This is a genomic window from Burkholderia sp. AcTa6-5 (assembly GCF_017815075.1).
GTDB classification, from domain to species: domain Bacteria; phylum Pseudomonadota; class Gammaproteobacteria; order Burkholderiales; family Burkholderiaceae; genus Burkholderia; species Burkholderia sola.
Window position 1 is genome coordinate 1 of sequence record NZ_JAGIQE010000001.1, and the last position, 57,671, is coordinate 57,671.

Sequence of the window (57,671 nt, forward strand, 5' to 3'; positions counted from 1 at the left end):
CTACTGCTGGCAGAACAGCAGGTCTTGTCCGGTTGCTATTGGCAAGACAGTTGTGATAGCGACTTTCAGGTCGCACCTGTATGGATATACAGTTTATCTCGCGGCGGTCCGGGGTCGTCAAGCCGAAAAAACAGGGCCGGTCGATCGCGCCGGATCGGCCGCCGCTCGGGTAGCCGGAAGCGATTGCCGCAATTGCTTGTTGACCGGCGCCGGCCGCGCATGACATGGCTAGATGCCCGACATGGAGCGGGCATGGTTTGCCGTTGCATTGGCAGTCCTGATTGAATAAAAAACGCCGAATGTTTGAGAGGACGATTGCATCGAGCGTCGAGCCCATTCGAAGCAGCCGTTCGCGTTGCGCTCCGCGGCTTCGCATCGTCGAATGGAATTTCCGCAACGGCGTTGGGTGGGCGCGCGCCGGTGTCGGTCGACGTTTTCATCGCTACCGGTATCGATGCGCAAGCGACGGCAACCGTCAATGCAATGCGCGGCTCCGGCGCCGTGGCTTCGGCAGACCCGCGCGACCGCCGTCGGCGTCAATGCGATGGTGGGCCTCGACGGGATGGCCGAATGACGGTTTCCCGCCATTTATCGCTTCATGCGACGACGTTGCCGCGATAAGCTTTGCCGGCCATGCATTGACACTCGACAGAAAACAATGACCACCACCTATCCGCTGCACGACGCATTGAGCCACGCCGATACGGCGTTTCCGCCCGAAGCCGACGTCGTGATCGCCGGCGCCGGCATCATGGGTTGCGCTGCTGCTTACTACCTCGGCCTGCGCGGCCTGAAAGCCGTCGTGCTCGACAAGTCGCGCATCGCCGGCCAGCAATCGACGCGCGCGTGGGGCTTCGTGCGACAGCAGGGACGCGAATCCGCCGAAGTGCCGCTGATGATGGCCGGCATGCGGATCTGGGAACGCCTGGAGCAGGCGCTCGGTTTCGATCTCGAATGGCGGCAGGGCGGTTGCCTCTACATGGCGGACAACGAAGACGACTGGGCGTCGTTCCAGGCGTGGCTCGCCGTGGCGCGCGAGCACGGGCTCGACACGCGCACGCTGACGCGCGCGCAGATCGACGAACGCGTGAATGGGCTGTCGACGCACGCGCGTACCCTCGGCGGCTTGTATACAGCGACCGACGGGCAGGCCGAGCCGCGTCGCGTGGCCGCCGCCTTCGCGGCGCGCGCGACCGAGGCTGGCGCGCGTTTCTTCGAAGGCTGCGGCGTGACCGCGATCGAGACGGCCGGCGGCGCGGTCGTCGGCGTCGCGACCGAACGCGGCACGATCCGCACGCGACGCGTGATCTGCGCGGCCGGCGCGACCAGTTTCCGGCTACTCGACGGCGTCGGCATCCGGCTGCCGCAGCAGGCCGTGCGCGGCACCTGCATGCGCACCAACGTGGTCCCGCCGGTGACGGCGGCGACGGTGTGGGGCCATGGCCTCGGCATCCGGCAGCGCAAGAGCGGCGCGATCAATCTCGCCGACGACATGCAGGTCGACGTCGATCTGACGCTCGGCCATTTGCGCGGATTGAGCCTCTTCTGGCCGCAATTCTGGTCGCAGCGCGACAAATTCCGGCTGCAACTGGGTGCGTCCGCGTGGCGCGACGTGCTCGCCCGCATCAACGGCTCGACCGGGCCGATCGAGCCGCGCGATCCTCAGCCGCAGCCGAATCGCACGCATGCGCCGCACGCGCTCGCGAAGCTCAAGGCGATCTTTCCCGCGCTGAAGGATGCGCAGATCGTCGAGGCGTGGGCCGGCCTGATCGACGTGTTGCCCGACGGCATCCCGGTGATCGATGCACCCGGCACGCCATCGGGGCTCGCGATTGCGACCGGGTTCTGCGGGCACGGTTTCGCGATGGGGCCGATCGTCGGCCGGCTGCTCGCCGAATGGATCGACACGGGCGCGCCGTCGCTCGACCTGTCGGCGTTTCGCGCAAGGCGTTTCGTCGACGGGACGATGGTGCGGCCGCGCAGCATGCTGTGACGGCCGGGCGCATGCGTTCCCGTCGTAGAATCGAGCCCGCATCCTTCAGGAGATTCCCCGTTGGCCACGCCATCCGATCAGCGCCGCTCGCTGCGCATGCGCCTGCGTCGCGCCCGCAATCCGTGGCAGGCGCCGCGTGCGCGCACGTTGTTCACACGCCCCGCGACGTCGCCGCGGCGCACGCTGCTGTTCCGTCTCGGCGCGGTCGTGCTGTTGTGCATGCTTGCGTTCCTCGTGCTGTATCTCGATCGCGACGGCCTGCGCGATTCGACCAAGAGCACGCCGATGACGGTCGCCGATCTCGTGTACTTCACGATGGTCACGGTCGCGACGGTCGGCTACGGCGATATCGTGCCCGTCACGGCGCGGGCGCGCCTGCTCGATGCGTTCTTCATCGTGCCGATCCGCATCGGCATCTGGTTCATTTTCCTGGGCACGGCGTATCAGTTCGTGATCCAGCGCGTCATCGAGGAATTCCGCATGAAACGCCTGCAGAAGCAACTGTCCGATCACATCGTCGTGTGCGGTTATGGCCTGTCGGGGTCGATCGCGGTGCGCGAGCTGCTGGAAAGCGGCGTCGATCCGGCGACGGTGATCGTGATCGATTCGCAGCAACAAGCTCTCGAGGCGGCGACGTCGCTCGGCGTGACCGGATTGCTCGGCGATCCGGCGCACGAGGATCTGCTGCAGCAGGCGCAGGTGCGCGCGGCGAAGGCCGTGATCATTTCGGTGACCGACGATCCGACCGCGATCCTGCTGACGCTGTCGGTGCGCAGCATCGCGCCCGATACGAAGATCGTCGTGCGGATCCAGGAGAACCTGTACCAGCGGCAACTGCGGCAGGCCGGCGCGGATGTGATCGTATCGTCGACGAAGATCGGCGCGCTGCTGCTGGCGGATGCGGTTCATAGCCGCTACATCGTGCCGTTCGTCAACGACATGCTGTCGACGCGCGGGCGCGCGACGCTGCTGGAGCGCGAGGCGTTGCCGCATGAAATCGGCTGCCTGACGAACGTCGTGCCGGGCGCGATCGTGATCGGGCTCGATCGCTGCGGGAAGATTTATTCGTTTTACGAGGATCCGCCGTGCAGGATCGAGGCGGGCGACACGCTGGTGGTGATTCAGTCGGCGCGGATTCCGGATCCGGATGCGTGAGGGCGTTTTGAGTTTTGATAACTCAATGGATTGACTGTTTTTATTTCAGCTGAATTGCCGGATATAGCCATCCTGGCCTGCAACGATATCCGGAGTCGGGCCGCAAGGGCTCCATTCTTTCAAAACACTGCTGCATGTCCGGTGTGTTCGCCCGTTGCGTGGACGAGACGATTTCCGCCGAGCGATTTTGCTCGATACAGTGCCTGGTCGGCAACCGAGAGCAAGTGGGTAAGCGAAGCCGTCTCATGATCCGACTCGGCCAGGCCAATGCTTACGGTAGCGCGAATGCGATTGCCGTCAGTGCCATGCGATATCGCCGCGAACCGGTTTGCGATGGTCTCTGCCACCGTTCTTGCGCGGTGGGTGTCGTAACCTGGCAGCAGCGCAGCGAATTCTTCGCCGCCGATGCGCGCGAGAACCACGCTCGTCTCTGCGTCGACAACGGATCGAACCGTATCCGCGAATGACTTCAATACCTCGTCGCCGGTTTGGTGCCCGAAGCGATCGTTAATTCTCTTGAATTGATCGAGATCAAATGCAAGGAGAGCGACAGGTAGCCGACGTATCCCGTGCTCGTGGATAACCCGGTCTCCCTCTTCGAAAAACAGCCGGCGATTACCCAGGCGAGTCAAGTAATCGGTACGGGACTCCTGCAAGAGCTCGCCATGAATTTCTTCCCGTGTCAGGCGGAGCAACGTCATCGGCAAAATAACGGAATAAAGGACCCCTTCGTACATGGTGATTTTGCTGGCAATCGATTGTGCGCCGGCTCCAAAGACCGAGATCAGCCATGGCAGGGCGAATGCTCTGGAGGCATAGAACAGGGCGTGGATTTCCGTCACCGCTACCGCGACGCGTCGGGATTGAACCGCTGGAATGCCATCGCGTCGCGTGAGCTCGAAGGCCGTCATGGCGGAGACGAGCGCGATCGGGATTGCGCTGACATAGAGCCAGATGACCGTCTGAGAGGACGCTGTAGAGGCTGTCCATGTCAGCCCCATCAAGAGAAGCAAACCCGTTGAGCTTTTGACATACCGTCGGCCATTGAACATTGCCACGGCGTGCAGAACCAGCAGATAGCCACCCAGAATCACGAGGTTGCTTACGGCGGCGCCAGCGGCGCCCAGCAGTTCGCGCCGAAATGTCGCCAGCGCGCAGCCGCCTCCGAGTGCCGCATATCCGATCGCCAGCATTCGCAGTTCATTGCCGCGCTTGGGATGTGAAATATGTTCCCAGTACGTCATGGCGGAACTGGCAAGCAACGTTCCGATCGCCAGCAGGTAGAGGGTAGCTAGATCGACTGTCATTGCCGACGCCAAGGCGAGTCCCCGCCACGACGAGGAAAGGTTGAGGGAATACCGAGATAACGGCAGACGCGTCGAATTCTTGAAAAAAGTCCGGCCCGGATCGCCAGCGGCGAAAACCCGCGTTTCCGACAGGGGTGGTTAGGCGTCGCGAGGAGGAGTCGGGCCAGCCCCCCGCTAACGAAACGCCCGCATCTGCCCCGTCATCATCTGCAGCATCTTGTTCGCGGCCACCGACAGCTTGCGCCCCACGCGCGTGACCATGTGCGCCTCGGCGTTCTCGAGGATCGGATGCGCGATGTCGATCGCGAACAACTCCCTGGCCTGCAGTTCGGCCGTCACCGCGAACGCCGGCATCACCGCGATGCCGAGCCCCGATTTCACGAACTCCTTCAGGATCGCGAAGGAATTGGTGGTGACGACCGGCGTGAGCCGCACGCGCTCCGCGTATTCCACGGCTTCCATCATTTGCCGCGTACCGTAGGACGGGTGAGTGGCCGCCAGCGGGTAGGTGGCGAGCTGCTGCACCGTCAGCACCTTGTGGCTGCGGCGCGGGAAGTCGGGGCTGACGATCGCCATCATCGGCTGTCGCTTCGACGCGCGCGACACCAGCTTGGGCTCGGCGGGCGGGTTGTAGACCAGGCCGATCTCGCCCTCGTCGTTCGAGATTTTGCGGATCACGTCGTTGGTGCTGCCCACGTCGAGGTTGACGCGGATCCCGGGGAACTGCCGGCAGAACTGCTCCATCGGCCCGGCCAGCAGGTCTGACACGAAGCCCTCGCCGAGCACCAGGCTGACCTGGCCCGTCTTCAGCCCGCGCAACTCCTGCAGCCGCGAGATCAGGTCGTCGCGGTGCGCGAGCTGCTCGCGGAAATACTCGATCACGCAGTGTCCCGCCTCGGTGGGCGTCACGCCGCGCGCGTGGCGCTCCACCAGGGTGGCGTCGAGCTCCTTCTCCAGCAGCCCGATCTGGCGGCTCACGGCCGACGGCGCCACGTCGAGCCAGTCCGCCGCGGCGCGAATCGTGCCGCAGCGCACGGCCTCGTAGAAATAGACGATCCGGCTGTCGGTCAGGGTATCGCTCATGATTCGGGTGTTCTAAAAAAGAGAACAATATCAATATTGGCGTTGATTGATTATACGGGTCGCCGGACCGAACATCGTTGCCATGCAAGGCGGGTGCAAGCTGATGCGCCGGCCTCGAACCAACAGCTATCGGGAGTCGTCGGATGAAAACGGTGGGCGTGATCGGTCTGGGCAACATGGGGCGCGGCATGGCGGGTTCGCTGCGGCGCGGCGGCTACACGGTGCTCGGCTACGACGCGGCGCCCGGCGTGGCGCTCGCGCTGGCCGGGCAGGAAGTGCTGTCGGCGCGCGATTCGGTGGCCGAGATCGCGCGCGACGCCGACGTGCTGCTGCTGTCGCTGCCGACCTCGGCGGTGGTCGAGGCGGTGGTGCTGGGCGCGGGCGGCGTGCTCGAGAACGCAAAGCCGGGCAGCATCGTGATCGACACCACCACGGCCGATCCGGACAGCACGCGGCGCGTGGCGGCAGCCCTGGCCGAGCGCGGCATCGGCTTCGTCGACGGCCCGGTGAGCGGCGGCCCGAAGGGCGCGGCCACCGCCACCATGACGATGGTGCTGGGCGGCTCGGACAGCGATATCGCGGCCATCGAGCCGATCCTCGCGGCGATCAGCGCCAAGCGCGTGCATGTGGGCCCGGTGGGCGCCGGCCACGTCACCAAGCTGCTCAACAATCTGCTGACGGGCGTGCACTTGCTGGTCGCCAGCGAGGCGGTGCGCACCGCGCGCGCGGCCGGCGTCGATCCGGAAAAGCTGGTCGAGGCGCTCAACGGCGGCTCCGGCCGCAACAGCGCGACGCTGACCAACTACCCGACCTGGATCTTCAACGGCAAGTTCGATTCCGGTTTCACGATGAAGCTGATGCGCAAGGACGTGCGGCTCGCGCTGGGCCTGCTCGACCAGTTCGACAGCGTCGCGCCGGTGGCGCGCGAGGCCGCGCGCGTGTGGGCCGCGAGCGAGGGTTTCGTCGCCGACGGCGAGGACTTCAACCGCATCGTCGACTTCGTCGACCCTGCCTGAGGCCGGGCAGCCCGCGCCACGATTCCGCTCGACCCACCTATACGGAAACCCGACATGACCCAGCACGCAGACCAGTTGCTTGCCGCCTTCGCGCATTTCTTCCCCGGTGCCGCCACGATCGGCTCGTATATCGACGGCGAACTCGTCGCCGGCCAGGGCGACACGATCCAGCTTGACGATGCGGCGACGGGCGAGGCCACGCTCGCCTATCGCGACGCCGGCGCAGCCGTGGTCGACCATGCCGCCGAAAGCGCGCGCCGCGCGCAGCGCGAATGGTGGGCGCTCACGCATGCCGCGCGCGGTCGCGTGATGCAGGAGGTGGCGCGCGCGATCCGCGCCGAGGCCGAGGCGATCGCGCGGCTGGAGGCGCTAGGCTCGGGCAAGCCGATCCGCGACTGCCGGGGCGAGGTGGCGAAGGTCGCCGAGATGTTCGAGTACTACGCGGGCTGGACCGACAAGTTCTACGGCAGCGTGATCCCGGTGCCGACCTCGCACCTCAACTACACGCGCCGCGAGCCGGCCGGCGTGGTGCTGCAGATCACGCCGTGGAATGCGCCGGTGTTCACTTGCGGCTGGCAGATGGCGCCCGCGGTGGCGATGGGCAACGGCGTGCTGCTCAAGCCCTCGGAGCTGACGCCCTTCACGTCGCTGGCGGTCGCCAGACTCGGCGAGCGTGCGGGGCTGCCGCGCGGCCTGGTCAACGTGCTGGCCGGCTTCGGCCACACCGCCGGGCAGGCCGCGATCGCGCATCGCGTGGTCAGCAAGGTGGTGTTCGTCGGTTCGCCGGCCACCGGCGCGCGCATCGCCGAGGCCGCCGCGCGCCGCGTGCTGCCCTGTGTGCTGGAGTTGGGCGGCAAGTCGGCCAATATCGTGTTCGCCGATGCCGACCTCAAGCGCGCCGCGCTGACCGCCCAGGCGGCGATCTTCGCCGGCGCGGGCCAGAGCTGCGTGGCCGGCTCGCGTCTGCTGGTGCAGCGCGCCGTCTACGACGAATTCGTCGCGATGGTGGCGGCCGGCGCGAAGAAGATCCGTGTCGGCGCACCGCTCGACGAGGCGACCGAGGTGGGCCCGATCAACAATCGCAAGCAGTACGACCACGTGATGTCGATGATCGCGCGCGGCGTGGCGGCGGGCGCCACGCTTGCCAGCGGCTCGGCCGAGCGCGTCGGGGAAGGCCGCGGCGGCTACTTCGTGGCGCCCACCGTGCTGGCCGGCGTGTCGAACGCGATGGACGTGGCGCGCACCGAGATCTTCGGGCCGGTGGTGGCGGCCATCCCGTTCGACACCGAGGAGGAGGCGATCGCGATCGCCAACGACACCGACTTCGGCCTGGCCGGCGCGGCCTGGACTACCGACGTGGCGCGTGCGCATCGCGTGGCCGCGCAGGTGAATGCCGGCACCTTCTGGGTCAACGGCTACAAGACCATCAACGTGGCTTCCCCGTTCGGCGGCTACGGCATGAGCGGCTACGGCCGCTCGAGCGGGGTCGAGGCGCTGTACGAATACACGCAGACCAAGAGCGTGTGGGTCGAGACGGCCGAAGCGCCGCCCACCGCGTTCGGTTATTTGTAATCACCGGCCCGCATGCGACGGCAGCCGGGCTTCAAGGGGAGACTCGTCATGGAACACGCACTGGGTATCGAGCGCCGCGAGCTGGGCGGCGCGGCCACCGCCAAGGTCCTGCTTTACGCGGCCGGCATCCTGCTGGTCGCCGAATGGATCGGTTCGTTCACGTTCAAGCTCGGACCGGGCAAGGTCGTGCTGCTGCCGATGATCTGGGCGCTGCTGCTCGGCGCCGCGGTCGGACTGGCCAGCGCGCGCTGGAACAGCAGCGCGCGCCTGAGCGTGCCCGACCAGTTTTTCGCGGCCGCGATCCTGCAGCCGGCGCTGCTGCTGTTCGTCTCCAAGCTCGGGCTGATGGTGGGCAGCGCGCTGCCCAAGCTGGCGTCCGCGGGCTGGGCGCTGGCCTTCCAGGAATTCGGCCACTTCGTCGGCACCATCCTGCTCGGCCTGCCGCTTGCGTTGCTGCTCGGCATCAAGCGCGAAGCGATTGGCGCGACCTTCTCGGTGGGCCGCGAGCCGAGCCTCGCGATCATCGGCGAGAAGTACGGGATGGATTCGGCCGAAGGCCGCGGCGTGCTGGCCGAGTACCTGACCGGCACAGTGTTCGGTGCGGTGTTCATCGCCGTATTCGCGGGTTTCGTGAGCAGCCTCGGCATCTTCGATCCACTCGCGCTGGCGATGGGCTCGGGCGTCGGCTCGGGCAGCATGATGGCGGCCGCGTCGGGCGCGATCGCCGCGCAGCAGGACCCGGAGACGGCGAAATCGGTGCTCGCGTTCGCCGCGGCCAGCAACCTGATCACCACTACCATCGGTACCTACTTCACGCTGTTCATCTCGCTGCCGCTCGCGGTCTGGGGCTATCGCGTGCTGGAGCCGCTGATCGGACGCACCACCAAGGCATCGGCGCAGCCCGAGGCGGCCAGCCCGTCGCTGGGCGACGTGCGGACCGAGGCGCCCGCGCTCGGCTACGGCGGCAAGCTGCTGGCCTGGATCGTGACGGCCGCGATGGCGCTGGTGTGCGACTGGATTGCCCACGGCACCACCCCGCTGGCGGGGCTGCCGGGCATCGCGATCATGGTGTGCGCGACGATCGTCGGCGATGCGCTGGCGCGTGTGACGGGGCGGCGGATTCCGGCGGTCTGCTGGGTATCGGTGGTGGCGATGTTCCTGACCTCGCCGTGGTCCCCGTGGGCATCGCAGATCGCCGCGCTCAGCTCGCACAACGATTTCCTCGGCGTGACCACGCCGATGCTGGTGTTCGCGGGGCTGTCGATCGCCAAGGACATCCCGGCCTTCCGCCGGCTCGGCTGGCGCATCGTGCTGGTGTCCTTCGTGGCCAATGCCGGCACCTTCATCGGCGCGACCCTGGTGGCGCAGCTGTTCCATATCTGATCCGATGCGTCGCGGCGCGGCCCGCCGCCGTGCCGCGACGCGACGACCGACAAGAGCGCTTCCTTCCGCATGACACTGATCGATTCCATCGTCGCGTACGCCGACGAACTGACGGCGATCCGCCGCGATATCCATGCCCATCCCGAGGTGGGCTACGACGTGTTCCGCACCGCCGAACTCGTCGCCGAGCGGCTCGAGCAATGGGGGTACGCCGTCACGCGCGGCGTCGGCCGCACCGGCGTGGTCGGCACCTTGAAGCGCGGCGGCAGCGCGCGCGCGATCGGCCTGCGCGCCGACATGGATGCGCTGCCCGTGCACGAGGCCAACACCTTCGCGCATCGTTCGACGGTGCCCGGCGCGATGCATGCGTGCGGCCACGACGGGCATACCGCGATGCTGCTGGGGGCCGCGCGCCATCTGGCGCGGCATGGCGAGTTCGACGGCACCGTGCAGTTGTTCTTCCAGCCGGCCGAGGAGGCGGGCGGCGGCGCGCGCGCGATGATCGAGGACGGCTTGTTCGAGCGTTTTCCGGTGGATGCCGTGTTCGGGCTGCACAACTGGCCCGGCATCGCGGCCGGCGATTTCGCGGTGCGGCCGGGGCCGCTGATGGCGTCGACCAGTCTGTTCAGGATCGACCTGCGCGGCGCCGGCTGCCACGCGGCCATGCCGCACCTGGGCCGCGATCCGGTGTTCGCGGCGGGACAGGTGCTGAGCGCCCTGCAGGGGATCGTCACGCGCAACCGCAATCCGATCGACGGCGCGGTGCTGTCGGTCACGCAGGTGCATGCGGGCGAGGCGATGAACGTGGTGCCGACCGATGCGTGGCTCGGCGGCACGGTGCGGACCTTCTCCGAGGCGACGCTCGACCTGATCGAGACGCGCATGCGCGCCGTGGCGGCCGCGACGGCCGCGGCCTTCGATTGCGAGAGCGAGGTGGATTTCCAGCGCCAGTATCCGGCCACCGTGAACGACGCCGGGCAGACGGCGGTGGCGGTGACGGTGATGCGCGAGCTGGTGGGCGACGCGCATGTGAACGCAGCCGTCGATCCGACCATGGCGGCGGAGGATTTCTCGTTCATGCTGCGCGAGAAGCCGGGTTGCTATGCATTCCTCGGGAACGGGGCGGGCGATCATCGCGTGCATGGGCATGGCGGCGGGCCTTGCCTGCTGCATAACGCCAGCTATGACTTCAACGATGCGTTGTTGCCGGTGGGCGCGAGTTATTTCGTGAAGTTGGTGGAGCGGGTTCTGGCGCGGTAGGGACGCGGTGGCGACTTTTCGGAGGCGATCGCCAACTTGGCGGCACCTCGTTCGCCGGTATCGGGCAACACGGCGACGAATTCCTCATCGCCGTAGCGTGTGGCGAGATCGTTGCTCCGCCGCGTATGCGCGCGGATGCATCGAACATCGACCGAAAGCGCATGCAGTCACGCGTTCGAGCGCATGTCCGGACCTGCGCCGACGGCATATCGACGGGGGCAGCGAGCGCGGCCGCGTTTGACGCGAGCGTGACGCGAAGGCCGCGACGAAGCGATGATGATGCAAGTCAAGCATGGTTGCCCGGCTCGATCGCGAGGGGTAGTCGGCCGTGCTTTATCTTCCTCTCGCCCTTGGACAGTGGCGGCCCCGCGACAGCGCTGGATGTGTGTTCGCGGCAGGTGTTATATTGCGCGCGCATGCGCCCCGACCGATGAGCCAACACAATCAGTATCCGCGGACCGGCGCGCCATAGAAAGACAACAACGACGGGTCCGTCGCGCCACCGGTACAGCCTCTTCGTGACCAGCGCCAGGCCCATGGGTCTATGCACCGAGGGGATCGACATGAACCGGGTCTATCGGCTGGTCTGGAGCCGTAGCTTGCGTGCTCCGCAAGTGGTATCCGAACACACGAGGGCATCACACGGCGGAGTCGACGCCGGTCATGGCGCCACGCCCGCGCGCCGCTGCGCTTCCATCGCTTCCGTCGTTTCGATCGGCGTGTCGCTCGGCCTGGCCGGCGCGGCCGTCCCGGGTTGGGCCGTCACGTGCTCTTCCGGCACCATCGCGAATTGCAGCGCCCCCGGCGGCGCCGGCATCCCGGACCGAAGCGGCAACGGCGGCAGCGGTAACGGCGGTGGCGGGGGTTCCTCCACGTTGGGCGGAGGCTCCGCCACGGTCCAGGTTCCCGGCGGCCCCACGTCGGGCGGGACCGGCGGCACCGGCGCGACGAACGACAGCGGGCAGGGCGGCGTCGGCGGTGCACCCGCGGTGGTGCTTGCCGGCGATGCGGTGGTCAACGCGAACGCGCAAGGCGGCGCAGGTCAGGCCTTCGACGGATTCAATTTTGCCGGTGGCGCGGGCGGCGGTGGCGCGGGCGTGTATTCGACCGGCACCAGCGTGACCGTCAGCAACGGCGTGACCGTGCAGGGCGGCAGCGGCGGGAATGGCGGTGCCGGCACGTCGGGGCCTGCGTCGAACGGCGGCGGTGGCGGGGGCGGAGGCGGTGGGCTGGTCATGGTGACGCCGGCGGCCGACGTGATGAACCAGGGGACGCTCGTCGGCGGAAACGGCGGCACCGGGGGCGGCGGCGGAAACCCGGGCGGCGGAGGCGGGGGCGGCGACGGGCTGCTGACCTTGGGCCCCGGTTCGCAGGTAACCAATCTCGGGACCGTCGTCGGTGGCGTGGGCGGCATCAGCGGCGGCGGCGCAAGCACGGCCGGCGCCAGCGGCGCGGGCGTCAACCTGGCTAGCGACTTCACCGTGCTGACCAACGTCGGCACGATCACCGGCGGCGCCGGCAACGGCGGGGCTGCCGGTGCCGGTGTCATCGCCAATGGCCGCGATGTCGTCGTCAACGGCGGCACGATCGCGGGCGGCTTGTACGCGGACGGCGTGACGCGCGCATCAGCCATCCGGTTCAACGGCGCGAACAATACGCTGCAGTTGGTCACCGGGTCCAACATCGTCGGTAACCTCGAGGTGACGGCCGGGGCGACGACCACCATCACCGCGGGCTCCGCGGGGCTCTCGTTGTCCAACCAGGTCACGCTCGGCGATGCCGCGTCCCGCGTGACCTTCGATTCCACCACGACCGACCTCGTGGTGTCAGGCGTGATATCCGGGGCGGGCAACGTCGCGGTGCGCGGTGGCCGAACGATCATCCTGACGGGAGACAACACCTATACCGGCGGCACCACGATCACCGCCGGCACGCTGCAGATCGGCAGCGGCGGGACCACGGGCTCCGTCGCCGGCGACATCGTCAACAACGGCACGTTGGCGTTCAACCGCAGCGACACGGTGTCGTATGGCGGCACGATCAGCGGGACGGGCAGCCTCATGCAGGCGGGGACCGGCACGCTCGCGATATCCAGCGTCGCCGGCTATGCGGGGAGCACCACCATCAACGCCGGCACGCTCGCGCTGATCGGCGCGGGCAGCATTGCTGCTTCCAGCGGAGTCGTCGCGAACGGCACGTTCGATATCTCGGGGACGACCGCGGGGGCGACGATCAACGCGCTGACCGGCACGGGCACGGTCGCGCTGGGCAGCCGCACGCTGACGCTGGCCAATGCGGCCGGTACGTTCAGCGGCGCCATTGGCGGCACGGGTGGGCTCACCGTGGCGGGCGGCACGCAAACGCTATCCGGCGCCAACGGCTTTACCGGTGCAACGTCGATCAACGCCGGCACGCTGGCGTTGACCGGTTCGGGCAGCGTCGCCGCGTCCAGCGGTGTCGTCAATAACGGCACGTTCGATATCTCGGGGGCCACCACCGGCGCGACGATCAATGCGCTCACCGGCAGCGGCACGGTTGCGCTGGGCAGCCGCACGCTGACGCTGGCCAATGCGGCCGGCACGTTCGGCGGGACCATCAACGGGACCGGTGGAGTGACCGTCGGCGGCGGTACGCAAACACTGTCGGCGGCGAATGCCTACACGGGCACCACCACGATCAATGCCGGCACGCTGGCGCTGACCGGCGCCGGCAGCATTGCCGCCTCGAGCGGCGTCGTCGACAACGGCACGCTGGACATTTCGGCGACCACCACCGGCGCCACGATCAACACGCTCACCGGCAGCGGCACGGTCGCGCTCGGCAGCCGCACGCTGACACTCGCCAATGCGGCCGGCACGTTTGGCGGAACCGTCAGCGGCAGCGGCGGGCTGACGGTTGCGGGCGGTACGCAGACGCTGTCCGGCGTGAACACCTATACAGGCGCGACGACGGTTAACGCGGGCACGCTCGCGTTGTCGGGCGCCGGTCGGCTGGCATCGTCCACGGCGGTCACGCTCGCCGGCCCCGTGGCCGCGCTCGACCTGTCCGCGGCCGGCAGCCAGACGGTCGCGCATCTGTCCGGCGTGGCAGGCAGCCGCGTGGTGCTGGGCGGCAGTGCGCTCACGCTGTCCGACGACTCGTCGCAAACCTTCGGCGGCAGTCTCGTCGGCACCGGCGGCCTGGTCAAACAGGGCGCGGGCATGCTGACGCTGAACGGTGTCAGCAACGCGTTCTCCGGCACGACGACGGTGGCGGGCGGCACGTTGGCCGTCGGCGACGCGGCGAATCCCGCCGCGGTGCTGGGTGGCAACGTCGTGGTGAATTCGCTCGGCGCGTTGCGCGGCCACGGCACGATATCGGGCGACGTCAGCAGCAGCGGCGTGGTCGCACCGGGCGGCTCGATCGGAACGCTGTCGGTGGGCGGCAACTATACGCAGGCGGCCGGCGGCACGCTGTCGATCGAGGTCAGCCCGACGGAAGCATCGCAACTGCGCGTAGGCGGCGCCGCGACGCTCGGCGGCACGTTGGCCGTTCTGTTCGATCCCGGCACCTATACGGCCCGCCGCTACACCGTGCTGAGCGCGGCCAACGGCGTGACGGGCCATTTCGCGACCGTCGGCACCACCACGGCCGGCGCGAATCTCGGCGCGTTGCAATCGTCGGTGGACTACGGCGCCAACGCGGTCGACCTGCTGCTCGCCGAGCCGACGGGGCCCGGTACGCCGGCCGGCCCGACGATCATCGCGCCGACCAGGACGTCGATCTACTCGGCGCTCGGCACGATGGCCTTGCTGCAGGCGCAGAGCGCCAGTTCGACGCTGCTCGGGCGTCTGGCGGCCCCGGAGGACGACGCGTCGGGCTCCCGCAACGTGTGGGCCGTTGCCAGCGGTTCCAGCACCAAGGTGGGCGGCACGAGCGGCGCGCCGGGCTTCCTCACGCACGCGTACGGGTTCCTGGCGGGCGGGCAGGGACGGCTCGGCGACGCCACCGTCGGTGCGGCCGGCGGCTACACGCACACCGCGCTGTCCGAAGACACGACAGGCGCATCGGGCGCCATCGACACGCTGCGCGTCGCGCTGTACGGCGCGCAGCCGATCGGCGCGGTCAACCTGTCGGCCACGCTCGGTTACGGTCTCGATTTCCTGTCGCAGAAGCGGCCATTCGGCAGCGCGGGTACCGCCGAAGGCGACCATCTCGGCCACGAATTCACCGCCGCTACGCAGGCCAGCCTGCCGATGGCGGCCGGCGGCTTCCGGTTCGCGCCGCACGTCGGGCTGCGGTATGCATACGTGCGCGGCAGCGGCTTCGGCGAGGACGGCGCCAACGGCCAGAACCTGCACGTCGGCCCCGACAGCGCGAGGAGCCTCCAGCCGTACGTGGGTGTGTCGCTCGCCAAGGCGTTCGGCGATGCCGTGCGCCCGGTCGACGTCCAGCTGCGCGTCGGCTATGCGCACGAGGTGCTGCGCGGCAGTCGCGTCGTCCAGGTGCAGAGCCAGGACGGGACCGTGTTCGCGGCGCCGGGTACCGATCTGCCACGCTCGTTCCTCACCACGGGTGCCAGCGTCACGCTGCAGGCCGCCAAGACGACCACGGTATCGCTCGGGCTGGATGCGACGATCAATACGGGCCATGTGTCGGCGCAGTCGGCATATGTGCGCGTCAATTCCAGGTTCTGACCGCGTGGGAACAGGGATGGTGAAACGGGTCTTTCGATGTGGCGGGTTGTCCCTCGTCTTCAATCGATCGATGAACCGTCGTCAATTTCCTATGCTTCGCAGGTAGAACCGCACGCCGTGCAGGCGAGCCCGGCACGGCCACATGCGTGCCGAGCCGGTGTTGCGCGGCGGAATCATTTTCCGTTGAATCCCCGCGCGCTTGCCGATGCCCGACAACGCAGGCAGCGATCGGAAGCCCCATCCGGCGCGGCGCCGAATAGCCTCACGTCGTCCATCGCGACGGTTCCCCCGGCCTCGCTTCATTACCCGCCACGTGCGCCGTATCGGCGCTGTAACGTTTTTGGCGCGATTTTCCCGTGCCGGACGCCCGGCATCGCCGCGGGCCGTCCCGACAACGCAGTCGCGAGACTGGCACGTTGTTCGCTTCACCGGGGGGCGGTAGGAACGATAGTCGCCATGCACTCCTGATCGTCCGACAAATCGACGCGCATGCGTCGCGGGGCGTCCGAAACACGGCACGTTCGCTCTGCGCCGCCAGCCGATGGCGCACCCCGATCCGGACGCGGACCGCTCGATCATGACGAGCGCAACGCGCACGCAGTGACGAGTCGAGCATCGGCTGTCATCCCACCTCCTACGGGGAGAGAAAAAATGTCGGCCAAGCCAATCCGGACCCTACGAGCGTTTCTGATCGTCTTTTCCGTTTGCCTGATGACGTTGGCACCCGGGCGGGCGAGCGCGTTGTCGAACCAGTTGCTGTTGCTGCTGCCGGACAACTTCACGTTGCCGGACCCGCGTGTGTCCGCATGGCTCGATTCCGCGGCGGAGGAGGGACTGCAGATCTCGCTGATCAGCGACACGCAATTCAAGCAGGGCGGCACGTCGCTGCAGCAGTACCAGGGACTCATCCTGCCTGACCAGGTGCATACGGTCGCCGACGATACGCTCGTGACCGCCATCCAGAGCTATGCGTTGAACGGCGGGCGCGTGATGCTCGTCTATGATTTCGGCGTACTGAACGCGACGGGTTTCTATCCGGCCGGGCAATCGCGTTTCAGCTCGATGGCCGGCGTCAACTACGTGCTCTACGACACGCTCGGCGGGAACATGATCGGCCTCGGCAACGTGACCGGCATGGGCAGCACGTTGCGCGCGCTGCAGATTCCTCCGGGGAAGTCGATGGCATGGCCGGGCTCGACGACGGCGGCGACCACGTTGGCCTCAACCGCGTCGACTACATCGACCGGCTCGACGACGAACCCCTTGCTCTACCTGCAGCCGAGCCCGTCGAACCCGGGCGGGCTTGCCGGTTACAACCATCAGGCGTATTTCACGTACAAGACGGTCAACGGGCGCATGACCGGCGTGCCGCTGAATCTCGGGCGCGTGTCGGCCGGCGCAAAGGTCGGATCCGGATCGTACTCGCCGACCTCGACGATGCTGTCGCCGGTATCGACGGCGGTGAAGGGCGCGACGTCGTTCGCGACCGCGTCGCCCGCCGCGACGACCGACGTGCTCGAAGGCATCTCCGGCTACGTATACGGCTTCCTCACCTATCCGAGCTACGTCACGCAAGGCACGTATACCGGCACGACGCTGCTGACGTCGCCGAACTTCGGGCTCGTCGCCGGCTATCAGGCGTATGGAAACGGCGGCGTGATGTTCGTCAACCTGCCGCTCGCGTATCTCGACGGGCAAACCGACAGCATGCCGATCCACGGCTTTCTGCATTACTTCACGACGAACATCCTGTCGATGCCGCACCTGTCGCTGCAGCCGCGGGCGCAGGCCGGGATGGTCCTGAACTGGCACTTCTGTGCGCGAGATCAGATTCAGCCGGCGCAGTACCTGAAGAATTACGGCGTCTGGAACAGCGGCCCGTATTCGATCGTGATGACGGCCGGCCCTGACGACGTGACGATCGGCGACGGTCTCGGCATCAACCTGACGAACAATACGCAGGCGAAACAACTGGTCGCGTTCCTGCTCAAGCGCGGGCACAAGGTCGGCAGCCACGGCGGCTGGGCGCACGACTACTGGGGGGCGAACGCGAGCGAAACCAATGCGAGCACGTTCACGCAGTATCTGGTGCTGAACCACAATGCGGTTCGGTCGGTGACGGGCAAGCCGGACGTCGAGTGGGCGGCCCCGGAAGGCAATACGCCGACGTGGGCGGTGAACTGGCTCGAATCGAACGGCTACTCCGGCTACTACTTCACCGGCCATACCGGCAATGCGCAAACGCGTGCGTATCGCAACGGTTCGCTGCTGAATCCGGGCATCTGGGCGTTTCCGGTGATGCCGTTCGGCAAGTATGCGACGTTCGAAGAGTTCCAGGAGTTCGCGGTGCCGACGACGGACGTCCAGAACTGGTATCTGTCGCTGATGGATTTCGTCGTCGCGAACCGCACGAGCCGGTTGATCTACATGCACCCGCTGGGCGCGTCGTGGTATCCGAACGTCGTCACGACGATTCTCGGCTACGCCGCGTCGCTGGCGACGACCGGCCAGTTCAAGTGGTTCACGATGGATCAGCTCACGCAGTTCGACCGGCGCCGTCTGCTCGTGAACTGGACGGCGACCGATACTGGCACCGGCTGGACGTTCAGCGCGACGCAGCCGACCAGTCTGCAGGACATGACGTGGCTGTTGCCGAAGAGCACGTACCAGTTGCCGAGCGTGAAAAGCGGCAGCGCGACGGTCGTGAGCACCGATCCGGTCAACTGGCTGGTCATCGCGGGCTCGGGCAAGTCGCTGACGTTCACGAGCGCGAAGGTGCACTGACGCGCGCCGGCTCCTTTGCCAACGGGGAACACCATGAAGCGAGCTTCGTTTGCGCGTGCGCTGCGCATGCTGGCCGTATCGGCGAGCATCGCGCTGATGTTCGGCGTGTCGTTCGCACAGTCCGCGCATCGAGCGCCGCGCGGGTTTGCACGGCCGCCGCTCCATCTGCATGGCGCCGCGAAACGGAATCCTGTGGGCCTGTCGCCGCAGCAGATTCGCCGTTTCTACGGGTTCGACGCGTTGCCGGCGCGCGGCTACGGTGGCGACGATCAGATCATCGCCATCGTCGATGCGTACGACAATCCGAACGTCGAGGCGGATCTGCGCTTGTTCAGCCGCACGTTCGGCCTGCCGCCGTGCGCGTCGCCGCGCTGCTTCACGAAGGTGTACGCGACGGCGGACAAGCGTCCGCCGCCGCCGGACGCACTGTGGGCACTCGAGAGTTCGCTGGACGTGCAGTGGGCGCACGCGATCGCACCGAATGCGCGGATCGTGCTGGTCGAAGCCGCATCGAGTTCGCTCGATGACCTGATGAGCGCGGTCGCACTCGCGACGCGTCCGGCCCCGGGCGGGGTCGGCGCGAAGGTCGTGTCGATCAGTTGGGGGAGCGGCGAGTTCCTGGCCGAAACGCAATTCGACGGGCAGCTCGCCAGCGCGAACGGCGTGTCGTTCGTCGCGGCATCCGGCGACGGCGGCAACGGGGTCGACTACCCGGCCGCGTCGCCGTATGTGCTGAGCGTCGGCGGCACGTCGATCGCAACCGATGCGAGCGGCGCCTATGTCGACGAAACGGCGTGGGTCGGCAGCGGCGGCGGGCAAAGCGCCGTCGAGACGGCGCCGACGTATCAGTCGAACTTCGGACTGCCGTCGAATAGCCTCGGGCTGCGCGGCCTGCCCGACGTCGCCTATGACGCCGACCCGGCGTCCGGCTTCGCGGTCTACGATTCGTACGGCTATGCGGGGCAGGGCGGGTGGTTCGTCGTCGGCGGCACGAGCGCCGGCGCACCGCAATGGTCCGCGTTGATCGCGATCGCGAACAGCGTGCGCATCGCGCGCGGCAAGACGACGCTGAACGCGGTGAGCGCGATCCAGAGTGTGCTGTACGGGCTCGCGTCGAGCGCCTACGCGACGAACTTCCGCGACATCGTCAGCGGCTCGAACGGCGCATGCGGCACGCTTTGCACGGCGGCAACCGGATACGACTACGTAACCGGTCTCGGGCGCCCGATGGCCGCCAATCTGGTCCAGGCGTTGATCGCCGCGCCGTGACACGGGTAAGGCCGCGGAAGAGGCAGGCGGGCTCGATCACGCTGACGGCTGGTCGACATCGCCGTTAGCGCGAATGGACGATTCCCCTCGCACCCTGTAATAGCCTTCGATCGACACGTCCGGATCCCGGCTCCGGGCTACGCGCCAAACGGCGCGCGACTGTCCATGGAGCGCCGGCCGGTCCACCGTTCAACCGCCCGCTAGCCGCTTTCCTCGCTGACAAACATCCCCCATTTTGAAGAGCACCTTCCTGCCGCGAGGGGCTAACAGTAAAAAATCGGCTCATTACACTGCGCCCGTCGCATCGCCGAGCAGTCTCGACGCGGCACAGACGCAGCGCGCAAGCGTTACGACCGGCAAACGAAAGATTTGGGGGTAAATCGTCATGAACAAGCGTTGGGGGATCGTCGCACCCGCCGCGTTGCTTGCTGCAGCCGCTCATGCGCAGAGCAGCGTGACCCTGTACGGCAAGATCGAGGACGGTATCAACTACACGAGCAACGCACGCGGCCACGGAACCGTGCAACTGCAAAGCGGCTATGACTACGGGAGCCGCTGGGGCATCAAGGGCACGGAAGACCTTGGCGCGGGCTACCAGGCGATTTTCACGCTCGAGAGCGGTTTCGACGTCAACACCGGCAAGATGAACCAGGGTGGTCGGGAGTTCGGCCGCCAGGCCTTCGTCGGCATCGCGTCGGCTCGATACGGCACGCTGACGTTCGGTCGCCAGTACGACCCGAGCGTCGATCTCTTCTCGCCGCTCACCGCGAACGGCAACTGGACGGGCTACCTGTTCTCGCATCCGTACGACAACGACAACACCGACTACTCGTTCCGCGTGAATAACGCGGTCAAGTACGTGTCGCCGGTGTGGCACGGCGTGACCGCGGAGGCGATGTACGGGTTCAGCAATCAGGCGGGCGGTTTCGCGAACAACCGCCTGTATGGCGCCGCGCTGCAATACCAGCAGGGCGGGCTGACGGTCGGCGCGTCGTATTTGAAGATCAACAACGCACGCAATGCCGATTCGACCGGGGCGATCACCGGCGACAACACGTTCGATGCGTCGTCGCAGCAGAACATCGGCATCGGCGTGAATTATGCGTTCTCGAATGCGCTCGTGGGATTCACGTATTCGCACGTCGACGTCTACGACCCGACTTCGAACGCGTATTTCACCGGCACGACGCAGCCGGCGGGCGGTGCATGGAAATCGTGGAAATTCGACAACTTCGAGGTGAACGGACTCTATCACTTCACGACTGCGTTTTACGTCGGCGCGGCATACACGTACACGCAGGCCCGCGTCGCGTCGACGGTCGGCGCGTTCAATCCGAAGTGGCATCAGCTGAGCACGAAGGTGAATTACGACTTGTCGAAACGCACGTCGGTATTCGTAGAGGGCGTCTATCAGCATGCGATGAACGCGCACACGGGAACCGACTTCGATTACGCGTACATTCCGGGCGCCGCCGATATCTCGTCAGGCCCGAATCAATATGTCGCACGTATCGCGCTGCTGCATCACTTCTGATGCCCATGCCCCGTTCGACACGACGCGCCGGCGTTTCCTGGCGCCGTACGCGATCACAGCGGAAGCACGGAAGTCTGCTTGATCTTCTGCATCGGAATCTCGGTCTTCACGCTCTGCACGCCTTCGATCCGGGTCAGGTGGTCGATCTGGAGTTGCCGATAGGCGTCGATATCGGCGGTCACGACACGCAGCAGGCAATCGCAATCGCCCGCCATCAAGTGGCACTCGAGCACCTGTGGAAGGCGCTGAACCGCTTCGGTGAAACGGTCGACGGTTTTCGCGTCCTGGCTCGTCAGCCAGATGCGGACGAAGACGGTCAACCCCGCGCCGATCTTCGATGCGTCGAGCAGCGCCGCGTAGCGCTCGATGACGCCAGCCTGTTCCAGCTGCTTGACCCGACGCAGGCACGGTGACGGCGACAGCCCCACCTTCTGCGCCAGTTCCACGTTCTGGATTCGTCCGTCTTCCTGAAGCACGCTCAGAATGCGACGGTCCATTTCGTCCAGTTCGATGACGGCCATTGATCGGACCTATTCGGTTGAGGCACGCGGTGCCCGGGTTTTCGGGTTTTGAAGCATGGAATTGCTAAATCGCGCCCATCTTAAGGCGAACACGCAACCTGAAATTATTTTTTCTACGATAAATTTTTGCCCGTAGCAGCCGGGACGGTCCCGCTGCCGATCAAGGGGCAAACGATGAGCACCGATTCCGTCCAGCACTTCGAATTCGAACAAAATCCTCACCCCGTCGCGGCGGCCGAGCGCGCCGCGCTGCTCGCCAATCCCGGTTTCGGCCGGGTCTTCACGGATCACATGGTGACGATCCGGTACTCGGCGGACGAAGGGTGGCATCACGCGAAAATCGGGCCGCGCGAACCGTTCCGGTTCGATCCGGCGACGCTCGTGCTGCACTACGCGCAGGAAATCTTCGAGGGCTTGAAAGCCTTCCGGCTGCCGGACGGCGGCGCGGCGTTGTTCCGTCCCGATGCGAATGCGCGGCGCTTTCGTCATTCGGCCGAGCGGCTCTCGATGGCGCCGTTGCCGGAGGCGATGTTCGTCGAATCGGTACGTGCGCTCGTCCGCGCCGATCGCGACTGGATTCCGGCGTTCGACGGCGCGGCGCTGTATTTGCGGCCGTTCATGATCGCGACGGAGGCGGTGCTCGGCGTGAAGCCGTCGCCGGAGTATCTGTATTGCGTGATCGCGACGCCGGTCGGCGCGTACTTCAAGAGCGGCGCGTCGGGCGTGACGCTGTGGGTGTCGGAGCAGTACACGCGGGCGGCGCCGGGCGGCACGGGCGACGCGAAATGCGGCGGCAACTACGCGGCGAGCCTGGCCGCACAGGCGGAGGCGACTCGCGAAGGCTGCGAGCAGGTGGTGTTTCTCGATGCGGTCGAACGCCGCTGGATCGAGGAGCTGGGCGGGATGAACGTGTTCTTCGTGTTCGACGACGGATCGATCCAGACGCCGCCGCTGAACGGGACGATTCTGCCTGGCATCACGCGCGCGTCGTTGGTCACGCTGGCTCGGGAACTGAATTACACGGTGCGGGAGGAGGGCTACACGATCGAGCAGTGGCAGGCGGACGCGCGCAGCGGTCGGCTGGTCGAGGCGTTCGCCTGCGGCACGGCGGCGGTCGTGACGGCGATCGGCCGGGTGAAGGGTCGCGCGTACGACTTCACGATCGGCGAAGGCGGCGCGGGGCCGGTCACGTCGCGGCTGAAGGGGGCGCTGCTCGATATCCAGAACGGGCGCGAAGCCGATCGCCACGGCTGGGTGGACCGCGTGTTTTGAGTTCGGCACGGCGGCCGTCGCGTGTCGTGGCGGCCGTCCTGAAAGCCGCGGCCGGCATGCCGGCCGGAAGCAGCCGTGCCGCCTCCTGGAATGCTTTGATCATGTCAGCTGTTTCGTTGTCACGCGCCATTGACCGCTTGTTCATTGTCGACCCCGGTCTTCATCGGCTGCTGGGCGGTGTGCGCGCCGCACTCGCGAGCGTGCTCGCCGGCGCGCTCGGCATTGCATCGGCGCTGCATCTCGGTCTCGCGATCACCACCGGCGCCGTGGGCATACTGTTCGCGATGATCGCGCCGCTCTTCCTGCGCGATGCTCGCCGGCTGGACTGGTATGAATCGCTGGCCTGGCAATACGGCGTCGCATGCGCGAGTTTCGCCGCCGCCGCCGTCGCGAGTGCGTGGCCGGCGGTCGGCAAGGCGGGTTTCGTGATCGTCCTGTTCTGTTCGATGCTGTGCCAGACTCAAGGGCCGCGCACGATCGGATGTGCGTTCCTGGCGATCGCGATGTACTACCTTGGCCTCTATCTGCATCCGGCCGCGCTACAGGTCGGCCACATGCTCGCGATGTCGATCGCGGGCCCGGCGGGCGTCGTGCTCGTCTGCCGGATGCTGTTGCCGACGCATGCGGCGCACACGCCCCGGCTCATCGCGCGCTCGGTATCGCTGCACGCGGCATGCATTGCGCGAAGCGCCGTGTCGGACGCGGGCGAGTTCGATGCGATGGCGCATTTGCTCACGTTGAACGAAGCCGCCGTCGCGCTCGAGAATCATGCGTCGACATTCGATGAACGCGACGCGCGTGCATTGCACGCCGCGCTCGTCGCATTGGAGATCGCGGCCGCCCGGCGCGTGCTGAACCACGACCGGACGGATGCCGCCGCCGCGGCGCTACGCGCGGCGATTGCGCGCTTCGATGCCGTCGCCGGCGACGTGGCGGCGCGCAGGACCGCCGCACGTCCGCCCGCGTCCCCGCCGCATGCGCGTGCGGTTCGGTGGGGCGCCGGCTGGCGCACGCTTGCATGGTTGCCGGCGATCCGCGCCGTGGCGGCTGCGTGCGCCGCGATGTTGATCGGCGAGACGCTGTCGTCGGAGCGATGGATGTGGGCGGTGCTTAGCACGTTCGTCGTGTTCTTCGGCACGTATTCGTGTGCGGACACGGTCTATCGCGGCACGCAACGCGTCGTCGGCACGCTCGCCGGCGCGCTTGCGAGCGTACTCGTCGTCAGTGCCGTTCATCATGCGAATGCAGTCGTGGTCATCGTCATGGGCGTGTGCGTGTGCGTGTGCGTGTTTGCCTGGGCGTACCACATCCTGCATGCCTACGGGCGCGGCGTATTCTTTTTGACGGTGCTGATCGGCGTCGTCTATGCGCAACTGGGGTTCGAGATCGGAACGCTTGCGGAACTGCGTATCGGCGAGGTGTTGATCGGCTGCGCGGTTTCGCTCGCGGCGGCGATGCTGGTGATGCCGCTGGCGGCGTCGCGCCACATCGCGATGCGTTCGCACAACCTGTTGGCGGCGCTGCGCGAACTCATGCACGAGCGCGACGATGGCACGCGGCCGGAGGCGGCGCAGATGCGCGCGGCCGATCGCCGTTTTCACGACGTGCGTATGGCGATCAGGCCGCTGGCTGCGTGGAGCATGTTCCGCGTATCCGGCGATGCGCGACGGTTGTCGGACACGCTGCTGTCTTGCTGGCTGCATGGCCGGATCGTCGCGACGCTCCTGCCTGCTGAAGCCGACGGCCCGGTTGTCGGATTCGAACGGCATTCACGCGCAGCCATCGTCACGCGAATCGATGCGTTGATGGACGATCTGGATCACAGTCGCTCGATGCGACTCGACGCGGCTGCGAACGTGGGGCACGGAACGCTCGCGATATCCGGTGATCGTCCGTTACCGGCCCATCCGGAACTGGCTCGGCTCGACGCGAAGCTGACCGAACTCAACCGGGCATTCGAGCACGCGCTGTTCGGAAAGGTGACGGGCGAGAAACGGTGGCGGAGATAACGGCGGCGCTCGCATCGCTCGCGCGTTGAGCGCTGACACGCATTCTGGTGCGCTAGGGTCTGTTTACATATGGAACGCGCATGCGTTGCCACGAGAACGGCCGCTCGCGAGGCGCGCGACGCCGCGAATACTGACGTATTCGCAAGGAGCGCAACGCGGCGAGCGGCCGTTCTCGTGGCAACCCCAAATTAAAAAATCATTCCACGGGAATGCCCGAAATCGCCCGTATGGCGGCGTCGCTCGTCGCTTGTTTGGCTCGGCCAAACGGTGCTCCTCACTCCTTGCCATACGCCCCGGAGGAAGTCCCCTTGGGGGACGAGCGATTTCGGGCATTCGCATGCGCGTTCCATATGTAAACAGATAGGAATCGACGGATCTCGCGCATCGGGCTGCCGACTGGCTATCGTTGGCGGCACCCGCGATCCGCCGATCGTTCGGACGGTCGTTCAACGCATCGCCTCGCCAGCAACGTTCGCGCCACCGATATGCGGGAAAGCGATAGCTTTTCACGTGCGCTCGAGCATCTTGATCGCTGCGGCGGCGGCTCCCGCACGGGTCTCGACATGCAACTTCCGGAACAGGTGTTCGAGATGCTTGTTCACCGTGCGCGGGGCGATGCCCAGAATGTCGCCGATATCGCGGTTCGTCTTGCCGTGCGACACCCACAGCAACACTTCGGCTTCCCGCATGGTCAGGCCGAAGCGTTCGGCGAGCGCATTGCAATGCACCGTGTCGTCTCTTTCCTTGAGGATCACGATCCATTCACCCGGCTCCGGACCGAGCGTCGCACTGGCCGAGCGGCGTATCTGGCCCGAGCCGAATTCATGCACGGCGTCGTCCTGGGCGCCGCGCGCGAGCCAGTCGATGAACCAGGCGCGCAGCGGCGCAGGCAGTTTCGGCGGCGCATCGGTATCGCGCGCGTTCGTGGTTTGCGCGGCATCGAAGCGGTCGTCATGCGCGGCCGTGTATGCAGCGATATGATGCGCAGCCTGAGGGCTCTGCCACCGAATCGTGCCGTCCACGCCGACGATCAGCGCCGCGCGCGTGTCGAGCGACAGTGCGGCCTCCGCATACAACTGTGCGCGTGAACGCCGCACGTGGGCGCCGATGCGCGCGCACAACTCCTCGGGCTGCACCGGCTTGGTCACGTAATCGATGCCGCCCACGCGAAAGCCGCGTACGACGTGCTCGCTTTCCGTCAATGCAGTCATGAAGATGACGGGCAGATGCTCGTGCCGTCCGTCCTGCTTGATGCGCACACAGGTTTCGAAGCCGTCCATGCCGGGCATCATTGCGTCGAGCAACACCACGTCGGGCGTCACGCGCGCGAGGCGCTTGAGCGCGTCGTCGCCGGACAGCGCGACGATCACCGCGTAGCCGTGCGCCTGCAGCGTATCGGAGAGAAAGGCGAGGTTCTCCGGCGTATCGTCGACGATCAATATCATGGGCCGTTCGCGCAGCCACACGGCCGGAGCCTCGACGATCGGGGAGGCCGCGATCGGGGTGTGCGCGTCATGCGTCCGCGCCGCGCGCGAGTCGGTCAAGTTCATGCTCGAGTTCCCTTAGCTGAAAACGTTCCGCCAACGAGCGCAACGCGTCGATTTGATCCCGCAACGCGGGCCAGGCCTCACGGGCGGCGTCGAGCTGTTCGATCACGCCCTGTACGTAGCCGACTTCGAGATGCGCATGCAGATGCTCGACGAGCCCGCGCGGCCACACGGCGGGCGTGGGCGGCGCTGTCGCGACCGGCGCGCTCGCGCCGGTATCGGACGCGATCCAGTCGAGTGCAAGCAGTTGCGCAAGCTTGTCGAGCAGCAGATTCACCTGCAGCGGTTTCACCAGATAACCCTTGCATCCGGTCGCGCTCGCGCGATCGCGGTCGTCGGCGAACGCGTTGGCGGAGAGCAGCACGATGGGTGCGCTCGACAACTGATTCTCGGAGATCAGGCGGCTGGTTTCGTAGCCGTCCATCAACGGCATCGAAATGTCCATGACGATCGCGTCCGCCGTGTGCATCGCCAGCCAACGCAGCGCATCGGTGCCGCTGGCCGCTTCGGCGACATCGAAGCCGAGCGGCGTCAGCAATTGCACGACGATATCGCGCTGGTCGTCGAGGTCGTCGACCACGAGAATGGTGCGGCGCGCACCCGTATAGCCGCGAATCGACGCGAGTTCGGTCGGGGTTTCGGCCGCCGCGTCGACGGCCGGGGCGAACAGGCGTACCACGAAGCGCGTGCCGTGGCCGACTTTGCTGTCCACTTCGAGGCTGCCGCCGAGCGCGTGCGTGAGCAGGCGGCAGATCGTGAGTCCGAGGCCGGCGCCGTGATCGTACGCATGGGCCGCTTCGCCGCGTTCGAACGGCAGGAACAGGCGCTCCATTTCGGCGGGCGGGATGCCGGGGCCGGTATCGATCACCTCGAACTTGAGCGTATCGAGCCCGTGACTCACGCGCAGCGTGATCGTGCCGCTCGACGTGAAGCGGATCGCATTGCCGATCAGGTTCGTGAGGATCTGGCTCATGCACTTCTGGTCGGTGCGCACGGTGGCGGGCAGCCGGCCGGCCGTCTGCACATCGAAGGCGAGCGCCTTTTCGAGCGCCTGCGGACGGAGCATCGACGTCAGATGCGCGACGAAATCGGCGAGCGATACCTTGGCGATGTTCAACTGAAGTTTGCCCGCCTCGATGCGCGCGATGTCGAGCAGACCGTCGACGAGCGCGAGCAAATGCTCGCCGCTGCGATGGATCGTGCGCACGGCGTTGTAGCGCGTGGGCGTGAGTTCTTCCTTCGCCTGCAGCAGCAACTGCGTGTAGCCGAGAATGCTGTTCAGCGGCGTGCGCAACTCGTGGCTCAAGCCGGACACGTAACGGCTCTTGGCCTGATTGGCCGATTCCGCGGCGGCGGTCGCGCGCTTGAGCGCCGCGTCGGTTTTCTGATGCGCGTCGATTTCCAGCATCAGCAATTCGTTTTGCCGCTGCGATTCTTCCTGCGTGACACGACGGTTTTCGCGCTCGAGCACGAACCACCAGGCCGCGATGCAGCCCACCAGCGAGAGCGCGAGAAAGATATTCAGAAAACTGCCCGAGAGCGCATGGCCGATCGACGGTCCGGCGGCGCTCATCGACGTCGCGCTCTGCGACCAGATCAGATAGAGCACGCTCCCCAGCACCGCGAGCATCGCGCACACGAGGCTCGCATAGTGGATCAGGCGTAGCGCGGCGGGGCCGAGTCGCGCACCGGGCAGCACGCGATGCAGCGCGCGGCCGGCCTGCGACGCGAAGCGCGCGTGCGGCTTGCAGCGGTCGTGGCAGCGCGAGTCGAGCGAGCAGCACAGCGAGCAAATCGTGCCGCCATAGGCCGGGCAGTACGCCGTATCGTCGGGTTCGAAGGTGTTTTCGCAGATCGCGCAGCGCAGCGAGGTGGCGTCGCCGGTCGGTTGCGCGGCGCGGGCAATGTAATAGCGACCGCGTGTCAGTACCGCGAGCACGGGCGCGCACGCGAACGCCGCGCCGAACGCGATGAACGACGACATCGCCTGGGCGAGCGCGCCGAACAGGCCGCTATGCGCCAGCATCGCGACGGCGGCCGCGATCAGCATCGCGCCGACGCCCACGGGGTTCACATCGTAGAGGTGCGCGCGCTTGAACTCGATATGTCGCGGGCTGTAGCCGAGCGGCTTGTTGATGACGAGATCGGCGAACAACGCGCCGATCCACGCGATCGCGATGTTCGCGTAGAGCGACAGCACCTTGGCGATCGCATCGAACACGCCCATTTCCACGAGCAGCAACGCGATCATGACGTTGAACACGAGCCACACCACGCGGCCCGGATGGCTGTGCGTGAGCCGCGCGAAAAAATTGGACCACGCGAGCGAGCCCGCATAGGCGTTGGTCACGTTGATCTTCAACTGCGAGACGATCACGAACAGCGTCATCGCGGGCAGCGCCCAGCTCGCGAGCCCCAGCGGATCGAGCAGCAGATGATAGGCGACGAGGTACATCTGCGTCGGCTCGGTGGCGTGGCTGGCATCGACTTCATACTGGAGCGCGATGAAGGCGAGCAGGGCGCCGCCCAGCATCTTGAGCGCGCCGGGCACGATCCAGCCAGGCCCCGTCGAGAGCAGCGCGAACCACCAGCGCGTGCGGTTCTTCGCGGTGAGCGGCGGCAGGAACCGCAGATAGTCGACCTGTTCACCCACTTGCACGATCAGCGCGAACACGACCGTCGACGCCTGACCGAAGGCGATCAGGCTGAACGCGCGGCCTTGCGGCGCGAAGCCCGCGAAGGTGGTCCATTGCGCGATGAGGTCGGGATGGCGCCACAGCACGGCGGCGTAGGGCAGTACGAACAACACGAGCCACAGCGGCTGCGTCCAGCTTTGCAGGCGGTTGATCAGCGTGATGCCGAACATGACGATCGGAATCACCACGAGCGAACTCACGACGTAGGCGATCGCCAGCGAAATATGAAAATACAGCTGGAGCGCCAGCGACATGATGGCCGCTTCGAGCGCGAAAAAAATGAACGTGAACACCGCGTACAGCAGCGACGTGACCGTCGAGCCGATATAGCCGAAGCCCGCGCCGCGCGTGAGCAGGTCCATGTCGACGCCGTAGCGCGCCGCGTAATAGCTGATGGGTAAACTGGTCAGCCAGATCAGCACGGAGACGGCCGCGATGGCCCAGAACGCGTTCGTGAAGCCGTAGTTCACGACGAGACTGCCGCCGATCGCCTCCAGCACCAGAAACGACACCGCGCCGATCGCCGTATTGGCCACGCGCAGCTCCGACCAGCGCCGGAATGAGCGCGGCGTGAAGCGCAGCGCGTAGTCCTCGAGGGTTTCGTCGCCGACCCACGCGTTGTAGTCGCGGCGCACCTTGACGATGCGTTGGGTACCGGGCGCGCCCATTGACGGGTGACTCTGGGACATGAAGATGATCCGAATTGGTGCGAAAGCGGCACGAGCGGGGCGTGAACGGCACAACGGCGGACCACGGCGCCCAGGATCGCCCTGCAATGCAAATTACATTCCAGTACGCGCGCCGGAAATACGTCGATTGACGTATTTCGATCGTCAAATTGGCTTTCTACATTGCGTCCAACCTCGACCCAGCCCGCAGCGATCCGCGCCGGGCGCCCGATAAGGAGAACGTGATGTCCGCAGACGATCGACTCGATGACGAAGCCCGGATGCCTTCGCCGCTGCGCCGGAAAATGCTCGGCGGTCTCGCCGCCGCGCCGCTGATGGCGTTGGGCCTGCCGCGCGGCGCGTTGGCGCAAACGCCGCCCACGGCGAAGGTCAACACCACGGGCCTCGCGGTCACGGATACGACCGTGACGGTCGGCCAGCTCCACTCGGCCACGGGCACGATGGCGATTTCCGAAACCGGCTCGATCCAGGCCGAGCGCCTCGCGATCGAGCAGATCAACGCGATGGGCGGCGTGCTCGGCCGCAAGGTGCGGATCATTCAGGAAGACGGCGCGTCCGACTGGCCGACCTTCGCCGAAAAGTCGAAGAAGCTGCTGGAGAACGACCACGTCGCGGCCGTGTTCGGCTGCTGGACTTCGGCCTCGCGCAAGGCTGTGCTGCCGGTGTTCGAGAAGGACAACGGCCTGCTGTATTACCCGACCTTCTACGAAGGCCTCGAACAGTCGAAGAACGTGTTCTACACGGGCCAGGAAGCGACCCAGCAGATTGTCTGGGCGCTCGACTGGGCGTCGAACACGAAGAAGGCCAAGACCTTCTTCCTGATCGGTTCCGACTACATCTGGCCGCGCACGTCGAACAAGATCGCGCGGCGCCATATCGAACAGCATCTGCATGCGAAGGTGGTGGGGGAGGAGTACTACCCGCTCGGCACGACCGAGTTCGCGTCGCTGATGAACAAGATCAAGCTCGCGCGCCCGGACTGCATCTTCGCGACTGTGGTGGGCGGCTCGAACGTGGCGTTCTACAAGCAGCTCAAGGCCGCGGGCATCACGCCGCAGAAGCAGTTTCTGCTGACGCTGTCGGTGACCGAGGACGAAGTGCTCGGCATCGGCGGCGACAACTTCGCGGGCTTCTATTCGTCGATGAAGTACTTCCAGTCGCTCGATAACGACAACAACAAGAAGTTCGTCGCGGCATTCAAGGCGCGCTACGGCCAGAAGTCGGTGATCGGCGACGTGACGCAGGCCGCCTATCTCGGCCCGTGGATCTGGAAGGCCGCGTGCGAGCGCGCGGGCAGTTTCGACGTGGACAAGGTGGTCGCGCATTCGGCCGGCATCGAAGTGGCGAACGCGCCGCAAGGCTATGCGAAGGTCGATGCGAACCATCACCTGTGGAGCCGCTCGCTGATCGGGCAGGGCCAGGCGGACGGCCAGTTCAAGGTCGTCGCGCAGTCGGAGCAACCGATCCAGCCGAATCCGTTCCCGAAGGGCTACATGTAATCCGTCAACCGCAGCGGCGCGGCGGCCGATGACGCCGCCGCGCGAGGAGCGTTCGATGTCCGCTACCGATATTTTCAACATCACGCTGATGCAGGGCTTCGCCGGTCTGAGCCTCTTCAGCGTCCTGCTCCTGATGGGGCTCGGGCTCGCCGTGATCTTCGGCCAGATGGGCGTGATCAACATGGCGCACGGCGAATTCATGACGATCGGCGCGTATACGGTCTACCTGTTTTCGTGGTTTTCGCAGAACGTCTGGCACGCGCTCACGCCCGTGTATTTCTTCTTCGCGATTCTCGCGGCGTTCGCGCTGGCCTTCGCGGCCGGCTGGCTCGCCGAATGGGCGCTGATCCGCCATCTGTACAAGCGGCCGCTCGACACGCTGCTCGCCACCTGGGGCCTGAGCCTCGGCATGCAGCAGGTGTTCCGCTCGACCTTCGGGCCGAAGGAGGTGAGTCCGGCGCTGCCCGACTGGCTGATGGGTTCGTGGGAGCCCACGCCCGGCCTCGACATTCCGGTGAGCGGCATGTTCGTGATGGGCCTCGCGCTGCTGATGACGGGCGGCCTGCTGCTCGCGCTCTATCGGTCGCGCTGGGGCTTGCGCGTGCGCGCCACGGTCGCGAACCGGCCGATGGCGAACGCGGCGGGCATCAACACGCGGCGCACCGACCGCATGACGTTCGCGATCGGCTGCGGGATCGCGGGCGTGGCCGGCGCGGCCTTCACGGCGATCGGCTCGACGGGACCGACGAGCGGCTCGCTGTATATCGTCGATTCGTTTCTCGTCGTGACGTTCGGCGGCGCGGCGAGCCTGCTCGGTACCGTGGCGTCGGCGTTCGGCATCGCGCAGATGCAGTCGATCAGCGAGTTCTTTCTGTCGGGCTCGATTGCGCGCGTGCTCACGCTGCTGACCGTCGTCGTGATTCTGATGCTGCGTCCGCAAGGCCTGTTTGCGTCGAAGGTGCGGCGAGTTTGAGCGTGCGTTCATGCACAAGCGTCATTGACAGCTTCATTCCACTGGAGAGAGGGACATGGAACCCATCCAATCCGCGGCGAGCGGCGTATCCCCGCGATCCGGCCCGGGCGCGCCGCCGGCCGGCTGGCGCGTGCGCGTGGCGCGACTCGATGCGTCGGGCTACGCGGGCATCGTGTTGCTCGCGCTGCTGATCGTGGTCGTGTTTCCGCTCGCGCTCGACACGTTCCGCCTGAACCTGATGGGCAAGTACCTGACCTACGCGTTCGTGGCGATCGGCCTCGTGATCGCGTGGGGCTACGGCGGCGTGCTCAGTCTCGGCCAGGGCGTGTTCTTCGGCCTCGGCGGCTACGCGATGGCGATGTTTCTCAAGCTCGAGGCATCCGATCCGGCCGCCACGCACACGCAGACGACGCCCGGCATTCCCGACTTCATGGACTGGAACCAGCTCACCGCACTGCCCACGTGGTGGAAGCCGTTTCACTCGTTGCCGTTCTCGATCCTCGCGGTGCTCGTCGTGCCGACGGCGCTCGCGTTCGTGATCGGCTACGCGATGTTCAAGCGGCGCGTGGGCGGCGTGTACTTCGCGATCATCACGCAGGCGGTCGCGCTGATTCTGTCGGTGCTGATCATCGGGCAGCAGGGCTATACGGGCGGCGTGAACGGCATCACCGACCTGCGCACGCTGCTCGGCTGGGACATCCGCACGGATCACGCGAAGCTTGTGCTGTATTTCGTGAACGCCGCGTTGCTGATCGGCGCGCTGCTCGCGTGCCGCTGGGTTCAGCGCAGCAAGCTCGGCACGTTGCTGCTCGCGATGCGCGACAAGGAAGACCGCGTGCGCTTCTCGGGCTACGACGTCGCCATGTTCAAGGTGTTCGCGTTCTGTTTCGCGGCGATGCTCGCGGCCATCGGCGGTGCGATGTTCACGCTGCAGGTGGGCTTCATGTCGCCGTCGTTCGTCGGCATCGTGCCGTCGATCGAAATGGTGATCTACGCGGCCGTCGGCGGGCGCATGTCGCTGGTCGGCGCGGTATACGGCGCGATTCTCGTCAATCTCGGCAAGAGCTGGTTTTCGGAGAGTTTTCCGAACCTCTGGCTCTATCTGATGGCGGCGATGTTCATCGGCGTGGTGATGGTGTTTCCGAACGGGCTGGCGGGTCTGTACGACGAGCATGTGCGCCCGCGCGTGCGGCGGCTGCTCGGCGCGGCGAACGAGGAGGCATGAAGCATGAGCAATACCGACTTTCTGCTCGCGATCGAAGACCTGACCGTGTCGTTCGACGGCTTCAAGGCGATCGATTCGCTCAATCTCTATCTCGAACGCGGCGAGCTGCGCGTCGTGATCGGCCCGAACGGCGCAGGCAAGACCACGCTGCTCGATCTCATCTGCGGCAAGACGAAGGAAACGGCGGGCAGCATCAAGTTCCGCAATGAGGAAATCACGCATCTCGCGGAATTCCGCCGCGTGCGTAAAGGGATCGGCCGCAAGTTCCAGACGCCGTCGATTTACGAAAACCTGAGCGTGGCGCAGAACCTCGAAGTGTCGTTTCCGCGCGGACGCAGCGTGTTCGGCGCGCTCGCGTATCGCGAGGACGCCGACATGGCCGATCGCGTGCGCGACGTGGCCGATGAAATCGGCCTCGCCGGCACGCTCGATCTGGAAGCGGGGCTGCTGTCGCACGGCCAGAAGCAGTGGCTCGAAATCGGCATGCTGCTGATGCAGGACCCCGAACTGCTGATGCTCGACGAGCCGATTGCGGGCATGAGCGTGCGCGAGCGCGAACTGACCGCCGATCTGCTCGACCGCATTTGCCGCAACCGCTCGATGATCGTGATCGAGCACGACATGGCCTTCGTGGAGCGCATCGCGCACAAGGTCACGGTCATGCATCAGGGGAAGATTCTCGCGGAAGGACCAATGGCGCAGGTGCAGGCCGATCCGCGCGTGATCGACGTGTACCTGGGCCACTGAGCCGGCAACCGAACGACAACACGGAGAACACATCATGCTGGAAGTCGACGATCTCGTCGTCAGCTACGGTCAGAGCGAGGTGCTGCATGGCATCGGCTTTGCCGTTGCGCAAGGCGAAAGCGTGGCCGTGATGGGCCGCAACGGCATGGGCAAGACGACGCTGTTCAAGGCGCTGATCGGCATGCTGCCCGCCAATCGCGGCACCGTGCGCGTGGCCGGCGCCGACGTCTCGAAGGACGAGAGCTACCGCCGCGTGTCGAAAGGCATCGGCTACGTGCCGCAAGGGCGGCAGATCTTCGCGTCGCTGACCGTCGAGGAAAACATCCAGACGGGCCTCGAAAACGCGCAGAGCCAGCGCGTGCCCGACGAACTTTACGCGTTGTTTCCCGTGCTGTTCGACATGAGAAAGCGCAAGGGCGGCAATCTGTCGGGCGGCCAGCAACAGCAACTCGCGATTGCGCGCGCGCTCGCGACCGACCCGAAAGTGCTGTTGCTGGACGAGCCGACCGAAGGCATCCAGCCGTCCGTCATCAAGGACATCGCCAAGGCGCTCAACCAGATTCGCACGAGCCGCCATATCGCCATCGTCGTGTCGGAGCAGGTGTTGAGCTTCGCGCTCGACGTGGCCGACCGCCTGTTCGTGATCGAGGGCGGGCGCTTCGTGCACCAAAGCACGCGCGATGCGGGCGACACCGACCGCATCCGCGAATATCTGTCCGTCTGAGCGCGGCGCGGCGTTCGCGCGCCGCGCCGTATGTCAATCCGCGAACCCAGGAGCGAACGCCATGCCCGAGACTCTCATCAAGGTCGATCTGAACCAGTCGGCTTACGAAAACGAACAGGTGCACAACCGCTGGCACCCCGATATTCCGATGGCCTGCTGGGTCAAGCCCGGCGACGATTTCATCCTCGAAACCTACGACTGGACCGGCGGCTTCATCAAGAACGACGACAGCGCCGACGACGTGCGCGACATCGACCTGTCGATCGTGCACTTTCTGTCCGGCCCGGTCGGCGTGCATGGCGCGGAGCCCGGCGACCTGCTGGTGGTCGACCTGCTCGACATCGGCGCGAAGGCCGATAGTCAGTGGGGCTTCAATGGCTTCTTTTCGAAGACCAACGGCGGCGGCTTTCTCACCGATCATTTCCCCAGCGCGCAGAAATCGATCTGGGATTTTCACGGGGTGTACACGAGTTCGCGCCATATTCCGGGCGTGAATTTCGCGGGCCTGATTCACCCGGGCCTGATCGGCTGCCTGCCCGACCCGGCACTGCTCGAGACCTGGAACGCGCGCGAAACCGGCCTGATCGCCACCGCGCCCGATCGTGTGCCGCCGCTCGCGAATCCGCCGTTCGCGGCCACCGCGCACATGGGCAAGCTCGCGGGCGACGCGCGCGACCGGGCCGCCGCGCAGGGCGCGCGCACGGTGCCCCCGCGCGAGCACGGCGGCAATTGCGACATCAAGGATCTGTCGCGCGGCTCGAAGGTGTTTTTCCCTGTCTACGTGGATGGCGCGGGCCTGTCGGTCGGCGACCTGCACTTCAGCCAGGGCGACGGCGAGATCACGTTCTGCGGCGCGATCGAAATGGCCGGCTGGGTGCATATGCGCGTGAATCTCATCAAGGGCGGCATGGCGAAATACGGGATTCGCAACCCCGTCTTTCAGCCCAGCCCGATCACGCCGACCTATAACGATTACCTCATTTTCGAGGGCATTTCCGTCGACGAGCAGGGTGGCCAGCATTATCTCGACGTCACCACCGCGTATCGCCAGGCGTGCCTGAACGCGATCGAGTACCTGAAGAAATTCGGCTATTCGGGCGCGCAAGCCTATTCGCTGCTCGGCTGTGCGCCGGTGCAGGGGCACATCAGCGGCGTGGTGGATATTCCGAACGCGTGTGCGACCTTGTGGCTGCCCACGCAGATCTTCGACTTCGACATTCGCCCGAATGCCGACGGCCCGATCCGGCACATCCAGGGCGGCGTCGATCTGCCGTGTTCGCCGGATCTCGCGAACGCGTGACCGACACACTGAAATGACGCAGGAATAGGAGGCCGTCATGCCAATCTACGACTTCGAATGCGCGAGCTGCGGGCCCTTCTCCGTCATGCGTCGCATCGCGGATCGCGAGAAACCGTGCCGCTGTCCCGATTGCGGCGCCGAAGGCGGGCGCGTCATCAGCGCGCCATCACTGGCGTTGATGGGAGGTACGCGCCGCGCCGCACACACGACCAACGAACGTGCCGCGCACGCGCCGCGTCAGTCCGGCGACGGGCCGCCACTACGCCATCGCGCCGGTTGCAGTTGCTGCTCGGGCGGCGCGTCGAAACTCGCAGGCACGGCGTCGGACGGCCTCAAGCGGCCGGCGGGACGGCCGTGGATGATCAGCCACTAAGGTGTGCCGCGCGCGAGCCGATGCGCGGAAGCAGCGGCCGTCGCGCGCGGCGTCAACGTGTACGTGTTAGAGGAGGAAGCGTCATGCGACAGGGTGATATTTCGAGTAGCCGCGACTGTGTGGGCGTCGCGGTGGTCAACTACAAGATGCCGCGTCTGCACACGAAGGCGGAGGTGCTCGACAACGCGCGGCGTATCGCCGACATGGTGGTCGGCATGAAGCAGGGTTTGCCGGGCATGGATCTCGTGGTGTTTCCCGAGTATTCCACGCACGGCATCATGTACGACCGCCAGGAGATGTTCGATACGGCGTCCGCGATTCCCGGCGAAGAGACGGATATTTTCGCGGCGGCGTGCCGCAAGGCCAACGTGTGGGGCGTGTTCTCGATCACGGGCGAGCGCCACGAGGAACATCCGCGCAAGGTGCCGTACAACACGCTCGTGCTGATCGACAATCGCGGCGAGATCGTGCAGAAGTATCGGAAGATCATGCCGTGGACGCCGATCGAAGGCTGGTATCCGGGCGACCGCACCTATGTGACGGATGGGCCGAAGGGCCTCAAGATCAGCCTGATCATCTGCGATGACGGCAATTATCCGGAGATCTGGCGCGACTGCGCGATGAATGGCGCGGAGCTGATCGTGCGCTGCCAGGGCTATATGTATCCGGCGAAAGAGCAGCAGGTGATGGTCGCGAAGGCGATGGCGTGGATGAACAACACCTACGTGGCCGTGGCCAACGCCACGGGGTGGGACGGCGTGTATTCGTACTTCGGCCATTCGGCGATCGTCGGGTTTGACGGGCGCACGCTCGGCGAATGCGGCGAGGAGGAAATGGGCGTGCAGTATGCGGAGCTGTCGCTGGGCATGATTCGCGACGCGCGGCGCAACATGCAGTCGCAGAACCATCTGTACAAGCTGCTGCATCGCGGTTATACCGGCACGATCCATTCCGGCGATGGCGCGAATGGCGTCGCCGAATGTCCGTTCGGCTTCTATCGCGACTGGATTGCGGATCCCGACGCCACGCGTCGCCGTGTCGAAGCGCTCACGCGCGCAACACCCGGCACGCCGGAATGTCCGATCGACGGAATTCCGCACGAAGAGTGAGTATGCGCGCCGTGGGCGTCGGGTGCTCATTGTGCGGTGGGTGCGGCACGCCATTCAGGTTTTGCCGCAGCAACGAAGTCTTCGATGAGTCGCGCAACTTCGGTCGGCGCCTCTAGCGGCGCCAAGTGGCCGACGCCAGGAAGAATATGCATGGTCGCTTGCCGAATACGCGGCAGCAGTTCCGTTCGCAATGTGACCACGCGATCCACCTGGTCCAGTTCCCCGGAGAGGACGATCGTCGGTACGTCGATCGAAGTTACGGCCGCACTGATATCTTCGCGCATCGCCACCTCCGGCCAACCAGCTTTAGCCTGCGGCGCAGCCTTCAGGCTATCCTCGATGACCATTTCGCGGCAGGCGGTGTCGAGCGGTTTGGCGGTAAGTACGTGGTCGATAACGAATTCGACCGACTCGCGCGATTGATAGGCGCCCGTCAGCGTCGCACGTTCTTCCGCGGAAAGCAGCATCGGCGATGGTGGCGATGGCGCGACCAGCACAAGGCCTTGAAGCCCGTTCGGCCGTCGCGACGCGATGAACTGCGCGACCTTGCCACCCATCGAATGACCGACGAGTACGTAGCGTTGCAAACCCAGTGTCTCGATGACGCCCTCGGCGTCGGCAGCGAGATCGGCAATACCGTAGCCATCCGCCGGCGCATCGGACTTGCCCCAGCCCCGATGGTCAGTGGCGACGGTGCGATATCGGCTCGATAACAGGTCCGTCACGCGTTGCCATGTCCGCGACGAGCCGCCGTAGTAATGCAGGAACACCAGGGCCGGGTCGCCCTGGCCGGCTTGGGTCACGTGGATTCGCGTGCCATTCGCTTCGATTTCCATTTGCGCTGCCTCTTCCCGGTTGGATGGATGAATCGTAGCGTCGCGCCTGCAATTTGATAATTGCACGCGGGATAGCGGCAGTCGATAATGGTGTTATCGAATCAGGCGGGGGCGAAAATGGACCGATTGACCAGCCTTGGCGTGTTCGTCGCTGCTGTCGAAGAGGGCAGTCTGGCTGCAGCCGCGCGGCGCTTCGGGTTGTCGCCGGCGATGGCCGGGAAACACGTGAGTGCGATCGAGGCCCAACTGAACGCGCGACTTCTGCAACGCACCACGCGGCGCTTGAGCCTGACCGATATCGGCCAGACGTACTACGCTCGCAGCAAGCAAATTCTGGAAGCATTTGAAGACGCCAACCGGGAGGCGCACGATTCGCAACGCACGGCGCGCGGCGTTCTCCGCATTGCGGCGCCTGTCACGTTCGGTGCGATGCACTTGGGCGAGGTCACGGCCCGCTATCTCGAGGACCACCCGCAGGTCAACGTGGAAGTGCTGCTCGGCGACCGCTATGTCGATCTCCTGGAGGACGGCATCGACGTCGCCATCCGGATTGGGAAGCTGCAGGACAGCGCGCTCGTTACAAGTCGCATCGCGCCATGTCGAATGGTCATATGCGCGTCGCCCGCGTACATCGAGCGGCATGGAATGCCGCGTAAGCCGAGTGATCTGGTTCATGCACAGCGGCTCGTCTTCAGCGAGGCCGTCTCGGCCGGGGATTGGACATTATTCGATGCGAAAAACCGCGCGCATGTCATCGAAGGGCCCTGTCGAATCGCTGCCAACAACACCCAGATGCTTCTGTCTGCCGCGTTGGCGGGCGCCGGCGTCGCGTACGGCCCGACTTTCGTCTTCGGGGAGCATGTGCGACGTGGCGAGCTCGTCGCGCTACTGCCAAGCTACCGAGCAACCGAGTTGACGATACAGGCGGTCTACCCGAGTGCTCGGCGCATCCCGCTCAAGGTTCGACGGTTCGTCGACTACCTGACTGCAGCGTGCGGCAACGAGCCGCCTTGGGATCGAAGTTGGAAAAGGTAGGATGGCGACAAGCCGCTACGCGCGATCGGCTGGCCCGGTTCAGGTAGAAGCGGTTCCGAGTGCCGACATCAAGTAATCGATCACTACCCGGACTCGCGTCGGTACGCGTCGACCGGTGGGATAGACGAGATGGGTTGCCATGCGTTCCGGCTGAAACTCGGGCAGGAGGACTTCGACTTGCCCGGTATCGATTTCCGCTCCGAAGAGCCATCGTGGCGCCTGGGCAATGCCGAGCCCGTGCAGTACCGCGGCGCGCACCTGCTCTGCGTCACCCGTAAAGAAAGACCCCTGAGGAACGCGATGAACGGTTTCCCGCCCGACCTTGAAGCGCCAAGGGCGGCGCTCATGGTTTCGAGCGAAGACGACGCCTGTATGTCCGTCCAGATCGGCCAGCCGGGCAGGCCTGCCTTTCGCTGCGATATAGCCCGGACTGGCCACGAGCAGCGATTCCGTTTCCGATAGTTTTCTCGCTGTCAGCGAGGAATCCACCAGCGGCCCGTGGCGGATTGCCAGATCCATGCCTTCCCCGACCAGGTCGACCTGTCGTTCGGATACGGATAATTCGAGCGCAACGTGCGGATATTGCCGAAAGAACCCGGGAAGGAGCGGCGTCACGCACAGGCGGCCGTAGGCAGGCGCGGTCGTCAATCTCACCAAGCCTTGCGGCGATTGCTGTCGCGTCCCGACCGACGACTCCAGCGAATCGAAGCCCTCCATCAAGGGCTTGGCCGATTCATAGAACGCCTGGCCCGCCGCGGTGATCACCACCTGACGCGACGTTCGCAACACCAGCTGAGCACCGAGATACTGCTCCAGCGCGGCAATCTGCTTGCTTACGGTTGGTTGTCCAATGCCTTCCTCTCGCCCTACTGCGGAAAAACTGCCGCATTCGACTAGTCGGACAAACAGGCGAATTGCATCCAGACGATCCATGGGTATTCGTATCGATCCATTCTGTATTGGAATCGATGGTATGCCGGGAGGCTGCGTTTCGGCAACGGGCTTACTTGTTTAAGTTACCGCCTGTGCAGTTACCGCCATCGCTGTTTATCGCTGGAGAAACGCGTCATGAAAGCTATCTGCGTTACCGCTGAACGCTCGTTGGAAGTTCGCGATATCCGGCCGCCGAGCCGGCCGGAAGCAGGCCATGTGCTGATCGACATGGAGGCATCTGCAATCAACCATGGCGACAAGATATTTTTGCGTGCGCGTGCTGACGATGGCAAAGCGCTGCCGGCGAGCCAGCACGGTGTGTGGGGCGCATCCGGTGCCGGGACGGTAGTGGCGACGGGTGCCGGTGTACCAGAGCGTTATATGGGAAGACGTGTCGCTGTCTACCGCTCGCTGAACCGTAGCGCGTACAACCTCGGGTTTTGGTGCGAAAAAGCGCAGGTGCCTTACACGAGTTGCCTGATCTTGCCCGAACACGTCAGCGCACGGGACTATTGCGGGTCGCTGGTCAACGTGATCGCAGCCTATGCGTTTCTCGAAACGATTACCGAGGCCGGGCATCGCGGCGTGATCGCCACGGCGGGGAACTCGGCAACCGGTCTGGCGCTCGCGGCCCTCGCTCGTCAGAGAAATATGCCGGTCATCTCCATGGTGAGGAGCCAGGCTGCGCAGGAGGCTCTGCACCGCGATGGTGTCGAGCATATCGTGCGCGCCGATGAAGACTTTACCGACACACTTGGAAAGCTGTCATCGGAGCTTGGAACGACGGCCGTATTCGATGGCGTGGGCGGTGCGCTGACCGGCCAGCTGGCAACCTGTCTGCCGATGCGCTCGTCCGTATATTTCTACGGCACGATGGCTGGCCCCGTTCCGTTTCCCGTGTCGGCGCCGCTCTTCATGATGAAAGATCTGTCGATGCAGCGTTTCAGCAATTTCGAGAGCCGCACGGTGCGAGAGCATGAAAGGCTGGTGGCTGCGCTGCATGCGCTCGAGAGCGTGATCGGCGATCCCGTGTTCAGGACGCGCGTCGGTCAGGAATTCAGCTTCGATCTGATCGACGACGCCATGACGTACGAGTCCGTCGACGGACGAAAGGCGATACTGGCGAGCCGGTCGTGAAGCATCGATGGGGCGTATCGGTTATCAACTTCACAGGAAAACGCGCGCGGTCACAAGGCTCGCGCGCAAACTCGGAGAATGGTTGCCATGCGGACAATTCAGTTACCGCTCGACGCGACGGTATTGGCTACCCCGGCGCAATCGCGCCGGTACTTCTGCATCAGGCGCGCCTGCGCCGAATCGATATCGTCGGGATAGCTGCTCTCGTCTCCGGACGACGGATCGTAGCCGACGGACTCCAGCTCGTTCAGTTCGTTGACGAGCTGTCGGTGGGAGATCGGGCCGTTCGCGTGCACGAACGGATAGTCATGGCATTGCGCCGACGTGAGGTTCGTCTCGGCATGCGCGGAGACGCTCGATGCGAGCATGGCGGCGCAGACGAGGTAACGGATGGGATGATTCATCTTCGGCTCCTGGATAGCGTTGAATAGAGGCCGTACGGCAGGATGCCTGCGTCGGCCGCGGGACGAAGATTAGGGACAGCGGACTATCCAAACAGCAGCGCGAGGATGAAACATGTTTTAGGAAAATCCGCATCCGGTCATGCATGGGCTGCCGCATGCACTGAAAGTTAAAGAATCCTTCATGCCTGTGTTCCCGGATGGTCAGGCGCAGCGGCGTATCGTCGAGCGATGGATCATTCGATGCCGCGCACCGCGCGGTGCGCACTGGGGGTAATGCAATGAAATCGACCGTCATGACGGCTGGACTGATCGCGCTGGCGTGTTCGTCGCTGCCGGCGTTCGCGAAGGTGCAGGGAACCGGGCTCGCGATTGCCGATGTGACGCTCGCGCACGCAAAAGCCGAACATGGAGATCGTGCGATCGATGCCGAGCGCAATCTCGCGTCGCATCGCGCGGACAGATCGAGCACGCAATCGCACCAGGGCTGAGATGCCCGACGTTCGAATCGATAGCGCAAGCCGCTACGGCTATCCGGTGACGCCGCCGGACGCATGAACGCGCGATTCCGGCCGAGCAACGAACATGACGGGCGCCTTGCCGATGGCAGCGCGCCCGTCATGTTCGTTTACGAGCCGAAGAACGGCACGCAGAAGTCGGGCGGCCCGACACAATCGTCTGGGCCGTCGGGCGGCGCGGAGGCGCACCCGGACAACATGACGCTGACAGCCATCGCGACGAGTGCGATACGGGCGGAACGAGCGAGCAACGGACGAAGTTTCATGAAGTTTGAGCAATTCGGTGGGCGGCTGGCGGCGCTGCCGGCGTGGGCCGGGCACCCCGCCCGGCCGCACGGTCGCGCGCATCAATGCGAATAGAGCGTGGAGTTCAGGTACTTGAGTTGTCCGTCCTGTTCGGCGTGCACGAGCTCGGCATGGACCTCGGCGCGCGTCTTTTCATGAATCGGCTGGCCGTAAGGCGGCACCCATTGGCCGGCAGCCTGAGTGCCTGGCACGCCGTCCTTGGTGGCGGCCGGGGAGATCTGCACCGGCCGGCTGCCGGTCAGTGCAAACGCGGGAACGGACAGCGTGCCGATTGCGGCGAGCAGGGTCGCGGCAATGACGTTGGCGGTTTTCATGTCGGGAGTCCTCATGATGATTGAACGGGTTCATCCACCGGCGCGGCGTGTCGGTGTCGCGCACGGGTTGAGGACAAGCATAGGCGGCGGACATTAGCGGATCGGCATACGCAACGTGAAAAGAAATTCATGCATCGGCGCGCAGTCGCGGCGACATCAAACCGGCATGCCGTGAAGCGTTTCGCGCGGTCGGGCCGACGTAAAAAACGGCACCCGTCATCGCGACGGGTGCCTTGAAATACGACACGCCTCGTCCGTGTCGCAAGGGAATCAGTTCGTTGCACGGGCCGGTGTCGCGGCCGGTGCTTGCGTACCGGATCCGGCTTCATCGGTCGACCACCCGCCGCCCAGCGCGGCGATCAACCCCACCGCCGCCAGTTGCCGGCGCGTGTCCAGCGCCAGCATCGCAACCTTCGTATTGAGTTCGGTGGTCTGCGCGGTTACCACATCGAGATAGCTGACGACGCCGTCCCGATAGCGCGACATCGACAACTGCAACGTGCGTTCGGCCGCCTCGAGTGCTTCCTGCTCGCGATCGGCTTCGTCGCCGAGGTGATGCGTGAGTGCGAGGTTGTCTTCCACCTGCTGGCACGCGTCGAGCACCACCGCGCGGTATTTCGCGCCGTTCTCGGCCAACTGCGCGCGCGCCTGGTCGGTGAGCGCCTGGCGCCGGCCGCCGTCGAACAGCGTCAGCGCGAGGCTGGGCCCGATCGACCAGATCTCGTTCGGCGCGCGGAGCCAGTGGCCGAGGCCCGAGCTTTGGTAGCCGCCGACCAGCCCGAGCGTGACGTCGGGGAAGAACGCCGCGCGCACCACGCCGATCTTCGCGTTGGCGGCGGCCATGCGCCGCTCGGCGGCCGCGACGTCGGGTCGCCGCTGCAGCAGCGTCGCGGGAATGCCGGCCGGGATCGTCGGCAGGTACGCCGCGTTCAGGTTCGGCGTCAGCGAGAACGACGACGCCGGTACGCCCGTGAGCGTCGCGATCGCGTGCTCGTCGAGCGCGCGCCGCGCCCGTATGTCCTCGGCCGACGCGCGGGCCGAATCGAGCTGCGTCTGCGCGCGCGACACGTCGAGATCGGACGCGATGCCGCCCGCGTGCCGGCTCATCGTCAGGCGCAGCGCGCGCCGGTAGGTGTCGATCGTGTCGGCCAGCAACCGTTGCTGCTGATCGAGCCCGCGCAGGCTGAAGTACGCGCTGGCGAGGCTGGCCTGCAGGCTCAGTTGGACCGACGCGAGATCGTCGGCGCTGGCCTGTGCGTCGGCGCGCCCGGCCGCGACTTCGTTGCGGACTTTCCCCCACAAGTCGAGGTCGTAGTCGAAGCCGGCGTCGAGGGTGTTGTCGCCATAGACGTTCGGCTGGTTCGAGCCGCGCAGCGGCCGCGTGGCCGATTGGCGGTTGCTCGAGACCTGCGCGCCGAGGCCGATGGTCGGGAACAGCCCCGAGCGCGCCTGATCGAACAGCGCGGCCGCTTCGTCGTGGCGCGCCACGGCCGCGGCCACGTCGGGGTTGGCCGCGGCCACCCGTGCCTCGAGCCGGTCGAGCACGGGGTCGCGAAACGCCGTCCACCAGCCGTCGCGCGCGATGCGGTCGGCCGGCTTCGCGGCCTGCCAGCCGCCCGCTTCCTTGAAGCTGGCCGGCAGCGCCGTTTGCGGCGCGTGATAGGCGGGCGCGAACGAGCACGCGCAGAGGAACGCGACGCCGGCGAGCATCGCGCAGAGCCGAAGCCGGTTAGCCATGCGCACGCTCCGTGTTGCGCTTGGCAGACGCAACGGTGGGGGTCGGCGCCGCGAGCCTGACCGGGTCGCCGTCGGCCAGCGAATCGGGCGGATTGTCGATCACGCGATCGTCCGGCGCGAGGCCGGTCGCGATCTGCACGTGCGTGCCGAGATCGGTCGCGATCGTCACGGGCTTGAGTACCGCGCGATCGTCCTTGCCGACCACGGCGACCTGCAGGCCGGCCTGCCGGAAGATCAATGAGCTGGCCGGAATCGTCAGCACGTGGGTGCTGCCGGCCGATAGCGCGAAATGCACTTCGGTGTATTCGCCGGGGATCAGCTTGCCGTCGCGGTTGTCGACCATCAACTGGACGAGCAGCGTGCCGGTCGAATCGGCGATCGCGTCGTCGGTATCGACGAGCGTCGCCCGGAAGGTCTCGCCCGGATGCTCGGGCACGGTCAGCGTGGCCGTCATGCCGGGCCGGATCGCGGCGGCCTCGTTCTGCGGCACGCTCACGTAGACGCGCATCCGGTGGACGTCGGACACCGCAAACAGCTCCGGGCCGGCGCCGCCGCCGGCCGAGATCAACTGGCCGATGTCGGTCTTGCGCGCGGTGACGACGCCGTCGAACGGCGCGACGATGCGCTTGAACGCCTCCAGCGCGTCGAGGCGCCGCACGTTTGCTTCGTTGGCGGCGACGATCGCCTGCTTGGCCGCGAGGTCGCTGGTCTTCTCGTCGGTTTCCTGCTGCGACACCGAATCCTGCGCGAGCATTCTGGTCCAGCGCGCGGCCGTGGACGCGGCCAGCTTCTCGTTGGCGAGCGAGCTCTGCAGGTCGGCACGCGCCTGCTGCAATTGCTGGTCGAGTTCGGGCGTATCGATCAGCCCGAGCAATTGCCCCGACTTCACGTGCGCGCCGATATCGGTGTACCACGCATGCAGGTAGCCCGACACCTGCGCGTGGATCGGCGCGCTCTCGAATGCGGACAGATGGCCGGGCAGCACGAGCGTCGCGCCGTCGCCGCCGACCGACGGCGTGTACGCGACCACGGTCGGCACCGCCTGTTCGGCGGACCAGGTCGTCATTTCCTGTTTCGCGTGCGCGCGGCCGACGATGCCGGTCGCCACGATGCCGACCGCGATCAGCGCGGTGAGCGTGGCGACGAGCTTGAGGTTGGGCAGCCGTTTCGGCGACTTGATATCGATCTCAGTGGACATGGGAGGCTCCGGACGCGGAAAGGGAGGAAGCGCGGGGCGCGTCGTGCTTCAGCGCGTCGCGCCGATGCACGAGGCTGAACACGACGGGAACGAAGAACAGCGTCGCGATCGTCGCGCACGCAAGGCCGCCGATCACCGCGCGGCCGAGCGGTGCGTTCTGCTCGCCGCCGTCGCCGAGGCCGAGCGCCATCGGCGCCATGCCGATGATCATCGCGAGCGCGGTCATCAGCACCGGGCGGAACCGCGTGAAACCGGCTTCGAGCGCGGCGGCCAGCGCGTTGCCGGTGTCGGCCAGGCGTTCGCGCGCGAAACTGACGACGAGGATCGCGTTGGCGGTGGCCACGCCCATGCACAGGATCGCGCCGGTCAGCGCCGGCACCGACAGCGGCGTATGCGTGGTGAACAGCATCCAGACGATGCCGGCCAGCGCCGCCGGCAGCGCCGAGACGATCACGAAAGCGTCGGCCCACGAATGGAAGTTCACGACGATCAGCAGGTAGATCAGCACGATCGCGCCCACGAGGCCGAGCAGCAGGCCGGCGAACGCGCCGTTCATGGTCTGCACCTGGCCGCGCAGCGTGACGGTCGAGCCCTTCGGCAGATCCTTCGCGGTGGCTTTGACGATGCCGTCGATGTCGGCCGCGACCGCACCGAGGTCGCGCCCCTGGGTGGTCGCGTAGATGTCGAACAGCGGTTCGATGTTGTAGTGCGACACCACTGCGTTGCCGACGCCGCGCGTGATCGTGGCCAGGCCGCCCAGCAACTGGGACTGGCCGTTCGCGCCGGTGACCGGCAGGTTCCGCAGCGCCGACAGCGTGGTCATCCTGTACTGCGGCGTTTGCGCGACGATCGGATAGGACACGCCGTTGTGCGGGTTGAGCCAGTAGGTCGGGTCGACCTGGCTGGTGCCGGCCAGCGTCGCGACCACCGAGTTCGTCACGTCCTGCTCGGTGATGCCGAGCTGGTCGGCGCGCGTGCGATCGACCGTCACCGTGAACTGCGGATAGGTGCTGGCCTGCTGGATGCGCGGATCGGCGACGCCGGCGACCAGCCGCAGCTTGCGGTACAGCTCGCGCGCATAAGCGAGATTGGCCTGCTGGTTCGGGCCGGCCACCTGCAGGTCGACCGGCGCCGGCGCGCCGAAGTTGAGGATCTGGCTGACGATGTCGGCGGGCAGGAACGAGAACGTGGTGCCCGGATAGGCGCGCGGCAGGCGTTCGCGCAGCGTGTGCACGTAGTCGGCGGTCGGCGCGTGATCGTGCGACAGCGAGATCAGGATGTCGCCGTCCTGCGGCCCGAGCGTGCCGCTGTTGTTGTAGGTCAGGTTGATCCCGCTGTTCGGCAAGCCGATGTTGTCGATCACTGCGCGCAACTGCGCGGGCGGGATCACGCCGCGAATCGTGCTCTCGATGCGGTCGAGCTCGGCGGCGGTTTCCTCGACACGTGTGCCGACCGGCGCACGCACATGTAGCGCGATCTCGCCGGAATCGATGGTCGGGAAGAAATTGCGGCCGAGCGACGGGGCGAGCAGGAAGGACGCGGCCACGATGCCGAGGAAGGCGACGACGAACGGCTTGCGGCGCGTGAGCGCGAGGCCGAGCAGGATTCGGTACGACGCGCGCACGGCTTCGAAGCGGCGCTCGAACGCACGCTGGAAGCGCACCAGCGGATTGCGCGACGGCGGGACGTCGTGCGCGCCGGCATGGCCCGCGTGCGGATCCATGACCGCGGCCAGTTCGCCCGACGCGTGACCGGCCGATGCGTGCGGCTTGAGCAGGTATTGCGCGAGCATCGGCACGAAGGTGCGCGACAGCACGAACGACGATGCCATCGAGAAGATCACCGCCTTGGCCATCGGCACGAACAGGAAGCGCGAGATGCCGTCGAGCATCAGCATCGGCACGAACACGATGCAGATGCACAGCAGCGAGACGAGCGCCGGCATCACGATCTGTTTCGCGCCGTCGACGATCGCGGTGCGCGTGTCCTTGCCCTGTTCGAGGTGCCAGTTCACGTTCTCGATCGTCACGGTCGCATCGTCGACCAGGATCCCGACCGCGAGCGCGAGGCCGCCGAGCGTCATCACGTTGAGCGTTTCGCCGGTGGCCGCGAGCAGCGCGATCGCCGACAGCACGGCCAGCGGGATCGACGCGGCGATGATCAGCGTCGAGCGCCACGAGCCGAGGAACAGCAGGATCATCAGCGAGGTCAGCGCGGCGGCGATGATGCCTTCGCGCGCGACGCCGCTGACGGCGCCGTTCACGAAGGTCGACTGGTCGCCCATCGTGACGAGCTTCAGGCCCGGCGGCAGCGTCTGTTCGACCAGCGGCAGCTTCGCCTTCACGCCGGCGATGATGTCGAGCGTCGAGGCCGAGCCGTTCTTCAGGATGCTCATCAGCACCGCGCGGTGGCCGTCCACGCGCACGATGTTGCCCTGCGGCGGATAGCCGTCGCGCACGTGCGCGACGTCACGGACATAAATCGTCGTGCCGTCGACCGACTTGATCGGCAGGTCGTTCAGCGCGTCGAGCGAGAGCGGGCTGTTGTTGAGCTTGATGTTGTATTCGAAGCGGCCGATCTTCTGCGTGCCGGCCGGGATGATCTGGTTCTGCTGCGCGAGCGCGTGCGCGACGTCCTGCGCCGACAGCCCTTTCGACTGCAGCGCCTGCGGGTCGAGATCGATCTGCACTTCACGTGTCTTGCCGCCGTACGGCGTCGGAATCGCAACGCCCGGCACCGACAGCAACTGCGGTCGAATGAAGTTGACCGCGTAATCGCCGAGCTTCTGTTCGTCGAGCGTGTTGCTGGTCAGCGCGATCTGCAGCACGGGCACGGTCGACGCGTTGTAGTTGAGGATCTGCGGCGGCGTGGTGCCGGGCGGCATCTGCTTGAGCACGGTCTGCGAGATCGACGTGACCTGCGCGGTCGCCGTGCGGATATCGACCGTCGGCTGGAAGAAGATCTTCACGATGCCGTAGCCGCGGAACGATTGCGACTCGATATGCTGGACATCGTTGACCGTCGTGCCGAGCGTGCGCTCGTAGTACGTGATCACGCGTCCGGACATGTCGTCCGGCTGCAGGCCCGCGTAGTTCCAGACGACGCTGATCACCGGGATGCGGATGTCCGGGAAGATGTCGATCGGCGTTCGGACCGCCGCGAGCGGGCCCGCGATCAGGATCAGCAGCGCCAGTACGACGAACGTATAGGGCCGGGCGAGCGCGAGCCGGACAATTTTCAGCATGAGGTGCTGCTCCGTTCAATATCGTCGTGAAGAAGAGCCGGATGTGCGCGTCGTCGGGAAAAACCCGAGGCGCAACCGATGAGCGCATTCTGCGGAGCGGCCACTAACAGCCGGTCGCAAAAAAGATGAAACAAGTTTTAAGGAACGGGTGGGCTTAACCGGGCTGGTGGCCGCGAGCCGCGGATCGTCTTCGACGTCGGGATGTGTGCCACGGCGTGCGCGATGCCGGGGGAATCAGGCGGCGGCGAGATGCGTGGCGGTGCGGTCGGGCGTGCGATAGTGGGCAACCACATAGCCGATGAAGCTGCGCACTTTTCCAGCGCTTTCTAAAAAAAGATTCATGCGCAGTTCACGAATCTTCAGCCGGTTCACGTGTACCGAGGTCGATAATTGGATCGCGTAATTCCGGCAAGGACGACAAAAATGACACAACCGTTGAGCATCAAGATGATCGAGGAGCGCGGCAAGCTCGTGGTGCTGATGTCGATCGAACGGGGCGCAGCCGTGCTCGATCCGGAAGACGTGGACGCAGTCATCCAGTACTTGAGTCTGCTGCGCGCGTCGATGCAGCCGGCGGTGCCGGAGCGTCCGCCACACGGGCAGCAATTCGTGACGGAAATGGATCCCTGCTGGTATGCCGAGCGCCATCCGGTGCAGGGCGGCGTGGTGCTGTTACTGCGTCATGGCGGGCTCGGTTGGGCAAGCTTCGCACTACCGCCGTGCAGCCTCGAACGGTTGCACGCTTCGCTGACGCAACTGCTCGAGGACGAGCGGCGAGCGATCAGCCTGCCGCACTGAATCTGCGTCGCGAACGTGCTTGCATGCGGCGTCGTTGCGACGGAGTGATTCGGTAGCAGCCAGTGCGTGAACGCCGTCTCCCGGCACGGGCCGCGGCGCGCGCTATCCGCGCCCGACGAACGGCATCGCAGTCGCCATGATCGTCATGTTGAGGATGTTGGTGTCGAGCGGCAGATTCGCCATCTGGACGACCGCGTTCGCGACATGCGCGACGTCCATCCGCGGCTCGGGCGCCAGGCTGCCGTCCGCTTGCGGGACGCCTTGCGTCATCCGTTCCGTGAGCGACGTCGCGGCGTTGCCGATATCGATCTGGCCGCACGCGATGTTGTACCGGCGGCCGTCCAGCGCCAGCGACTTCGTGATACCGGTCACCGCGTGCTTGGTGGCCGTGTACGCGATCGTATCGGGGCGCGGTGCGTGCGCCGAGATCGAGCCGTTGTTGATGATCCGGCCGCCCTGCGGCATTTGCGTTTTCATCAGCCGCCACGCGGCGCGCGCACACAGAAAGACGCCGGTCAGGTTCGTCGCGACGACGCTGTTCCACACGTCGAGTTCGTATTCGTCGAGGGACACGACCGGGGCGTTGCGCCCGGCGTTGTTGAACAGGACGTCGAGCCGGCCGAACCGTTGCGCGATCTGCGCGAACGCGTGGTCGACCGAGGCCTCGTCGGTGACGTCGACGGGAAACACTTCGGCGTCGCTGCCGGCGGCGCGGATCGCGTCCTGCGTGTCGCGCAGCGACGCCTCCGTGCGCCCGAGCAGCGCGACGGTGAAGCCGGCCTGGGCGAGTGCGAGGGCCGCGGCGCGACCGATGCCGGAGCCGGCGCCCGTGACGGCGGCGAATTTCTTCGAGACGGACATGGCGTGATTTCCTGCGGGTCGAGTAGGGGAGGCAGGCGACGAACGATGTCATCGCCACTTCGGCAATGTAGACGAAATGCGGCGGGTACGGATTCAGGCGACGCCGTCAAGCGCATCGGATGCCATGGTTTTCGCTGAACGCGGAGCCGAGCAAGCGGCACGGCGGGACAATGCCCGCCGGCCGTCACTTCACGCACTCCAGCGCATACTTCAACCCCTGCCCGAGCAACCCGCGCCAGACGTCCCACGTGTGCCCGCCGTCGACGATGCGCAGCTCGGCCGGGTTCTGCGCGCGGCGCAGGTGCGTGTACAGCACGCTCGATTCCGCCTGGATCGTCAGGTCGTCGTCGCCGGCCGCGATGAACATCGGCACGCGCCAGTTGCGCGCGAAATAGCCGCGCAGCAGTGCCGGGTAGTTCAGCTCGTGCCACACGCGCGAATCGAACTGCCGGTCGCCGAACACGCCGACGTAGCGCGCGGCGGAATTGAGCGGCGGCTCGTTCGCATAGATCGCGGGGCTCAGCAGCATCGCGCCGCAGAACAGCCCCGGTTCGAGCAGCGAGAAGCGCAGCGCGCCGAAGCCGCCCATCGACACGCCGCCGATCGCGCGGCCCGCGCGCTGGTTCGACACCGCGAAGTGCGCTTCGACTTCGGGCAGCAGGTCGTTGAGGAACGCGCTCTGCATCTTCTCCTTGCGGTCGACGTACCAGTCGGTGCCGCCCTGCGGCATCACGATCACGACCGGCGGAATGTCGTGGCGCTCGATCAGCGTGTCGGCGGTGGCCTGCAGCCGGCCTTGCGTGACCCAGTCGTTCGCGTTGCCCGCGTTGCCGTGCAGCAGGTACATCACCGGGTAGCGCGCGCCTTCCGGGTTGTAGCCGGGCGGCAGGTAGACCGTGTACGACCAGTCGCGCTTCAGCGACGCCGACCGGAACGTGCGCAGCACGACGCTGCTGCCCGGATTGACGGGCGGCTCCTGCGCGGTCGATGGCGTCGTCGCGGTCTGGACGGCCGGCGGCGCGGGCGATATGGCCGGCGCGGCGGCAGGCGCGGCCGACGGTGGCGTGGCGTGGGCGGTGGCGATCGCGCCGGCGATCAGGGCGAGGGCGAATGGAAGGGCGAGTCGGCGCATGGCGAATCGTTTCAGGAGTGGCGCCGGCTATCGTAGCAGCGGCGCATGACGGCGCGGCGCGTCATGGCCGCGAACCGAACGGCAGCCGCGCGACGAGCGGCCCGTAGAGTTTGGCGACGAGATACAGCAGTCCGATCGCGACCACGTCGGCGGTCAGGCCGAGCGGCACGTCGAGATAGCCTTCGGTCGCCTGGTAGAGCAGCGAATCGACCGCGAGCGAGATGCCGGTGCCCGCGACGAAGCACAGCAATCCCTGCCGGCCGATCGTGCCGATCCACGGCATCGCGTGCGCGACCTTCTTCATCCAGCCGAGGTGCACGAGCTTGGCGGCGAGCCACGCGATCGCGAGGAAGTTCACGAGCCGTAGCGCGCCGAGGTTCTGCTTGATCGACGGATCGGTCGGGAACGGCTCGATGCGCAGCCGGTAGTACGCGCCGGCCGCGACGATCGCGAGCGCCGCGGCCGTCAGCAGCCAGCCCTGCGGCTTCGGCGCGAGGGTCTGGTAGACGGGCTGGCAGCGCGCGATCACGCCGAGCACGAACAGGAATTGCCACGCGAACGGGTTGAAATCCCACGGCGCGCCTTCGACGGTCGGCAAGAAGCGTGCGACGTGCGGCGCCGCGTACCACAGCGATCCGCTGAACGCGAGCATCAGCCAGGGCTGCGTGCGCGCGAGCGGCAGCGCGAGCGGGACGAGCAGCGCGAAGAACGCGTACATCGGCAGCACCGACGCGAGGTAGGGCTGGCGGCGGAACAGCAGGATGTCGCGCAGCGCGGCGAGCGGCTTGTGCAGCAGGCCGTCGAGATCGTTGGTCGGCATGTTCGGGCCGTCGATCGCGAACGCGTTCAGCACGGCGGTGATCAGCAGCATCAGGCCGGCCGTCACCAGGAACGCGCGGTAGATCTCGAACGCGCGCCGGATGAAACGCTGGCGTGCGGCGGCCTCGTCATGCCGCTCGGCGAGCGAGTTGTACGCAATGGCGGTCGCGAAGCCGCCGAGGAACACGAACACCTCGGCCGCGTCGCACAGCGCGTACGCGTGCAGCGTCACGCGCGACAGGATGCTGCCGCCGATGTGGTCGACGACGATGACGAGCAGCACGAGGCCGCGGAAGAAATCGAGCTCGGCGTAGCGGCCGGCCCGGGCCGGCGCGGTCATCGGGGCGCCTTTCGGCACGGGCCGCGGGCACGGCCGGCACGCGCCGCGCATGAATCGGGGTCAAGCATGACTTCGTGAAGAAATGGCGAACGGATGCGCATTGTGCCATCGATGCGAAGCCTTTCGGGTTTACGCGAATGGCGGGCCGGCCGGCCGCTACCGACAAGCCCGGTCAGGCCGTCCGCGCAAGGGGCAGTTGGACGAGCGCAACGCTTTGCGCGCGACGACCCGCACCCGATGGACGGGCGGTTTGCGTCGTGACACCATTTTGTCCTCACGCGGCCGCACACCGCGTCGTCCGCCCTGCGGGCCACACATACAACAGATCGAACAATTCGCCGGGCGCATGGCCTGCCCGGCCCCCGGCTCCGGAGATTCGTCATGAGGAAGCACGTCATTTTTGTCGCCGCGCTCGCCGCCTTCGCCGCGCCGGCCTTTGCCGAGACCAGCGTGACGCTGTACGGCGTGATCGACGAAGGCTTCAATTACACGAACAACGTCAACGTCAATGGGGTCGGAAAGACCAATTACCAGCTCGCAAGCGGCTATGCTCAGGGCAGCCGGTGGGGCCTGAAGGGCAGCGAGGATCTCGGCGGCGGGCTGAAGGCGGTCTTCACGCTGGAAAACGGTTTCGACGTGAACAACGGCCGGCTCGGCCAGGGCGGCCGCATGTTCGGCCGTCAGGCGTTCGTCGGGTTGTCCGAGTCTCGCTTCGGCACGCTGACCTTCGGCCGTCAGTACGATGCCGTCGTCGACTATCTCGCGCCGCTGACCGCGAACGGCAACTGGGGCGGCACGCTGTTCTCGCACCCGTTCGACAACGACAACACGGACAACTCGTTCCGCGTCAACAACACGGTCAAGTACGCGAGCGCCGACTGGAACGGCCTGACGTTCGGCGGCACGTACAGCTTCAGCAACAGCACGGGCTTCTCGAACAACCGCCAGTACAGCATCGGCGCGCAGTATTCGCTGGCCGGGCTGCAGGTCGCGGCCGCGTACCTGCAGGCGAACAACCCGGGCATCGGCAACGCGGGCGCGATCGCGGCCGACGACGCGAACTTCGTCGCCGATCGGCTGCGCATCTTCGGCGGCGGCGTCAACTACACGTTCGGCCCGGCGACGGTCGGCGTCGTCTATACGAAGACCGACGTGAAGAACCCGGTATCGACGGTCTACCTGCCGGCGTCGACGTTCGCCGGCCTCGGGCTGACCGCGACGAAGTTCCAGAACTTCGAGATCAACGGCAAGTACCAGCTCACGCCCGAGTTCTACCTCGGCGCGCAGTACGTGTATACGGACGGCAAGTACGACGCCGCGGCCGGTTCGTTCAAGCCGAAGTACCACACGGTCGGCCTGATGGCCGACTACAGCCTGTCGAAGCGCACCGACGTGTACCTGCAGGGCGCGTGGCAGAAGGTGGGCGGCGACAAGACGGGCACGGCAGCCGACGGCGGCTATGTCGTCGGGACCGACGGCCCGTCGGCGTCGTCGAACCAGTTCGCGGTGCGCGCCGCGATCCGCCACAAGTTCTGAGGGCGCCGGCGCCGGGGTGAACGGCCCCGGCACGGCCGTCGTCAGTCCGCCCGGTGCGCGCCGTCGAGCGTTTCCGCGAGCCAGTCGACGAAGATCCGCACGCGCGGCGCGAGATGCCGGCCGGTCGGAAACACCACCGACACGGGCAGCGGCCCCGCATTCCATTCCGGCAGCACCTCGACCAGCGAGCCGTCGGCGAGCAGCGGCGCGAGCCCGTCGCGCGGCGCCTGGATCAGCCCGAGGCCCGCGAGGCAGCACGCGAGATACGCCTGCGAGCTGTTGACCGACACGACGCTGTGCATCTTCACCGTGTGCATCTCGCCCGAATCCATGTCCGTATATTCCCAGTCCAGCTCGCGGACCGTGCGGCTCGAGAAATAGCCGACCGCGACGTGGTCCGGCAGATCGTCCGGCGAGCGGGGCAGGCCGTGTCGCGCGAGATACGCGGGCGACGCGCAGTTGATCTGCGCCATTTCGCCGACGCGCCGCGCGACGAGCGACGTGTCGGACAGCACGCCGACCCGCACCGCGCAGTCGATGCCGTCCGCGACGAGATCGACGAAGCGGTCGGTCGTGCTGATCGCGATGCGCAGGTCGGGATAGCGCGCGTGGAAATCGGGCAGTGCCGGAATCACCTGGTTCAGCGCGAACCGCTCGGGCAGATCGACGCGGATCACGCCGCGCGGCGACGCGCCGGCATCCTCGAACAGCGTCTCCGCATCGTCGAGGTCGGCGAGCAACTGCACGCAGCGCTCGTAGTAGGTCGCGCCCTCGGCCGTCAGCGCGACGCGCCGCGTCGTGCGTTGCAGCAGGCGGATCTTCAGGTGCTTTTCCAGATACTGGACGGCATTGCTGACCGTCGGGCGCGGCAGCTGGAGCTGCTCGGCCGCTTTCGTGAAGCTGCCGAGATGGGCGACGCGCGCGAAGACGCGCATTGCTTGCAGATGGTCCATGCGGGCGAGAACCTTGGCGGGAACGGGAACAAGGCTCCATTGTTAATCACCGTCGAATGGTTTGGTGGGGCGTTTCGCGTTTATCGCGCGGCGTCGTGCGGCCAGAATCCGTTTCATCCACTCACCATTCGAAGGAAACGGACATGGACAGGCGTCAACTGGGCCGCACGGGCCCACAGGTTTCGGCGATCGGGCTCGGCTGCATGGGGATGTCGGATCTCTACGGGCCGGCCGATCGCGACGAAAGCATCGCGACGCTGCACGCGGCGCTCGACCACGGCATCACGCTGCTCGATACCGGCGACTTCTACGGGATGGGCGACAACGAGATGCTGATCCGCGACGCGCTGCGCGGCCGGGCGCGCGACCAGGTGGTGATCAGCGTGAAGTTCGGCGCGCTGCGCGATCCGGCCGGCGGGTTTGCCGGCTACGACGCGCGGCCCGCGGCGATCCGGAACTTCGTCGCCTATTCGCTGAAGCGGCTCGGCACCGACTACCTCGACATCTACCGGCCGGCGCGGGTCGATCCGGCGGTGCCGATCGAGGAGACGGTCGGCGCGATCGCCGATCTCGTGAAGGCCGGCTACGTGCGCCATATCGGGCTGTCGGAAGTCGGCGCGGACACGATCCGCCGCGCGGCCGCCGTCGCGCCGATCGCCGATCTGCAGATCGAATACTCGTTGCTGTCGCGCGGGATCGAGGCCGAGATCCTGCCCGTCTGCCGCGAGCTCGGCATTGGCGTGACGGCCTACGGCGTGCTGTCGCGCGGGCTGCTGGGCGGGCGCTGGACGGCGGCGCGGCAGGGCGAGCGCGATTTCCGCGCGGCGAGCCCGCGCTTCCAGGGCGAGAACCTCGCGCACAACCTCGCGCTGGTCGACGCGCTGCGCGCGATCGCCGACGAGAAGGGCAGCAATCCGGCGCAGGTCGCGATTGCGTGGGCGCTGTCGCGTGGCGCCGACATCGTGCCGCTGGTCGGCGCGCGCAAGCGCACGCAACTGCAGGACGGTTTGCTGGCGACAGAATTGCAACTAACGGTCGAAGAGCGTACACGCATCGAAGCGGCGGTTCCCGCCGGGGCGGCTGCCGGTGAGCGCTATCCGGCCGCGCAGATGGCGCACCTCGACAGCGAGCAGGGCCGGGGGTGATGCATGGGGCCGGGTCGGGGCCCCGAAGCCCCGTCCGGCGGGCCCGAGCCAGCCTCAGGCAAAGCCAGATGGCGGGCGGCATGGCGGGCAGGCACCATCGGCGCCGTACTCAACGGACGAATGCCGCCATGTCAATTCAGACGCTGACGATCATCGTGCTGGTTTTCCTGCTGGCCGGCGCGGTGAAGGGGATGATCGGGCTCGGGCTGCCGACGATCGCGATGGGGCTGCTGACGCTCGCGATGCCGCCGTCGGCCGCGGCGAGCCTGCTGCTCGTGCCGTCGTTCATCACCAACGTGTGGCAGTTGTGGCTCGGCCCGTCGTTCGGCGCGCTGCTGCGCCGGCTGTGGCCGCTGCTCGCCGGCCTGACGGTCGGCACGCTGACGGGCGGGCTGCCGGCGCTCGCGGCCGGCAGCACATGGACGCACGCGGCGCTCGGCGTCGTGCTCGTGCTTTACGGGGTATGGGGGCTGGCGGCGGCGCGATTGCCCGCGCCGGGCCGCCATGAAACATGGCTGTCGGCCGTGGTCGGCTACCTGACGGGCGTCGTGACGGCCGCGACCGGCGTGTTCGTCGTACCGGCCGTGCCGTACCTGCAGGCGCTGCGGTTGTCCAAGGACGATCTGATCCAGGCGCTCGGGCTGTCGTTTACCGCATCGACGATCGTGCTCGGCTTGCAATTGCGCGTGACGGGCGCGCTGCAGACGGTCGA

Annotated in this window: 46 protein-coding genes and 1 pseudogene (1 of these 47 running past the window's edge); 28 read left to right on the forward strand and 19 right to left on the reverse strand. The window is 66.3% G+C overall.

The features are described 5' to 3' along the window. Nucleotides 1-337, reverse strand: a 337-nt coding sequence (locus J8I33_RS00005) for a hypothetical protein (RefSeq protein WP_209932396.1), incomplete at its 3' end; no start/stop codon positions are given. A 321-nt stretch (nucleotides 338-658) separates the two neighbouring features. Here J8I33_RS00005 and J8I33_RS00010 point away from each other — a divergent pair. Both J8I33_RS00010 and J8I33_RS00015 read left to right on the forward strand, forming a co-directional pair. Then, complete coding sequence (locus J8I33_RS00010) at nucleotides 659-1,993, forward strand: FAD-binding oxidoreductase (RefSeq protein ID WP_050011880.1); 1,335 nt, start codon at nucleotides 659-661, stop codon at nucleotides 1,991-1,993. Between the two features lie 60 nt (nucleotides 1,994-2,053). Next, nucleotides 2,054-3,148 (forward strand): potassium channel protein, encoded by a 1,095-nt coding sequence (locus J8I33_RS00015; protein WP_050011879.1) that lies wholly within the window; start codon nucleotides 2,054-2,056, stop codon nucleotides 3,146-3,148. 119 nt (nucleotides 3,149-3,267) lie between these two features. Here the strand turns inward: J8I33_RS00015 and J8I33_RS00020 are convergent, their stop codons facing one another. Beyond that, a complete protein-coding gene (locus tag J8I33_RS00020) occupies nucleotides 3,268-4,455 on the reverse strand; it encodes a GGDEF domain-containing protein (protein WP_209932402.1) in 1,188 nt (395 codons plus the stop codon). Nucleotides 4,456-4,629: 174 nt separating this feature from the next. Continuing rightward, complete coding sequence (locus tag J8I33_RS00025) at nucleotides 4,630-5,538, reverse strand: LysR family transcriptional regulator (RefSeq protein ID WP_209924886.1); 909 nt, start codon at nucleotides 5,536-5,538, stop codon at nucleotides 4,630-4,632. Nucleotides 5,539-5,681: 143 nt separating this feature from the next. Between J8I33_RS00025 and J8I33_RS00030 the strand changes: the two genes are divergently transcribed. The 4 genes from J8I33_RS00030 (at nucleotide 5,682) to J8I33_RS00045 (ending at nucleotide 10,769) form a co-directional block, all read left to right on the forward strand. Continuing rightward, complete coding sequence (locus J8I33_RS00030; protein ID WP_209932408.1) at nucleotides 5,682-6,554, forward strand: NAD(P)-dependent oxidoreductase; 873 nt, start codon at nucleotides 5,682-5,684, stop codon at nucleotides 6,552-6,554. Nucleotides 6,555-6,608: 54 nt separating this feature from the next. After that, nucleotides 6,609-8,126 (forward strand): aldehyde dehydrogenase family protein, encoded by a 1,518-nt coding sequence (locus tag J8I33_RS00035; RefSeq protein ID WP_209932411.1) that lies wholly within the window; start codon nucleotides 6,609-6,611, stop codon nucleotides 8,124-8,126. 48 nt (nucleotides 8,127-8,174) lie between these two features. Continuing rightward, nucleotides 8,175-9,509, forward strand: coding sequence for a DUF3100 domain-containing protein (locus J8I33_RS00040; RefSeq protein WP_050011874.1), 1,335 nt, complete (start codon nucleotides 8,175-8,177; stop codon nucleotides 9,507-9,509). Nucleotides 9,510-9,578: 69 nt separating this feature from the next. Further along, nucleotides 9,579-10,769, forward strand: coding sequence for a M20 aminoacylase family protein (locus J8I33_RS00045; protein ID WP_124592887.1), 1,191 nt, complete (start codon nucleotides 9,579-9,581; stop codon nucleotides 10,767-10,769). Between the two features lie 23 nt (nucleotides 10,770-10,792). On the opposite strand, the pseudogene J8I33_RS34355 reads toward J8I33_RS00045, so the two are convergent. Further along, nucleotides 10,793-10,909, reverse strand: a pseudogene (locus tag J8I33_RS34355) (diguanylate cyclase); the annotation flags it as partial. Nucleotides 10,910-11,332: 423 nt separating this feature from the next. Here J8I33_RS34355 and J8I33_RS00055 point away from each other — a divergent pair. The 4 genes from J8I33_RS00055 (at nucleotide 11,333) to J8I33_RS00070 (ending at nucleotide 21,032) form a co-directional block, all read left to right on the forward strand. Then, nucleotides 11,333-15,445: an autotransporter domain-containing protein gene (locus J8I33_RS00055; RefSeq protein WP_209932929.1), complete on the forward strand. Its 4,113-nt coding sequence runs from the start codon at nucleotides 11,333-11,335 to the stop codon at nucleotides 15,443-15,445. 651 nt (nucleotides 15,446-16,096) lie between these two features. After that, a complete protein-coding gene (locus J8I33_RS00060) occupies nucleotides 16,097-18,229 on the forward strand; it encodes a polysaccharide deacetylase family protein (protein ID WP_209932413.1) in 2,133 nt (710 codons plus the stop codon). A 33-nt stretch (nucleotides 18,230-18,262) separates the two neighbouring features. Beyond that, complete coding sequence (locus J8I33_RS00065) at nucleotides 18,263-19,498, forward strand: S53 family peptidase (protein WP_050011870.1); 1,236 nt, start codon at nucleotides 18,263-18,265, stop codon at nucleotides 19,496-19,498. Nucleotides 19,499-19,883: 385 nt separating this feature from the next. Beyond that, nucleotides 19,884-21,032: a porin gene (locus J8I33_RS00070; protein ID WP_209932415.1), complete on the forward strand. Its 1,149-nt coding sequence runs from the start codon at nucleotides 19,884-19,886 to the stop codon at nucleotides 21,030-21,032. 53 nt (nucleotides 21,033-21,085) lie between these two features. On the opposite strand, the gene J8I33_RS00075 is transcribed toward J8I33_RS00070, so the two are convergent. After that, nucleotides 21,086-21,544 (reverse strand): Lrp/AsnC family transcriptional regulator, encoded by a 459-nt coding sequence (locus J8I33_RS00075; RefSeq protein ID WP_209932934.1) that lies wholly within the window; start codon nucleotides 21,542-21,544, stop codon nucleotides 21,086-21,088. A gap of 183 nt (nucleotides 21,545-21,727) precedes the next feature. Between J8I33_RS00075 and J8I33_RS00080 the strand changes: the two genes are divergently transcribed. Together J8I33_RS00080 and J8I33_RS00085 are read left to right on the forward strand one after the other, a co-directional pair. Continuing rightward, nucleotides 21,728-22,825 (forward strand): branched-chain amino acid aminotransferase, encoded by a 1,098-nt coding sequence (locus J8I33_RS00080; protein WP_209932418.1) that lies wholly within the window; start codon nucleotides 21,728-21,730, stop codon nucleotides 22,823-22,825. Nucleotides 22,826-22,962: 137 nt separating this feature from the next. Continuing rightward, nucleotides 22,963-24,834, forward strand: coding sequence for an FUSC family protein (locus J8I33_RS00085; RefSeq protein WP_245171227.1), 1,872 nt, complete (start codon nucleotides 22,963-22,965; stop codon nucleotides 24,832-24,834). A gap of 506 nt (nucleotides 24,835-25,340) precedes the next feature. On the opposite strand, the gene J8I33_RS00090 is transcribed toward J8I33_RS00085, so the two are convergent. Continuing rightward, complete coding sequence (locus tag J8I33_RS00090) at nucleotides 25,341-26,279, reverse strand: response regulator (RefSeq protein WP_209924948.1); 939 nt, start codon at nucleotides 26,277-26,279, stop codon at nucleotides 25,341-25,343. A 67-nt stretch (nucleotides 26,280-26,346) separates the two neighbouring features. Then, nucleotides 26,347-29,766 (reverse strand): ATP-binding protein, encoded by a 3,420-nt coding sequence (locus J8I33_RS00095; RefSeq protein ID WP_209932420.1) that lies wholly within the window; start codon nucleotides 29,764-29,766, stop codon nucleotides 26,347-26,349. Between the two features lie 224 nt (nucleotides 29,767-29,990). Here J8I33_RS00095 and urtA point away from each other — a divergent pair, with 224 nt between their 5' ends. From urtA to J8I33_RS00135, 8 genes are all read left to right on the forward strand, one after another. Further along, nucleotides 29,991-31,265, forward strand: coding sequence for an urea ABC transporter substrate-binding protein (gene urtA, locus J8I33_RS00100; RefSeq protein ID WP_124554993.1), 1,275 nt, complete (start codon nucleotides 29,991-29,993; stop codon nucleotides 31,263-31,265). A 55-nt stretch (nucleotides 31,266-31,320) separates the two neighbouring features. Continuing rightward, entirely contained in the window at nucleotides 31,321-32,238 is a 918-nt protein-coding gene (gene urtB / locus J8I33_RS00105; RefSeq protein ID WP_011875582.1) for an urea ABC transporter permease subunit UrtB, read from the forward strand. Nucleotides 32,239-32,293: 55 nt separating this feature from the next. After that, nucleotides 32,294-33,463 carry an urea ABC transporter permease subunit UrtC gene (gene urtC / locus J8I33_RS00110; protein ID WP_050012863.1) on the forward strand — a complete coding sequence of 390 codons (1,170 nt, stop codon included), beginning with the start codon at nucleotides 32,294-32,296 and terminating at the stop codon, nucleotides 33,461-33,463. Between the two features lie 3 nt (nucleotides 33,464-33,466). Continuing rightward, complete coding sequence (gene urtD / locus J8I33_RS00115) at nucleotides 33,467-34,210, forward strand: urea ABC transporter ATP-binding protein UrtD (RefSeq protein ID WP_209932424.1); 744 nt, start codon at nucleotides 33,467-33,469, stop codon at nucleotides 34,208-34,210. A gap of 34 nt (nucleotides 34,211-34,244) precedes the next feature. Beyond that, complete coding sequence (urtE, locus tag J8I33_RS00120) at nucleotides 34,245-34,934, forward strand: urea ABC transporter ATP-binding subunit UrtE (protein ID WP_050012861.1); 690 nt, start codon at nucleotides 34,245-34,247, stop codon at nucleotides 34,932-34,934. 61 nt (nucleotides 34,935-34,995) lie between these two features. Next, complete coding sequence (gene fmdA, locus J8I33_RS00125; RefSeq protein WP_050012860.1) at nucleotides 34,996-36,234, forward strand: formamidase; 1,239 nt, start codon at nucleotides 34,996-34,998, stop codon at nucleotides 36,232-36,234. 37 nt (nucleotides 36,235-36,271) lie between these two features. Then, the gene (locus J8I33_RS00130) at nucleotides 36,272-36,607 is read left to right on the forward strand and encodes a zinc ribbon domain-containing protein (protein ID WP_050012859.1); all 336 of its coding nucleotides are present in this window, start codon (nucleotides 36,272-36,274) and stop codon (nucleotides 36,605-36,607) included. Between the two features lie 83 nt (nucleotides 36,608-36,690). Further along, the gene (locus J8I33_RS00135) at nucleotides 36,691-37,716 is read left to right on the forward strand and encodes an aliphatic amidase (RefSeq protein ID WP_050012858.1); all 1,026 of its coding nucleotides are present in this window, start codon (nucleotides 36,691-36,693) and stop codon (nucleotides 37,714-37,716) included. A gap of 26 nt (nucleotides 37,717-37,742) precedes the next feature. On the opposite strand, the gene J8I33_RS00140 is transcribed toward J8I33_RS00135, so the two are convergent. Next, nucleotides 37,743-38,552 (reverse strand): alpha/beta hydrolase, encoded by an 810-nt coding sequence (locus J8I33_RS00140; protein WP_124639142.1) that lies wholly within the window; start codon nucleotides 38,550-38,552, stop codon nucleotides 37,743-37,745. 117 nt (nucleotides 38,553-38,669) lie between these two features. On the opposite strand from J8I33_RS00140, the gene J8I33_RS00145 reads away from it, so the two are divergent. Beyond that, the gene (locus J8I33_RS00145) at nucleotides 38,670-39,587 is read left to right on the forward strand and encodes a LysR family transcriptional regulator (RefSeq protein ID WP_209932426.1); all 918 of its coding nucleotides are present in this window, start codon (nucleotides 38,670-38,672) and stop codon (nucleotides 39,585-39,587) included. Nucleotides 39,588-39,626: 39 nt separating this feature from the next. Here the strand turns inward: J8I33_RS00145 and J8I33_RS00150 are convergent, their stop codons facing one another. Beyond that, nucleotides 39,627-40,520, reverse strand: coding sequence for a LysR family transcriptional regulator (locus J8I33_RS00150; RefSeq protein WP_209932428.1), 894 nt, complete (start codon nucleotides 40,518-40,520; stop codon nucleotides 39,627-39,629). Nucleotides 40,521-40,655: 135 nt separating this feature from the next. Between J8I33_RS00150 and J8I33_RS00155 the strand changes: the two genes are divergently transcribed. Then, nucleotides 40,656-41,657: a zinc-binding dehydrogenase gene (locus J8I33_RS00155; RefSeq protein ID WP_209932430.1), complete on the forward strand. Its 1,002-nt coding sequence runs from the start codon at nucleotides 40,656-40,658 to the stop codon at nucleotides 41,655-41,657. Between the two features lie 98 nt (nucleotides 41,658-41,755). On the opposite strand, the gene J8I33_RS00160 is transcribed toward J8I33_RS00155, so the two are convergent. Then, entirely contained in the window at nucleotides 41,756-42,061 is a 306-nt protein-coding gene (locus tag J8I33_RS00160) for a DUF4148 domain-containing protein (RefSeq protein WP_209932432.1), read from the reverse strand. 293 nt (nucleotides 42,062-42,354) lie between these two features. Between J8I33_RS00160 and J8I33_RS00165 the strand changes: the two genes are divergently transcribed. Together J8I33_RS00165 and J8I33_RS00170 are read left to right on the forward strand one after the other, a co-directional pair. Beyond that, nucleotides 42,355-42,549, forward strand: a complete 195-nt coding sequence (locus J8I33_RS00165; protein ID WP_245170146.1) for a hypothetical protein — start codon at nucleotides 42,355-42,357, stop codon at nucleotides 42,547-42,549. 63 nt (nucleotides 42,550-42,612) lie between these two features. Continuing rightward, nucleotides 42,613-42,936: a hypothetical protein gene (locus J8I33_RS00170; protein WP_185723124.1), complete on the forward strand. Its 324-nt coding sequence runs from the start codon at nucleotides 42,613-42,615 to the stop codon at nucleotides 42,934-42,936. On the opposite strand, the gene J8I33_RS00175 is transcribed toward J8I33_RS00170, so the two are convergent. The 5 genes from J8I33_RS00175 to J8I33_RS00195 all read right to left on the reverse strand — a co-directional run bounded on the left by J8I33_RS00175 (nucleotide 42,924) and on the right by J8I33_RS00195 (nucleotide 49,747). Next, the gene (locus J8I33_RS00175; protein ID WP_204384308.1) at nucleotides 42,924-43,196 is read right to left on the reverse strand and encodes a DUF4148 domain-containing protein; all 273 of its coding nucleotides are present in this window, start codon (nucleotides 43,194-43,196) and stop codon (nucleotides 42,924-42,926) included. The genes J8I33_RS00170 and J8I33_RS00175 overlap by 13 nt on opposite strands. 270 nt (nucleotides 43,197-43,466) lie before the next feature. Then, nucleotides 43,467-44,933 (reverse strand): efflux transporter outer membrane subunit, encoded by a 1,467-nt coding sequence (locus J8I33_RS00180; protein ID WP_209924897.1) that lies wholly within the window; start codon nucleotides 44,931-44,933, stop codon nucleotides 43,467-43,469. Next, a complete protein-coding gene (locus J8I33_RS00185; RefSeq protein ID WP_209932437.1) occupies nucleotides 44,926-46,131 on the reverse strand; it encodes an efflux RND transporter periplasmic adaptor subunit in 1,206 nt (401 codons plus the stop codon). Before J8I33_RS00185 ends, J8I33_RS00180 begins: the two co-directional genes overlap by 8 nt. Next, complete coding sequence (locus J8I33_RS00190) at nucleotides 46,121-49,375, reverse strand: efflux RND transporter permease subunit (RefSeq protein ID WP_209932444.1); 3,255 nt, start codon at nucleotides 49,373-49,375, stop codon at nucleotides 46,121-46,123. Before J8I33_RS00190 ends, J8I33_RS00185 begins: the two co-directional genes overlap by 11 nt. 234 nt (nucleotides 49,376-49,609) lie before the next feature. After that, complete coding sequence (locus tag J8I33_RS00195; protein ID WP_185625016.1) at nucleotides 49,610-49,747, reverse strand: hypothetical protein; 138 nt, start codon at nucleotides 49,745-49,747, stop codon at nucleotides 49,610-49,612. Between the two features lie 51 nt (nucleotides 49,748-49,798). On the opposite strand from J8I33_RS00195, the gene J8I33_RS00200 reads away from it, so the two are divergent. Next, nucleotides 49,799-50,173 (forward strand): hypothetical protein, encoded by a 375-nt coding sequence (locus J8I33_RS00200; RefSeq protein ID WP_050012847.1) that lies wholly within the window; start codon nucleotides 49,799-49,801, stop codon nucleotides 50,171-50,173. A gap of 102 nt (nucleotides 50,174-50,275) precedes the next feature. On the opposite strand, the gene J8I33_RS00205 is transcribed toward J8I33_RS00200, so the two are convergent. From J8I33_RS00205 to J8I33_RS00215, 3 genes are all read right to left on the reverse strand, one after another. After that, on the reverse strand, nucleotides 50,276-51,034 hold the full coding sequence (locus tag J8I33_RS00205) for an SDR family oxidoreductase (protein ID WP_209932450.1): 759 nt from the start codon (nucleotides 51,032-51,034) through the stop codon (nucleotides 50,276-50,278). A 184-nt stretch (nucleotides 51,035-51,218) separates the two neighbouring features. After that, on the reverse strand, nucleotides 51,219-52,166 hold the full coding sequence (locus J8I33_RS00210) for an alpha/beta hydrolase-fold protein (RefSeq protein ID WP_050012845.1): 948 nt from the start codon (nucleotides 52,164-52,166) through the stop codon (nucleotides 51,219-51,221). Between the two features lie 61 nt (nucleotides 52,167-52,227). Continuing rightward, a complete protein-coding gene (locus tag J8I33_RS00215) occupies nucleotides 52,228-53,325 on the reverse strand; it encodes an OpgC domain-containing protein (RefSeq protein ID WP_050012876.1) in 1,098 nt (365 codons plus the stop codon). A gap of 381 nt (nucleotides 53,326-53,706) precedes the next feature. Here J8I33_RS00215 and J8I33_RS00220 point away from each other — a divergent pair, with 381 nt between their 5' ends. Beyond that, nucleotides 53,707-54,861, forward strand: a complete 1,155-nt coding sequence (locus J8I33_RS00220; RefSeq protein WP_050012844.1) for a porin — start codon at nucleotides 53,707-53,709, stop codon at nucleotides 54,859-54,861. A gap of 41 nt (nucleotides 54,862-54,902) precedes the next feature. Here J8I33_RS00220 and J8I33_RS00225 read toward each other — a convergent pair whose 3' ends face one another. Beyond that, on the reverse strand, nucleotides 54,903-55,814 hold the full coding sequence (locus tag J8I33_RS00225) for a LysR family transcriptional regulator (RefSeq protein ID WP_209932456.1): 912 nt from the start codon (nucleotides 55,812-55,814) through the stop codon (nucleotides 54,903-54,905). Nucleotides 55,815-55,957: 143 nt separating this feature from the next. Here J8I33_RS00225 and J8I33_RS00230 point away from each other — a divergent pair, with 143 nt between their 5' ends. Both J8I33_RS00230 and J8I33_RS00235 read left to right on the forward strand, forming a co-directional pair. Beyond that, nucleotides 55,958-56,959, forward strand: a complete 1,002-nt coding sequence (locus J8I33_RS00230) for an aldo/keto reductase (protein WP_209932462.1) — start codon at nucleotides 55,958-55,960, stop codon at nucleotides 56,957-56,959. Nucleotides 56,960-57,087: 128 nt separating this feature from the next. After that, a protein-coding gene (locus tag J8I33_RS00235) for a sulfite exporter TauE/SafE family protein (protein WP_209924904.1) crosses the window boundary here: on the forward strand, nucleotides 57,088-57,671 show its 5' portion. 157 nt of this gene lie beyond the right edge of the window; the window shows 584 of its 741 coding nt (coding positions 1-584); the start codon lies at nucleotides 57,088-57,090; its stop codon lies off the right edge, out of view.

What these genes read in the sequence shown, in the direction of transcription:
- J8I33_RS00010 (WP_050011880.1), top strand. Translation starts at nt 659, where the DNA reads ATGACCACCACCTATCCGCTGCACGACGCATTGAGCCACGCCGATACG.
- J8I33_RS00020 (WP_209932402.1), bottom strand. Translation starts at nt 4,455, where the DNA reads ATGACAGTCGATCTAGCTACCCTCTACCTGCTGGCGATCGGAACGTTG.
- J8I33_RS00025 (WP_209924886.1), bottom strand. Translation starts at nt 5,538, where the DNA reads ATGAGCGATACCCTGACCGACAGCCGGATCGTCTATTTCTACGAGGCC.
- J8I33_RS00030 (WP_209932408.1), top strand. Translation starts at nt 5,682, where the DNA reads ATGAAAACGGTGGGCGTGATCGGTCTGGGCAACATGGGGCGCGGCATG.
- J8I33_RS00035 (WP_209932411.1), top strand. Translation starts at nt 6,609, where the DNA reads ATGACCCAGCACGCAGACCAGTTGCTTGCCGCCTTCGCGCATTTCTTC.
- J8I33_RS00040 (WP_050011874.1), top strand. Translation starts at nt 8,175, where the DNA reads ATGGAACACGCACTGGGTATCGAGCGCCGCGAGCTGGGCGGCGCGGCC.
- J8I33_RS00045 (WP_124592887.1), top strand. Translation starts at nt 9,579, where the DNA reads ATGACACTGATCGATTCCATCGTCGCGTACGCCGACGAACTGACGGCG.
- J8I33_RS00055 (WP_209932929.1), top strand. Translation starts at nt 11,333, where the DNA reads ATGAACCGGGTCTATCGGCTGGTCTGGAGCCGTAGCTTGCGTGCTCCG.
- J8I33_RS00060 (WP_209932413.1), top strand. Translation starts at nt 16,097, where the DNA reads ATGTCGGCCAAGCCAATCCGGACCCTACGAGCGTTTCTGATCGTCTTT.
- J8I33_RS00065 (WP_050011870.1), top strand. Translation starts at nt 18,263, where the DNA reads ATGAAGCGAGCTTCGTTTGCGCGTGCGCTGCGCATGCTGGCCGTATCG.
- J8I33_RS00070 (WP_209932415.1), top strand. Translation starts at nt 19,884, where the DNA reads ATGAACAAGCGTTGGGGGATCGTCGCACCCGCCGCGTTGCTTGCTGCA.
- J8I33_RS00080 (WP_209932418.1), top strand. Translation starts at nt 21,728, where the DNA reads ATGAGCACCGATTCCGTCCAGCACTTCGAATTCGAACAAAATCCTCAC.
- J8I33_RS00090 (WP_209924948.1), bottom strand. Translation starts at nt 26,279, where the DNA reads ATGATATTGATCGTCGACGATACGCCGGAGAACCTCGCCTTTCTCTCC.
- J8I33_RS00095 (WP_209932420.1), bottom strand. Translation starts at nt 29,766, where the DNA reads ATGTCCCAGAGTCACCCGTCAATGGGCGCGCCCGGTACCCAACGCATC.
- urtA (WP_124554993.1), top strand. Translation starts at nt 29,991, where the DNA reads ATGTCCGCAGACGATCGACTCGATGACGAAGCCCGGATGCCTTCGCCG.
- urtB (WP_011875582.1), top strand. Translation starts at nt 31,321, where the DNA reads ATGTCCGCTACCGATATTTTCAACATCACGCTGATGCAGGGCTTCGCC.
- urtC (WP_050012863.1), top strand. Translation starts at nt 32,294, where the DNA reads ATGGAACCCATCCAATCCGCGGCGAGCGGCGTATCCCCGCGATCCGGC.
- urtD (WP_209932424.1), top strand. Translation starts at nt 33,467, where the DNA reads ATGAGCAATACCGACTTTCTGCTCGCGATCGAAGACCTGACCGTGTCG.
- urtE (WP_050012861.1), top strand. Translation starts at nt 34,245, where the DNA reads ATGCTGGAAGTCGACGATCTCGTCGTCAGCTACGGTCAGAGCGAGGTG.
- fmdA (WP_050012860.1), top strand. Translation starts at nt 34,996, where the DNA reads ATGCCCGAGACTCTCATCAAGGTCGATCTGAACCAGTCGGCTTACGAA.
- J8I33_RS00130 (WP_050012859.1), top strand. Translation starts at nt 36,272, where the DNA reads ATGCCAATCTACGACTTCGAATGCGCGAGCTGCGGGCCCTTCTCCGTC.
- J8I33_RS00135 (WP_050012858.1), top strand. Translation starts at nt 36,691, where the DNA reads ATGCGACAGGGTGATATTTCGAGTAGCCGCGACTGTGTGGGCGTCGCG.
- J8I33_RS00140 (WP_124639142.1), bottom strand. Translation starts at nt 38,552, where the DNA reads ATGGAAATCGAAGCGAATGGCACGCGAATCCACGTGACCCAAGCCGGC.
- J8I33_RS00145 (WP_209932426.1), top strand. Translation starts at nt 38,670, where the DNA reads ATGGACCGATTGACCAGCCTTGGCGTGTTCGTCGCTGCTGTCGAAGAG.
- J8I33_RS00150 (WP_209932428.1), bottom strand. Translation starts at nt 40,520, where the DNA reads ATGGATCGTCTGGATGCAATTCGCCTGTTTGTCCGACTAGTCGAATGC.
- J8I33_RS00155 (WP_209932430.1), top strand. Translation starts at nt 40,656, where the DNA reads ATGAAAGCTATCTGCGTTACCGCTGAACGCTCGTTGGAAGTTCGCGAT.
- J8I33_RS00160 (WP_209932432.1), bottom strand. Translation starts at nt 42,061, where the DNA reads ATGAATCATCCCATCCGTTACCTCGTCTGCGCCGCCATGCTCGCATCG.
- J8I33_RS00165 (WP_245170146.1), top strand. Translation starts at nt 42,355, where the DNA reads ATGACGGCTGGACTGATCGCGCTGGCGTGTTCGTCGCTGCCGGCGTTC.
- J8I33_RS00170 (WP_185723124.1), top strand. Translation starts at nt 42,613, where the DNA reads ATGAACGCGCGATTCCGGCCGAGCAACGAACATGACGGGCGCCTTGCC.
- J8I33_RS00175 (WP_204384308.1), bottom strand. Translation starts at nt 43,196, where the DNA reads ATGAAAACCGCCAACGTCATTGCCGCGACCCTGCTCGCCGCAATCGGC.
- J8I33_RS00180 (WP_209924897.1), bottom strand. Translation starts at nt 44,933, where the DNA reads ATGGCTAACCGGCTTCGGCTCTGCGCGATGCTCGCCGGCGTCGCGTTC.
- J8I33_RS00185 (WP_209932437.1), bottom strand. Translation starts at nt 46,131, where the DNA reads ATGTCCACTGAGATCGATATCAAGTCGCCGAAACGGCTGCCCAACCTC.
- J8I33_RS00190 (WP_209932444.1), bottom strand. Translation starts at nt 49,375, where the DNA reads ATGCTGAAAATTGTCCGGCTCGCGCTCGCCCGGCCCTATACGTTCGTC.
- J8I33_RS00200 (WP_050012847.1), top strand. Translation starts at nt 49,799, where the DNA reads ATGACACAACCGTTGAGCATCAAGATGATCGAGGAGCGCGGCAAGCTC.
- J8I33_RS00205 (WP_209932450.1), bottom strand. Translation starts at nt 51,034, where the DNA reads ATGTCCGTCTCGAAGAAATTCGCCGCCGTCACGGGCGCCGGCTCCGGC.
- J8I33_RS00210 (WP_050012845.1), bottom strand. Translation starts at nt 52,166, where the DNA reads ATGCGCCGACTCGCCCTTCCATTCGCCCTCGCCCTGATCGCCGGCGCG.
- J8I33_RS00215 (WP_050012876.1), bottom strand. Translation starts at nt 53,325, where the DNA reads ATGACCGCGCCGGCCCGGGCCGGCCGCTACGCCGAGCTCGATTTCTTC.
- J8I33_RS00220 (WP_050012844.1), top strand. Translation starts at nt 53,707, where the DNA reads ATGAGGAAGCACGTCATTTTTGTCGCCGCGCTCGCCGCCTTCGCCGCG.
- J8I33_RS00225 (WP_209932456.1), bottom strand. Translation starts at nt 55,814, where the DNA reads ATGGACCATCTGCAAGCAATGCGCGTCTTCGCGCGCGTCGCCCATCTC.
- J8I33_RS00230 (WP_209932462.1), top strand. Translation starts at nt 55,958, where the DNA reads ATGGACAGGCGTCAACTGGGCCGCACGGGCCCACAGGTTTCGGCGATC.